Source organism: Leptospira meyeri (genome assembly GCF_004368965.1).
Lineage (GTDB): Bacteria > Spirochaetota > Leptospiria > Leptospirales > Leptospiraceae > Leptospira_A > Leptospira_A meyeri.
Genome location: NZ_SORO01000003.1, coordinates 172,735 through 230,405, shown reverse-complemented (window position 1 = coordinate 230,405; position 57,671 = coordinate 172,735). Strand labels below are relative to the sequence as shown.

The following is a 57,671-nucleotide window of genomic DNA, read 5'->3' as shown; positions in this document are numbered from 1 at the left end:
AATCGTAAGTGAGTTATTCGGTGTTGGAGCAAATGGTAAAAAACAAGCCATTCTAATCGGAGGGGAACTTGTATGTCCGGTTTATGGAACGGGATTGGGAGGTCGTAACCAAGAAACGGCACTGCGTGTGGCCATCCTAACCGAAATCGCTCATCTGGATCGGGATTGGTTATTTCTTTCTTGTGGCACAGATGGAACGGATGGTCCAACGGATGCGGCTGGTGGAATCGTTGGGCCAGGATTTGCCCAAAAGATGAAGGAAAAAGGTTGGGATCCAAAAAAAGAATTATTAAATTCCAACTCCTATCCCATATTGAAAGATGTGGGGGCATTACTTTTTACAGGTGCTACCGGAACAAATGTCAATGACATATTGATTCTTTTGTTAGCGGAACGGAATTCCTAATTTTTTATTTTGTCCCGACCAATACAGTTGAAAGAATGGGTTTTGCCATCGACTAGTTCCGATTTTGGAACGAATGAGTTCTTCGTCTATTTTTTTCAAAACATTCACATGATCTTTTAAAAATCTCCATTGGACTTCTTCCTTCTTTTGGGGAGAAAGAAACTCTTTGGAATTATTTAAAATTGATTCCTGTAAGCCGATAAGTGCAGGAAGTAAAATCGATCGAACTGCTTGGTAATCAAAGTTGGATTTTCTTGCAATTGATTCGTGTAACCACCATAAAGTTTCTGAATAATTTTTGTTTGATGATAAACTTGAAGAATCAATGAAGTTTTTTGTTCCAAAATAAAATGGTTTAAACAAACTTAAACATGGTGTGGATGTTCCTGTATAAAATACCCTGAGTGGATCTTGGTTTGTTTCAGAGGTATCCCATTCAACAACCAAACTTCCATTAGTTTGGTTTGGTGTAGTGGGCCCTGTGGCATGCAAACATAATGATTTCATTGAGGAGGAAGACGGTTCAAATTCATCGTTTTCGATTGAATGGGTTTTTAAAGTATCCATAGCAAGTTTCGTTGTATAACTAGCGTATTCCTGCTCTAAACTTTCTGCAGTCTTTTGATGTAAATTTCGTCTGTCTTTGCAATGGCTCATATAAGTAAAAAACCGATCGCTAAAATGGTCTTTAAAAGAAAATTCTTGGTTCGAATTTTTTCGGAGTTTCTCTATTAAGTTAGGTGATGAATATTCAAAATCGGAACCGATGGTGAGTCCATTCGAAATGGCATAAAAAGAATCTATTTTTTTTGCTACCCAGTAACGATCCGCAGTTTCTAAGACATATCCATCTTTTCTATCGGCAATGATAAAGCTGTTATGATAAAAGAAAGACTGATTTTCATACCCTCCGCACGCATCTTGCCCGTAAGTTTCTAGTAATTCGGTAATCAGAAATAATCCATCTTTTGCAGATTTACATCTTTCTAAAGCCAAACGAATCAAATCCATTCCTGTTAACCCATTATTTTTTTTGGGTATTTTTAGATTGGTGAAGACTGCTTCATTGCCGATACAAAGCCCGAATTCATTCACACCCATCTCTGCACCCCACATGTGAAATGGTTTGCTCAAAAAAACTTCGTAAGTAACGGGAGTTTGTGGAATTTCAATGTACGTTGTACGTAATTTTGAACCTTTTTTATGTTCTAAACGAGGAACGTGGAGTATTGATTGTGCTTCGTTTGGTTCGCGATCCGAGTTTTTCGCAAAGATTCTTTTTTGAGTTTTGGTAAATTTTTCAGTGGCAAGAGAGGTATCGCACATTCTAGAATGTTAAACAGATTTTTTATAAAAAACAAGAGCAAATCAATTAAGAATATGCCTTCGATTCCAAAACAAATTTCAGAATACATCCTTATGGGTTTAACCCAGGAACAGGTTAAAAAAAACCGCACCAAATATGGTGCCAATGAAATCAGCTCTTCAAAGAAGAAAGGGATTTTTCAGATGTTCATTGGGGTCGTTACAGAACCAATGATTCTGCTTCTCATTTCCATCAGCATCGTTTATTTGCTTTTGGGTGATCGGGGTGAGGCACTTTTGTTGTTACTTTCTGTTGTCGGTATCATCACGATCACTTTTTATCAAGAGAAAAAAACAGAAACTGCTATCTCTGCTTTACGTTCTCTTGCAAGTCCAAGAACCAATGTCATTCGAGACAAACAAATCATTCGTATTGAAGGAAAAGATGTCGTTTATGATGATTTATTGATTTTGAACGAAGGGGATAGGGTTCCTGCCGATTGCGAGTTAATCTCCGATCGGATGTTTTCTTGTGATGAGTCTTTGTTAACCGGAGAGTCAGTCCCTGTTTCCAAATCGCAGTCCCAATCTGTTTTTTGTGGTTCGTTAGTTGTTAGTGGAGAGGGCGTTTGTCGAGTGAATGCTGTTGGGAATCACACAGAAATTGGAAAAATTGGACGTAAAATTGCGGATGAAACCGTTGGCCGAACATTACTCGAAATAGAGGTTGCACGTCTTGTGCGTAATTTATTCATTGTAGCGGCTTCTTTATGTGTCATTCTTGCTCTTTATTTCGGAATTGTAAAGAGCCAATGGTTGCATGGTCTTCTTTCTGGTTTGACGTTGGCAATCGGTTTGATGCCCGAGGAATTACCATTGGTTTTAACCATATTTTTTGCCTTAGGTGCTTTCCGTTTGAGTACGAAAAATGTATTGGTTAGGCGATCTTCTATTATCGAAACGTTAGGTGCAGCTACAGTTCTTTGTTCCGATAAAACAGGCACGATTACACAAAATAAAATGAAAGTTGGGATTGTTGTTACGAAATCCGAAACTGTCACTTTGCATCCAGAATCAAATCTTTCTGAAGATGTAAATAAACTATTACAAATTGCTTATTGTGCATCTAAACATCCGAGTTTTGATCCGATGGATATTGCAATTTCCGATTGTTTGGTTTCTTTTCATGAAGTAGAAGATTCGGCACTATTGTCTGTAAAGGATTTTCCTTTAACGCCTGACCATTTAACAATGGTTCGTGTAATAAAAGAAAAAAATGTCTACCATAGTTATGCTAAGGGTTCACCTGAGGCAATTTTTGATTTATGTCAATTTGATTCTATAGAATCAAATTTTTGGATAACAAAAACCAATGAATTGGCAAAAGACGGATATCGAGTTCTTGGTGTTGCCAAATCAAAAACGCCAGCTTTGGATGTTCCGGAAGATAGAAAACATGTTGAATATTTATTTTATGGGCTCCTAGCATTTTTAGATCCCATTCGTGAGATTGTTCCTTTGGCAGTTAAAACAGCATACGATTCCGGAATACGTGTGATTATGATTACTGGGGATTATCCAGAAACAGCCAAAAATATTGCAGACCAAATTGGATTAAAAGATTCGCATTTGGTTTATACAGGAAAGACATTGGCAAGTTTGAATAAAGCGGAACTGCAATCTGTCATCCGAACTTGTAATATATTTTCCAGGGTAAGCCCAGAAGACAAATGGCGAATCGTTCGTATGCTAAAAGCGGATGGGCAGATTGTTGCCATGACAGGGGATGGTGTGAATGATGCTCCTGCTTTGCGTACTGCCAATATTGGTGTTGCAATGGGGGAAAGAGGAACTGATGTGGCACGTGAAGCTGCCGACATTGTTTTGTTAGATGATTCTTTTTCTTCTATTTTGGAGTCAGTAAGGATTGGAAGACAAATTTTTGATAACTTAAAAAAAGCATTAGGATACTTGATTGGAGTTCATATTCCAATTGTCGGTATTACTTTTTTGCCCATTATTTTTGATTGGCCCATTGTTGTTTTATCGGCCATTCATATTGTATTTATGGAAATGGTTATTGATCCCACTTGTACAATTGTATTTGAAAGAGAATCGCAAGAATCTGATCTGATGAAAAGAAAACCGCGCGAAACTTCAGAACCGCTTTTGGATCGAGAATTATTTATCAATTCTTTGATCCAAGGAGCCATTTCTTTGTTATCCGTTGTGTCATCGTATTGGATCACAGAGTTGTTTTTGAAAGGAAACTCAGGCCCTCAGGTTGTGAGCACGGCGACTTTTGTTACATTAGTATTTTCGAATTTGTTCTTGATCCTTGCCAATCGTTCGCTCCATGAGTCGATGTGGAGTCGGATGCGGATACCTAATCCAATCATTCGTTTAGTTTTTGCGGGGACAATTGGGGTGCTTTTTTTGTCTATGTATTTGCCCGGTTTGAATGATATGTTTCATTTTGTGCCACTTAACTTTGTTCAGTTTTCTTCAGCGATACTGGTTGCATTTATTGGAGTATTGTTCTACGATATGACAAAAGTTTTGGTTTCAAAATTACTTCGTGGCTGACATGATCGTGGTCTGTTTCTAAACTTAGCAAAAGCTTATGATAGAACTCTTCTTTCCGAAAAAGTATTCTGCTCTTTGTTTGAAATCCGCCTTTTTTGGTTTTTTTGCCCATACAGGATTTGTGCGTGGTTTACAAGAAATTGGTTTTAAACCTGCGGTTGTCACAGGTTCAAGCTCTGGAGCAATGATCGGTGCGCTGTATGCGACTGGTCGAGAAATGGTCGAATTTGAATCTCTCATTTTAGGACTAAGAAAAAAGGATTTTTGGGAAGGAAATTCTTTGTCAATGCTTGGTCGATTGTTACGCAAAGGTTTAAATGGTTATAGTGGGGTACTTACTGGAAAAGCCACTCGCAAAATCTTATATCCTTATCTTGGAAATAAAAAGTTTTCTGACTTACCTATAAAATTAGGAATCGCAGTCTCAAATCTTTCAAAAAATAAGAGAGAACTGATCACTGAAGGGAACGTTCTAGATGCAGTGATGGGATCAATCGCATTTCCTTTTTTATACGAAGTACAAGAATTTCAGGGACAAGAATTTTTGGATGGTGGTATTGGTGATGGAGAACCAATCAAAGAACTTATTTTGGATCCAAGTATCGATCGTATTGTCATTCACCAAATCAACAATCATAGACCAGTGAGTCGAAATACCATGAAGCGTGCGTTAGATGCTTCAGTGCAAATCATCGAATCAGAAACAGAAGATTTAAAATCTTTGTTGGCAAAAGAAAAAGGAAAAAAACTAATTCGGTTAGAAACAAACACTCCTTATCTTTCACCAAATGACTTTTCAAAAGGTAAGTTTGCTCTAGCGGAAGGACGTGGAACTGCTTATCGGCATAGGGCAGAAATTTTGGGAGATTTGGAACTACCAGTATTTGGTTTTTTTAATCAGTAATTCAAATCATGGACATCCAAAAGAAACTCAACGTACTGATTGTTGAAGATTCCCTTGCTTCCTACAAAGCAATTGTATCTGTTTTACAAAACTTTGGGTTTTCCATATTTTCAGAAAGAGCTGAATGGAAATCAGAATTTGAACAAAGAATTAATGATGAAACTTGGGATATTGTGATCTCTGACTTTTATCTTCCTGATTTCGACGGTCGTTATGTGATCTCCAGAGTCAAAGAGATTAATCCAGAATTACCAGTGATCCTTATTACTGAATTTTTGCCGGAAGAAGCAGCTTCAGAATTTTTAAATTTAGGTGCAGCCGAATTTTTACCAAAATCTTCAATCATCAAACTGCCGTTTGTTGTGAATCGCGAGTTAGAAGCCTACCGCCTAAAACAGTCACAAAAAAAAGCATGGGATATGTTAGTTCATGGAGAAGAACTTTTAACACGTTCACAAAAAATTTCTCATCTTGGTCACTTCGAAGTAATTTTTCCTGAAAAAAATACTCTATGGTCTTTGGAGTTGTATAGAATTCTAGGGTTTGACTTTGCTGAAATTCCCTTGATGGAGAAAGTATGGGCCCTTCTGGATGAGGGAGAACAGGATCATATCAAAGTCGTTTGGGCTGATTTGCTGAAAGACAATCATTCTAAGGAAATGATTGTCACCTTAAACACAAAATCTGGCAGAAAAAAAGTAAACCTTTGGTTAGAAGCAGAAAAGTTTGAAGACTCAAGGTTTAGGATTTTTGGAACCATTCATGATATTTCAGATTTATCTGAATTAGAACATTCAATTCAGTTGAATGAACAGTTGTTTAAGGGTATTTTTAATAATTCTTCACAAGCAATTTTTCTTTTGGATTTACAAGGACATGTGATTCGTATGAATCGTAACGCTGTGATTTCTTTTGAAAGAGAGGAAACAGATGTCCAAGGTTTGGAATTGATTCGGTCTATTTTTTCGAATTCCGATGAAGAGTCTAAAAAAAAATTAATCTATGGGATGAAGTTGGCTTTAAAAAATCAAAGTTTCGAAGTATTTGTCAGTTATAATTTGTTAGATGGAAGAGAGAAATACTTTGATTGCGATTTTTATTCTTTAACAGACCCATCTGGAAAAATTTTATATATTGTTTTAGAAGCCAAAGACATCACGGAAAAAATTGTTTTAGAGCGTGCGTATGCGCAATCGCAAAAATTAGAAGCGTTGGGAACGTTTGCTGGTGGTATCGCCCATGATTTTAATAATTTACTCACTCCAATGTTGGCGTATGTTTCTTTTTTAAATTCAGAATGGTCGAAGGGTGCTACAAATGAAGCAATTCAAAAATCCCTTCCTGCGATAGAAGGAATTTCCAAGTCGTTGGATCGTGCAAAAAACTTAATCCAACAAATTCTTACTTATTCAAAAATAGACAATTCCATTTCCAAACAACTAGATCTTAGAGAAAACTTATTACAAGTTTTAAAAGAGGTGCGAACTGTATCTTCTAACCAAATTACTTTGTTTACCGACTTAGGAAATGAACCTGCTTATGTGAATGCGGATCCAATTCAAATATTTCAAATACTTTCGAACTTATATGAAAATTCAGTTTTTGCATTACAAGATATACCAAATCCAAAAATTACAATAACTCTTTCGAAAGTTTTATATGAAAAATCTGAATTACTTCATGTTGGATTTATGAAGAATACTGAGTATTGGAAGTTAGGTTTTGCTGATAATGGAGATGGAATCCCTCCTGAAATCATTGAAAAAATCTTTGATCCATTTTTCACCACCAAAGGTGGGAAAGGAACTGGTTTGGGGTTACCAATCATTTATGGAATCATGGTGAAGATGGGTGGAACAATCCTTGTCAATTCTTCGATTGGTAAAGGAACGGAATTCGATCTATATTTTCCTGCCTGGAAAGCTATGCTTTAATCAATTGACAAGATCATTCTTTTGTATTACCAAAGGATGATCCCATGAATCATTACTTCCAGAGAAAGCACTTCGAGTCCTTCTATCTAGGTTTTTTATGGGGACTTCTTGTATTACTTTTGCTCTCTTCATTTTTTTTCTTTTATCAAGTGTATGAAAGTCGTATGGATCGTGATTTATACGAAGACCAGAGCAGTTGGAATGCTCTGTTAAATCGCTATTCTTCTTATCTAAAAGATGCGGAAACCGGAGTACGTGGATACCTTCTTACTTCGGATCCTGAATTCTTGGAACCGTATAAAAATTCCCTCGTTCAAATGGAAAAACTTGAGATTTCTTTAAGAGAAGAATGCGAATTCGCATATAACGACGAGTTAGAATCCATCATTCGGGCCAATCATCTAAAACTTGAATACATTCAAAATTTTATAAAAAGTTTTCCCAAAAATCGACCCAAGAAAGCGGACTTTATTGAAAGTAAAAGACGAATGGATATCTTTCGCGAAGAAGTTCAATTGCTTTTAGACAAAAAATTAGAAAAAGAAAATTTAGAAAAAGATAGAAATCGTAAATTTACAATTCGATTGATCTCAATCTCAGGCGGATTGTTTTTTATTTTATCCTTACTTATATTATGGATGATCTTTGTATTAAAAAGAAATACTAGAATTTTGGTTGAGAAGGAACTAATTGAAGATCGTTTGTTTGAGATTGACGATTTGTATCAAAATTCTCCTGTTGGATTCCATAGTTTAGATGCAAATGGATATTTTGTAAAAGTCAATCGAACAGAGCAGGAATGGTTGGGATACACAGAAGAAGAATTGGTTGGAAAAATCAAATGGCCTGATCTTCTCTCTGAAGAGAGTAAACTAATCTTTCAATCGAATTTTCCTGTTTTTAAAGAGAAAGGTCGGATTGATAATTTAAGATTTGAAGTTATAAGAAAAAATGGTAGCTCGTTGTTTTTAAACGTATCTGCGACGGCTATTTATTCCAAAGATAACGAAATGATCAGGTCTCGTTCCGTTTCTTTGGATATCTCTCAAATGATTTTATATGAAAGAGCACTGATTGATTCCAGAATCCGAGCTGAGGATGCAAACCGTGCCAAGTCAGAATTCCTTTCTAACATGAGCCATGAATTGAGAACCCCACTGAATGCAGTGATTGGGCTTTCTATGTGGCTTATGGAAGACAATCCAAAACCAGAACAGATCGAATATTTAAAAAATCTGCGTTTCTCTAGTGAAACACTCCTTACGTTGATCAATGATATTTTAGATTTTAATAAAATTGAAGAACAAATGATAATCATAGAAGAAATTGATTTTAGTCTGAAAGATTTTATTAGCTCTGTTTGTTCTTCTTTTGAGATAAAAGCCAAAGAACAACTCCTATTGTTCCAAGCAGAAATCGATGAAAAACTTCCGGAAAGTATTTGTTTTGATCCCACTCGGATGTTGCAAGTTCTAAATAATTTATTATCGAATGCTGTGAAGTTTACAAAAATTGGAAAAATTACTCTTCGTGTTCATTTGGTTTCTAAAATCGGCAATGATGTAGTGATCCGATTTGAAGTAGAGGATACGGGAATTGGAATCGCTCCTGAGAAACTTAAATATGTATTTGAGAAATTCACTCAAGCAAGTGAAGATACAACCAGGAAATACGGTGGTTCTGGCCTTGGGCTTGCTATATCAAAAGGCCTTGTCGAATTAATGAAAGGTAATCTTGAATTAGAGTCGGAGTTAGGAAAAGGATCAAAATTTTCTTTTACGTTCCCATGTAAAATCGGGAAATCAAACACCAATAAACAGATTCATTCATTACAGGATTATTCTGATCTATCCGGCAAAAGAATTCTTATTGCTGACGATATTGAAATTAATCGTTCTATTGTGATTCGTTTTTTAAAACGCTGGGGTATTGAATCGGAAGAAGCAGATGATGGTGAAGAAGTATTACAAAAGCTTAGCAAAGGAAAGTTTGATTTAGTTTTAATGGATTTACATATGCCGAATATGGATGGTTATATGGCAACAAAACGAATTCGAGAAAACCTTAGTTGGAAAAATTTACCAATCATTGCTTTAACTGCTTCCGCACAACTGGAAACACAAGACAAAATTCGTTCAGTAGGAATGAATGACTTTATTTCCAAACCTTTTTATCCTAACGATTTGTTTCAAAAACTATCACACTGGATTGTTTCTTAAGTTTCTTTATCTAAAGAGATGGCTAATATTGTAATGTCGTCGTCCGAACGTTTTGACTTTTGGAATTTTTCTACTTCTGTGATCACTTGGTCACAGATCGTCTGCGGGTCTTTGTCGGCTAATGTTTGTAAAATGGCGAGAAACCTTTCTTCTCCAAAAAGTTCACCCGTTGTCGAATTTCTTGCTTCAATCACACCATCAGTAAATAAAATCAATGTACCGGATTTAGGGAGAGGTAGTGTTTTTTCGATTACTTGAGCTTCGATGTATTCGTTAATCGCCCGCCCTGGACTTGTGATATGTTCTATATGTCCATTCCGATCTAAAAAAATCATCGGGTGGTGGCCAGCATTGGCAATCTTCATGATGTTTTTTTCTGGATGTAGATAAACAAAAAAGGCACTTAAGAAATGTCCTGAAAGAGAACTAAGAAGAGATAAACGGATTCGTTCCGCTGCATAGGCTGGCCTTTCGAGTGAATCATCCCAGATTTGAAGGGAAACTTTTGTCATGGATGCTATCATTGCAGCAGGAATTCCATGGCCAGAAACATCGCAGAGAAATAGACCTATTTCATTTTCTTTGACAATGAATTGAACAAAGTCACCACCAATATCGGATGCGGGTGAATAACGAAACCCTAAAGCATAACCATTTGCATGTGTTCTTTTTTGTGGTAAAAGTCCACTTTGGAGTTTCTGAGCAATTTTTAACTGGAGGTCTAATTCTTGTTTTTCTTCTGTTGCTTTTCTGTAATCAGAAACCTTTAGAACCAAGGCCATTGACAAAAAGAATACTTCTATGGCGGAGCCTAATGGCAATGAATAGGAAGATAAATGAATGGGTTTGATGAAACCCTGAACAGTCAAGGTATTCAATGCGCCTCCAAGAAGAATGGAACCAAAAGCAAGTAGGAAAAGAATCACTTCTAGTTTTTTCTTACTTTTGATCACTGCCATAAGAGAAATGAAGAGGACTAGTAAAATAGGAATGATTACAAGAGAAACACCTAACTGGATGAAGCTTCTTAACTCTAAGAAAAAGATTGTAAAGATTAATGAGATTAATAATAGGATAAAACCTTTTGCAAGTTTGTTGACCTTGGGAAAGTTTTTTTCAGTTTCTAAAAATTCTATAGTAAAAAGTAGGCCAAAGACAGAAGTCAAATAGATCGTGATCGGAAATAAATAATTTTTCCAAGTATGCGAATTTCCAATTTCAATGTATTGCATAAATCCAGTGGAAAACGAATTAATCAAGAGAACCGTTGCTAAATAGAAGAAGTAAAAGAAAAATTTCCGGTAACGCAAAGTATTCGCTAAGAACAGACTGAATAAAAACATCATAAAACCTGCGCCAAAATATGCAGCGAAGAATATATCTTGTTTTTTCGAAAAGGCGATGAAACTTCGTGAATTATAAATAGAAACAAAATTAAAGATTGGATTTGCTGAATTAATTTTTACGTATATCGTTCGTGTCTCATCGGGTGAGAGAGTCATCGGGAATGCGGGTATGTGGGAGTATATCGGTTTGTTTCTTTGTAGAACTTGTTCTCCGGAAACTTGTGTAATCCAGTTTCCTTTCACTTGTGCATGTAGTTCAAAAACATCTACGACTGGACTTGAAAAGTGCAAAAAAAAGGTATGGGGTAAATTTCCATAGTGGATCAATGTAATTCTCAACCAAAGCGGATCTTTCACTTGTGAAAAAGAGATAGTTGCTTTCGGATTTGGTCGCCAAACAGTATCCTCTCTTAAAACTCTGTCCAAACTAGATTCTTGTTCAGGAACTACGACATACTCAAAATATTTGCCTATGTCCCTGTAGTTTTTTGATTCTTCGATGGAAAGAGGAAAGGCCCAAAGAGGGGAATGAAACCAGAAAATGCTAGCAAAGAGGAGAATCCAATACTTTCGGGTTCTTAGTGAAGGCAGAACCTGGTCCGCTTTTTGATTTTGGCAGTTCCTTCCGGCCTCGTTTGAAGGAAATTTAGATAGATTGAGGAAAAAAGAAAGCCAGTTTCGAAACATTCGCACTATAATAGGACGAGGATAGGCGAAAGAAAGTGATTTTCCATGAAAAAACTTGTAACAAGAACGAGGAATTGGCAGTCGAATGATTAGAGTGCTAAAATAGGGGAGACACGATGAAACAGTATGATTCCAACGTCCAAGGAGCTTTGGACATTGCGCAAACAGAGGCCATGAGGAGACAGAATACAGAAATTACTCCTTACCATTTGGTTTGGGGATTTATGACCCTACCGACTTCCGTTTCGGGCAAAACATTAATTAAGTATAAATCAACAGTAGATGAATTTTTAAAAAAGCAGGCCCGCGCCTCTGGAGAGATTCCCTTTGAGTCCCTAAGGACCTCACCCAAGTTGGCCCAATGGTTTACAATGGCATCCTCTCGCGCTGCCGAAAATGGGCGAGAGGAGCTGAAAGAGGCTGACTTTCTTAAATTTTTGCCGCAGGTCCTTCCTGAGTTAAAGATCAATTATGAAGATTTACAAGTGAAGGAAACAGATGAAGAGGTACCTAACTTTCTCGTGAATTTGAATGATTTGGCAAGGGAAGGAAAATTAGATCCTGTCATTGGAAGGAGTAAAGAAATTCGTTCAGTGATGGAGATTCTTGGCCGAAGGTCAAAAAACAATCCTGTGTTAGTTGGTAGTGCAGGTGTTGGTAAAACTGCAATTGTGGAAGGATTAGCAGAGCAGATAGTCAAAGGTAGAGTGCCAGACGTACTCAAAGGAAAAACCATTTACTCTTTGGATATGGGCCAACTGATGGCTGGAACAAAATATCGTGGTGAGTTTGAAGAAAAGTTAACTGCTTTACTTCGTTATATCAAAGGACAATCGGGAGAAGCCATCCTCTTTATTGATGAGATTCACCAATTGGTGGGTGCTGGTAAAACCGATGGGGCTATGGATGCCGCCAATCTTTTGAAACCGGCTTTGGCGCGTGGCGAATTACATTGTATTGGTGCAACCACTCAGGATGAATTTCAAAAATACATTTTGGGAGACCAAGCATTAGAAAGAAGGTTCCGTGCAGTTCCAGTCAATGAACCTAGCAAAGAAGATGCTATTGAAATTCTTATGGGTATCCGCGATAAACATGAAATTCATCACGGGATAAAAATTTCTGATGAAGCAATTTATGCATCAGTGCTTTTGTCTGACCAATATATTACCGATAAATTTTTACCAGATAAAGCAATTGATTTGGTAGATGAAGCTGCATCTGCTTTAAAACTTTCGGCTGAGGCAATGCCTACGGAACTTGTAGAGTTGGAAAGTGAAATTCGTTCCAAAAAAATCTTTGCTCAAGTAGAAAAGAAAAACGAAGAGATTTTAACGGAAATCGAAAGTTTAGAAAAAAAATTCGAAGCTGGTAAAGCTCTTTGGGAAAAAGAAGTAAACTCTTTAAAACAAATTGCTTCTATCAAAAATAAAATCGATCGAGTGAAGTTTGATTTGGATGCAGCCCAACAAAGAGCAGACTATACAGAAGCTTCCCGTTTGAAATATGCAGTCCTTCCTGAATTGGAAAAAGAACTAAGCAATTTCCAAAATAGTTGGATTTTAGAAAGAAATCACATAGCGGCTGTTATTTCGCGACAAACTGGGATTCCGGTAGAAAAGATCCTAAAAACGAAACAGGATAATTTGCTTCATTTAGAAGAAGATTTGAATACTGTCGTTTATGGTCAGAAAGAATCCATTCGAGAGATTGCAGATACTCTTCTTACTTCTTATGCAGGAATATCTTCAGAATCAAGACCACTTGGATCTTTTTTGCTAAAAGGACCTACTGGTGTAGGAAAAACCGAAACGGCCAAAGCAGTTGCAAAATTTCTGTTCGATCAGGAAACCAATTTAGTACGTCTAGATCTCAGCGAGTATTCGGAAAAACATTCTGTTGCGAAACTCATTGGGGCACCTGCTGGTTACGTTGGTTATGATGAAGGCGGAATTCTTACAGAAGCAATTCGAAGAAAGCCATACTCAGTAGTTCTCTTTGATGAAGTGGAAAAAGCACATCCTGATTTTTCTGACATACTACTTCAAATTTTGGATGAAGGTAGATTAACAGATAACAAAGGTAGAACTATAAATTTTAAAAATACCATTGTCATTTTGACTACAAATTCGAAAAACATTGAGATGGATTTTAAGCCAGAAGTTTTGGGACGATTGGATGCGATTCTAACCTATCATTCGTTAGATTCTTCGATCATGGAAAAACTAATCGAAAAACAAGTTCGTCAGTTGAATGAACGATTGAAGGTAAAAGGGATTGTCATCAAACTTTCGGAAAGCACTGAACATATTTTGCGAGAACAAGGTTTTGACCCAAAATTTGGTGCAAGACCCCTTGGAAGTGTATTCAACCGAATTGTCAATCGTCCTTTAGCGAAAGAAATTTTAGCAGGTTCCATCGGCGAAGGAACTTATCGAGCCGATTGGAATGGGGAACAATTACAATTTGCATCCATTCCCGAGCCTGTCGGATCCAAACGATAGAATTTCAAAAGTTTGGAGTGAGTCCCAGGATAGTACTTCTATCCTGGGATTTTTTCAGTCTAAAATCTACACTATGACAAATCTTAAAATTTCTTCTGCTTTGAAATCCAACCAATCGGTTTCCGTCCCCCAGTTGGGACTTGGAGTTTGGAAAGCTCGTCCGAAAGAATGCCTGGATGCGGTAAAATCAGCTTTATCTTTAGGATACCGCCATATTGATACGGCTGCTATCTATGGAAATGAGTCGGAAGTGGGTGCTGCAATCAGAGAAAGCGGTGTGAAGCGCAGTGATATTTTTCTTGTAACAAAACTTTGGAATGCTGACCAAGGTTATGATTCCGCCTTACGTGCGATAGATGTTTCGTTAAATAAATTGGATACTGAATATATTGATATGTATTTAATTCATTTCCCCGTCTCAGGGAAAAGAAACGAATCTTGGAAGGCTTTAGAAAAGATAAAAGCAGATGGAAAAGCGAAATCCATTGGGGTCAGTAATTTTATGGTTTCACACCTGGAAGAACTATTAAAAGAAACCGGGACAGTACCTGCAATGAATCAAGTGGAATATCATCCTTTTTTACAAGACATCGAGTTAAAAGAGTATTGTTTAAAAAAAGGAATTATACTCGAGGCGTACAGTCCTCTTGCTCACGGGCAAAAGTTAGAAGATCCTCGGATCACGAAATTGGCAAATCGTTATCAAAAATCAAATGCTCAAATATTAATCCGTTGGTCTTTACAAGCAGGTCATGTGGTAATTCCAAAATCAAAAAATCCTATTCGTATTAAAGAAAATGCGAATGTATTTGATTTTGTTTTATCGGACGAAGATATGTTGGAAATTTCCAGTTGGAATGAAAACTTCCGAACTTGTTGGGATCCCACCACTGTGGATTGATGGAACCCGATCCATTATCCATTGGGTGATCTTTCTTATTTTTTAGAAAAAACTAGGACGGCCGACTGACGGTTGTCCTTGGTTCCTAAATAACCATAACCAAAAGGAAAGGGAAGAGTATTGTCATTTGAGTGATCACTTAAACTTTTTAGCTCTGGTTGGGCTTCTGGAGTAACAGCTCCAGATAAATTCCAGGATTTCTCATACCTTCCAAAAACTTGACGATTCCAAAGATTCTCTGGAAAAAATCTAATAGGAAAGCCTGATTCATCTTGGACTATAAACTCTGCATTCTGTAATAGAAGTTCTCTAAATAATTTTCTTTTTTCACCATGAAATAAATATTCAGCTGACTTCGTAAAAATTCCAATATTAGAAAGATTCGAAAAGTATTCATATAAACCATCACCAGAAGTTCCTTCATTCCCAATCAAAAATATTTTAAAGTATGTAAGTGATTCTTGTTTTTTTTGTTTAGTATCATAAAGGGAGATCGTAAATCCCTTGTAAGTAATGCCTTTCCCTTCAATCGTTTCTTCTTTTGAATCAAGAATTTCTTTTCCCATTCGGCGAAGGAATGCAACAAATACGGGGTAAGCACCATTGAGTTCTTTTTTCTTAGTTTCTTCTTTCATTTTTCGGTAAGTAAAGTAATTTCTACCGGCCAGATGATCAGAAAGATTCCTGATTCCTTGTTTTACGATTTGTTTTTCTTTTTCTGAAAGTATACTGTATTGATTTGGATACCCAGGATCTTCTAGTCCAAAAAGAATATAACGATCGGCATTGGGATAAAATGAAAAAAGGTTTAAGACATCAATTCCACTAAATGGGTAAACAACCGTTTTTACTTTTGGTTGGTAGTTTTTTCCTTTCAGGTAGTCGGTGATTGTATCCTTAGTAGTCGTTAGTTTTTTCCAACTTAGATCCATTTCATTTTTATGAAGAAGATCTGAGTCAGTAAAACCAGCCCATTCATCATAAATGTTAGTTTCTGCAAACGCGATTTCTGTTTTCTTTTCTTGGAGTTGGCATTGGAGGGTTAAAAAAAATAAGCTAATGATTAATTTCTTCGTCATATCTTGTCGGTAGGTTTGTATGGAAATCAGCGAGGCTATCGATAAAGTACTAAATGCAAAGAAGGAGTTGGAAGCTGCCTGGGATGGGAACCCATTACCTTCTTTTGTTTTAGACAATCATCTTAAGATCCTCAGATGCAATGCTTCTGCAACGGAACTTTTTCAGACATCTTTTTTTCATCTCTTAGGTAAGGATTTCGTTGCACTATTTTGGAAAGAAGAAATCCAAGAGGAGATCCGTTACTCTTTGGTTCGTCGGTCAGAAAAGTCCTCTTTCCCGGTTATCTTGTCTCGTTTGGAGGGTTCCTTCCAATTACTTTCTCAATCCATTTCGGAAGACCGGAGCGTTGTATACATTGTAAATCTAGATACAATTCGTGTTCCTGAAAATCGAGAGGAAGAGGTTCGACTTAAATTAGCATTAGAAAGTGGGCAAAGTGGCGTTTGGGATTTTTCTCTTCGTCTTGGTAAGGCTTATTTTAGCCCAGAATATTCGAGGATGTTAGGGTTTGAACCGGAACGTTTCCCGCAAAATTTTTCACATTGGGAGACATTGGTCCACTGGGAAGACCGTGAACAAATTCGATCCTTATTTGAAAACTATCTGAACGGTTCCCTTGATTCTCATGATTTAGAAATTCGAATGTTTACTAGATCTGGAAAAACCATCTGGGTTTGGAGTCGTGGTAAGGTAGTGGAAAGAGACGAAAATGATCTACCAGTTCGTGTGATTGGAACTCATATTGATATAACAGAACGTAAAAAAACAGAAATCAGAACTGAAGCTGTGATTGAGATCGGTCAAAAAAGTTCTCTTATGGAAAGAGAGGAAAGCATTTTACTTTTGGCGTTACGTTATTCCTTACAACTAACGGAAAGTAATTGGGGTGTTGTTCGTATTTGTCGCGACGGAGTTGTCGTTAGAGAATCTGGGCTTTATACGATGAGAGACCAATCTAATTCAGTCTTTATGCCCATAGATTCCACAACTGTATTACCTGGCACGATTCGGGAATTACCCCTTAAATTCAATATAAAAGACAATGAATCGGTAGAATTAACTCTTTATAATAAAAGAACAGAGTATGAGAGTATCGATTTTAAAGAAGTGGAATTGCTTGGTACAGAACTAGTTCATATACTCATTCGCAAAAGAACTGAAGATTTGCTTTTAGCAAGTGAGTGGAATTTGCAATCAATCGTTGAATGTTCTCCGAATGGAATATTAATTTTGGTTGAAGGTAATATCCAATTTTATAATCGAAGTTCTGAAATCCTTCTTTCGCAGAACAAAAATCAGATGAGAAATAAAAAAGTGTCTGAGATTTTTGGTTTTTTGAATGGGGAAGATCCTTTTGAATTTATTCAATCTCTTTCGAATAACGGATTTGCTCCTGATCAAAACGTTGTAGAAAAAAATATAATTCTTTCGAATGGCCAAAAAAAATGGATTAGTTTTTGGGCGATAGAGATCATATATAATGGAGAAGTTTCTATTTTAGTTTATCTAAATGATCTTTCAAAGTCAAAAGATACAGAGATACAATTGTTACAAAGTGAAAAGTTGGCAACCATCGGTCAATTGGCTGCGGGAGTAGCGCATGAGATAAACAATCCAATGGCGTTTATTTCAAGTAATTTGGAAACGATGAAGCGGTATCACAAACAGCTTGCGGTAGTAATGGAAAATGTCCATTCGGTGCTTAAAAAAAATAATACGGATCCTACGATATCAAAAATTCTAACTGATTGGGATCGTTTTGATCTATCGAATGTTCTTTCTGATACATCTGATATTTTGGAGGAGTCAATTGACGGTGCTAGTCGTGTGGTTGAAATCGTTCGTAATATTAAAAGTTTTGCTCATGTAAATAAAGAAGAAAGTTTTATACAGTGTAATTTGAACGAGATAATCAATTCCGCCATTAATATTAGTCATCATAATATAAAATACGATAGTGTGGTTGAGTTTTCTTTTGATAAACATCTACCTGAAATACCGTGTCATCCACAAGAGATTGGTCAGGTGATTATTAATTTACTTGTGAATGCTGGCCACGCAATCGAAGAAAAGAAAAACCATGGTTTATTTCCTGACACGCAGGGGGAAAAACCAGGAAAAATTGAAATCAAAACTAGATGTATTTGTTCTGAGAATAACCAACAATTTGCTGAAATTAAAATTAAAGATAACGGGATAGGAATTCCAGAAGACATTCAGTCAAGAATCTTTGATCCATTTTTTTCAACCAAGGAAACTGGGGAAGGAACGGGTCTTGGTTTGTCCATCAGTATGGATATCATTCGAAAACATAAAGGAAAAATAGATGTAGAAAGTATACGTTGTGAAGGCACAACTTTTTCGATATTGTTACCAACAAATCTGGAGGATTAGTATGGTTCCGAATAGTATAGACCAATTGATACAAGAGGTAGAGTCCCAGGCAACGGAACTTTCAAAAGACGAGAAAGTTTATAAAATAGTAATGGTAGATGATATAAAATCAATTTCATCTTCCATGAAACGAGAGTTAACCTTTGTTTCTCGTAAATTAGATAATGTCAAATTGTCTATTGTCGATATTCAAGATCCGGAAATTGCCTATGAATATTTACAAAAGTGTAAACCTGATCTTCTGATTTCTGACGTTAAGATGCCATACCTAACGGGCGATAAATTAGTGGAAGCGGTAAAGAAGCTATATCCAGATTTACCAGTGATTGTTGTAACAGGCTTTGCCACTAAGGAAAACATTCTATCCGTTTATAAATCGGATAAAAATAGTATCATTTTATCAAAGCCATGGGAACCGGAAAGGCTCGTTGGTGCCGTAAATCAAATGTTAGGAACTAATTTTCAGTGGAATGATTGATCGTTTTTAGTTTTAGCAAAAAAAAACCGGCCCGGGAAACCCCGAACCGGTCAATGGTTCCTAAAAAGAAAGCCGAATGGTTTTATTCTCCAACAGCAATATCTACTTCTGCTTCGGTAGAGAAACTAACAGGTTGTTTAGATTTTGTTTCTTTAGTTTCCTTAGGGTCCCTTTCAATGGATTTCACTTCTCTGGTTTGGATTTTGGATTGGTCCATGAGTGGGAGGCTATTGAGATCTCGAACTTGGTTTTCAATTTTAAATGCGATATCTGGATTTTCGAGAAAAAAGTTTTTCACTTGTTCCTTTCCTTGTCCGATTTTCTCTCCACCGTAAGAATACCAAGAACCTGCTTTTGCAACTAGGTCGTGGCGAACCGCTAGATCAATGAGAGAACTTTCTCTGTTGATTCCGTTCGCATACATGATGTCAAACTCTGCTTGTCGGAAAGGAGGAGCGCATTTGTTTTTTACAACTTTCACTCGCACACGGTTACCAACAGGTTCTTCTTTTTCTTTTAGAGTTTCGATGCGACGAATGTCCAATCGAATGGAAGCATAGAATTTTAACGCGTTTCCACCAGTAGTGGTTTCAGGACTTCCAAACATAACCCCAATCTTCATACGGATTTGGTTGATGAAGATGACAGTGGTATTGGATTTTGAAATGGTTCCCGTGAGTTTACGGAGGGCTTGGGACATCAGACGCGCTTGGAGTCCCATGTGAGAATCTCCCATATCTCCTTCGATCTCGGCCTTAGGAACAAGTGCGGCTACAGAGTCGATGACGATGAGATCGATGGCGTTGGAACGAACGAGTGATTCACAAATTTCCAGAGCCTCTTCCCCATTATCTGGTTGGGCAACCAGTAGGTCGTCTACATTGACCCCTAATTTTTTAGCATAAGATGGATCTAAAGCATGTTCCGCATCAATGAAGGCAGCAATGCCTCCTTTTTTTTGCGTTTCTGCAATCGCAGAAAGAGTGAGTGTTGTTTTACCAGAAGATTCTGGTCCGTAGATTTCTACGATACGACCGGAAGGAAACCCGCCTATCCCCAAGGCAATGTCTAAATCCAAAGATCCAGTGGATACAACGTTCATTTCTGCCATACGTGTATCGGCACCAAGGCGCATGATGGAACCCTTACCGAATTGTTTTTCGATTTGGCCGAGCGCTGCATCAATTGCCTGCTTTCTTTGGTCGGTTTCTTTTTCTTGAGCCTTGTCAGCTTTCTCTTTTTTCATGAATCAAACGTTCTCCTAAAATCGGTGTTCCGAAAGACTAGGTAGGGGACTGGGTCAGTTGGTTCCAAAAAAACTCTTATGAACCGACTCTCTCAAGGATGAACCCATCCCTTCCGAATTCCACTCTTTTTCTCTTCCGGACTGGCTTCATTATGCATGAGACCTGGGACAAATTAGAAAGGTGAGGGAATTTTTTCTGGATTATGTCTTTTTTTGTCGTTTTCAACACTAAACAAAATGTAAGTACTTGTATAGTATTTTTTTGCCGTAGGAGAAAGAAAACTTTGCCGATAGTTTCTTTGTATGACCCTGCCAGCTCTTGAAGTCCAAATCCCCGACCATTTTCCCCAAGCCATGGCTGACCTTTTTCGAAGTTACCGAACCTATCTCAAAATTGAAAAAAATTATTCGGAACATACTCTATTTGCCTATTTGCGTGATTTAAAATTTTTCTTTGAGTTTTGTTTGAAAGAGGAAATTGACATTTTGAGTGTAGATGTCCTGGACGTGCGGGCTTATTTTGCAGACTTAAAATCTACGAAAAAACAAGACAAACGAACCCAAAGCCGTAAACTTTCTTCCTTACGAACTTTTTATAAATTTTTATTCCGAGAAGAAAAGATTGGTGCCAACCCCATCTTACAAGTTAGTTTTCCCAAAACAAAAAAGAAGTTACCTAAAAACTTCACTCCGATCGAAACAGAAGACATCCTTGATTATGAAGACGGTGAAAAAGCAGAAGTGCTTGGAAAGAGAGACAAAGCCATCGTTGAAGTATTGTACAGCACTGGCCTTCGTGTATTTGAATTGGTTAATGCCAAATTAAGTGATCTTAACCATGAATTAACTTCGCTCAAAGTGATGGGAAAGAGACGTAAAGAACGTTTTGTATTTATAGGTGAAGAAGCACAAACTGCACTCCGAGATTATTTAGAGGAACGCGGGACATCCGACCCGGAGGAAATTTTTTTAAACCAACGTGGTGGAAAATTAACCACTCGCGGAATTCGTTATATTTTATCAGAACGCAGAACTGTGATGGGAATGGAAAAAGCGATCACTCCCCATAAGTTCCGACATACCTTTGCTACTGATCTTTTGAACGCGGGTGCTGATATTCGCGCCGTACAAGAGTTACTTGGTCACGCTTCTCTATCTTCGACACAAGTATATTTAAGTGTTTCGAGAGACCGGTTGAAGGAAGTGTATCGAAATGCCCATCCTCATGCGAAGAAATAGGGAATTGGATTTAAGTTCCGCCCGCAGATAAAATTTCCCCGCCCTGATTAGGGTGGGGAACTAGACCCGCCACCCAATACGCTCCCTTTACCATTATCCCACTTTTTTCGAAACCAATTCTTCTTCTTTCTTAAAAAAAAATCGAAATAGTTCGTATTTGGAGTGAATTTTGAAATTAATTATTGTTGACTATAAAAATATATATGGCCATAATAATATATGCCTCAGAATTTGGACAACCTCCGGCAATTTCCATTAAAAGAAAGAAAATTTGCCAAAACAAGGACGAACCTCACCTTCGCCTTTCTCTCCGAACTCGAAACAAAAACTTTTGAAGAAATAAAAATCAAAGATCTCTGTCAAATGGCAGAAGTATCGGAGCCAACGTTCTACAATTATTTTCCTGAAAAAGGAGATCTAATCCTTCACTACATCCAAATTTGGAGTTTACAAGTGTCAGTTTTTGTTCAGGAAAAAAATTTATCTGAATCTGGGTTTGGAATCTTATCTGCTTTATTTCGTTATACGGCTAAAGAGTCCAAAAAAAATCCAAGGATTCTCTTAGAAATTATTTCGTTTCAGGCCAAAACCAAAAAGTCAGTTCAAATTCATCGATTAACTTCCGCTGAACGAGTGTTACTATTCCCTGATATTTCAGGAATTGAAAGTTTAGTTGCTGATGGAGTTGAAGGAATCATCCAGAAAGCAATCACACTCGCTGCAAAAAATGGGGAACTTCCTGAATCTACCAATTGGAAATCTTTTTCTTTGTCCATTGCTTCTTGTTTTTTTGGAATTCCTATATTAGCTTTCCAGTTGAATCAAAACTTGGAAAAACTTTGGTTAGATTCACTTCAATACTTATGGTTGGGTGCAGGTGGGATCATTAAAAGTTAAAAATAATTATGTATATTATAAAGTTGGAAAAATCTCATGAAATATTTTGATCAGAAATGGTTTTTATTATTAGTTGGTGGTCTATTCGTTGGGTTCACAGGGATGAATTGGAATATGCCCATTTTTGTTTGGGTTGCAATGGTTCCATTTTTACGGTTCATTCGACTTGGCTACTCCGTTTGGACTTTGTTCTTTGCCATGACATTGTTTCAAACTTTATCAACTATGAGGATCGTTTCAGAACCATTTCATATTATGATTGCCGTTCTATCTGGAATTCAAAGTGGGATCGTCTTTACGCTGTTACTTTGGGTTTGGAACCAACTTCGAATCAAATTCTCAAAACAATTGTCACCTATTTTAAGTTTTTCCATTCTTTTTATGGTCACAGAATGGATCGGTGGTTCCTTCTCTGAGTTAGGTGTTTGGGGAATGTTCGCAAATAGCCAGATTAACAATTTGATTTTGATACAATCCGCTTCGTTGTTTGGTGCTACCGGAATTAGTTTTTTAATTTATTTTGTGAACGGAAGTATAGAACAAACTTTATTTGATTTCCTTTCTAATTCAAAAATTTCCAAAACATCTTTTCGATATCTTTGTCTCTCTTGTTTTCTTCTCGTTGGATTGTATTTTTATGGTACGATCCGTTTGACCATACCGCTTGAAGGAAAAAGTATAAAAGTCGGAACAGTGACATCCAAAATAGAAATTCAGACCATGTGGATGGATCCTTTGCAAAATCAAAAGAATACTGAAATCGTTTTAAGTCGGACTAAACAAGCTGCAGAGGAAGGTGCCAAGGTTGTTGTTTGGAACGAAGGAGCCGTTCTCATTCATAGAAAAGAGGAGAATTCCTTTTTAAAAAGAGTAAGCTCTCTTGCCTTAGAAAAGGAAATCGAAATCATTGCTGCCTACATTATTCCTTTAAAGGAAAATGAATTTTTTATGGAAAACCAATTGCGTTGGGTTGGAAAAGATGGAACCTTTCGCCAAATTTATTTCAAACAATTCATCCCACCAGGTGAACCAATCTCCCATATTCCCTCCGAGATCCAAGCACTTGATTTGGGTTGGGGAAAAGTATCCGTTGCAATTTGTTATGATTTCGATAATCTCAAACTAACTAAAAAACATGGAGAATTGGGTGCGGGAATTAGTTTGATCCCTGCCTCCGATTGGAAAGGAATCAATCCATTTCATACGGAAATGGCGGTTCTCCGCGGGATAGAAAATGGATCATCCATAGTTCGCTCTACTCGTGGTGGTTTGTCCGGAATTTACGATGCATACGGGCGTGCGAAAGGAACACTCGATTATTTTGAGGAAAATGATGGGGTTCTCGTAGCCTCTGTTCCAATAACCCAAACCTCTACAATTTACAATCGATTTGGAAATTGGATGGTGGGACTTGGTTCTTTGTATTTTCTTTTATGCGGTCTTTTCATCGTAGTGCATGTACTAAAGGATAAAAACTAACAGAGATTTGGGTAAAGCGATAATGCATAAACTTTTTTGTTTAGAAAAATTCTAATTATTTGATTGAATTAAATTTCGTTTTTGTCATCATATGTAGTTTGTGAATTCCTAATACTCTCATTCGGAATTCACAAAGGATGTTTCATGACTCTAGTTGCTGATAAATCCATTTTGCTTGTGGAAGACGAAGCCCTCCTGGCAATGTTTGAGAAAAACCAATTAGAACAAGGTGGGTATCTTGTAACTCATGTTACAAACGGAGAAAATGCCATCCAACTGATCATTCGAGAGGAAAAACCCTTTGATTTGATTTTAATGGACATTGATCTCGGAAGAGGGTTGGATGGAACTCAAACCGCTACAGAAATATTAAATCATAAAGAAATCCCTGTCGTATTCCTTTCTTCTCATACGGAGAGAGACATTGTTAAAAAAACTGAAGCCATCACATCCTATGGCTACGTTGTCAAAAACTCTGGTTTTACTGTCCTTGATGCTTCTATCAAAATGGCATTCAAACTTTTCGAAGCCAATGAATTAACTAAAAGTAAAAAAGAACATCTTGAGACCGTATTGCAATCAATAGGTGACGGTGTCATTGCTACGGATAGTGATGGAAAAATTATTCGGATGAATCCTATTGCTGAAAAACTGACTGGTTGGACACATGATGAAGCAGAGGGACTTGAAATAAATCGAGTATTCAATATTGTGAATGTTAAGACCAGGGCTTTGGTCGAAAATCCAGTTGATAAAGTTTTGCGAACTAACTCAATCGTTGGCCTTGCGAACCATACGGTTCTGATTTCTAAAGATGGATCAGAATACCAAATTTCTGATTCAGGATCTCCCATCAAAGATTTAAATGGTGATACAAGGGGAGTTGTACTTGTATTTCGTGATATCACGGCAGAATACAATGTCCAAAGCCATATTGCGAAACAAGCGAATATGTTGAATAATGTATTGGATGCGGTAATCGGCACTGATTTCAATCATCGGATCAACTATTGGAATAAAGCTGCTGAGAAAATTTATCTGTGGAAAGCTGAAGAAGTGATAGGAAAATCCGTTTTAGAAGTTCTCCAAACAGATTATCTTGGCCTAACGGCTGATCATGTTATAGCAAAAGTAAATTCGGAGGGTAGTTTTATTGGAGAAGTGGTTCAATTTGCAAAGGATGGTAGCATTCGAAATATTGAAATTAACCAAGTGCTACTAAACGATGAAAGTGATTTGCCGATTGGATATATTGCAGTAGGCAGAGATATTTCTGATCGTTTGAATGCTATGAATCGGATAAGAGAATCAGAGGCAAAACTCACACAAATCATTGAATCTGCGATGGATGCAATCATCAGCATTGATCAGTCTAAAAAGATTATTCTTTTTAATGGAGCAGCGGAAAAAATGTTTGGATACCAGGCCAATGAAATCATTGGCAAACCGTTAGACCGTTTGATCCCACTTAGTTTTCGAAGTCAACATGACAGTCATATCGATTCATTTTCTAAAACAGGAGTGAGTCGTCGAGCCATGGGAGCTCTTGGCGAAATTCGTGGTCTTCGATCCAACGGTGAAGAGTTTCCCATTGAAGCATCCATTTCTCAAATTTCCGTAAAAGGTGAAAAATTATTCACTGTGATTCTAAGAGACGTTAGCGTTCGAAACCTATCAGAATCAAAAATTCAAAAACTATTACTTGAAAAGGAAAACATTCTTAAAGAAATTCACCATCGTGTGAAGAATAACATGAGTTCTATCTTTACTCTCTTAACTCTGCAAGCACGAGCGCAGTCTGAAAGTAATGTGCAAACCATCCTTTACGAAGCTGCTGGTCGCATCAAAAGTATGATTGTTTTGTATGATAAATTGTATCATTCTGAAACAGACAACACTGTATCCTTACAAGACTATTTTCCGGCAATCTTTGCGGAAATTGTAAGTATCTTCCCAAAAGTTGTGGAAGTAAAGATGGATATTTTGGAAGAACCAATTGAACTAAATGTAAAACTTCTTTCTTCACTTGGAATCATCCTGAACGAACTAATTACCAATTCAATGAAACATGCTTTTGGTGAAATAACTAATGCAGAAATCGGACTAAGAATCTTTCGTGAAGGTAAGAAGATATATTTAGAATACTCGGATAACGGAGTGGGGATACCAGAATCGATTTCATTCGATCACTCACCAGGTTTTGGATTACAATTGATCGGGATGCTTGTTGATCAAATCGAAGGTAAAATTAGCATTGTTAGAAATCCAATCTCAAAATTTCTTTTAGAACTTTCTGTTTGAACCGTTATCGATTTTCATCCAAAAATATTCTAATTTTAAGAAAATAGATACGAATTTATTGTTTACCAACTCTTGGGTTCGGCTCCCATTCTCACATGGGCCAACTCCAATTCTTTGTAGTATTATGTTATTCAATTCCATTTCTAGTGATTCTTTTTCCTATTGGTTTGTCTTTCTCTTACATCTTTAAGATCACAGGCCTTGATCGCTGGTCGAATCGGATCAATAACTATTTGGGATATTTTTGGTACCGTTCTTTTTTCCTGCTCACTGGTAGAACTTTAGATTTTCAACAAGGAAACTGGGACCCTGAAGGGAACAATCGTTTTTTAATATGTAATCATACAAATGCAATGGAAGTCCCCCTCATAGTTGCGCTTCCTTATTTGTCTAATTCAAAGAATGTAAAATTATCTTATTTAGGTGGCGATATCATTCAAAGGTATAAAATCATTCCGCTTATGATGCATAAGACCATTGTAGAAGCAGTGATTTATTCTGAAAAAAAACCTAATTTTAGAAACTTCAAAACGGATGTTCTCCGAGTTTTAAAAACAAGGTCTATCTTTTTGTATCCCGAAGGCGAGAGGACTTTTACTGAAGAAATCAAACCATTCCAAACGGGTGTGATGAAGATTGCATATAAATTTAATGTTGATTTGGATGTATTTGTTGTGAGTGGAATGATGGGCTATTCCAACCTTCCCGAATACTCTTATTTGAAAAAAACAAAAACGATATATTTTCATTTTTGTGGTTCCATTAAAGCAAAAGATTTTTCTACCTTTGAATCTTATTTATCAGAAGCAGAGACACTTATGAAGAATAAAAAGAAGGAAATTGAAGCATTAGAAAAGTCGGCCGTTATCGTATAACGGCTAACAATAATTTTTCTTTATCGTGGTAAAGTTTTTGTAAAAGCGACTAGTTGGTCTAGCGCGGTACCCCATCCATCCATAAAACCCATGTCTTCATGTTGTTTTTTTGTTTCAGGGTCTTTATGTTTGGCAACTGCTTTGTATTTTGTCGCAGTTCCAATTGATTCCATTGTAACGAACGCAGTCATAAAGCTGTTTCCTGAAGGTCGAAAACCTGAAAGTAGACTGTCGGTGAAAACCAGTTTTTCCATTGGAACCACTTCCAGAAAACAGCCGTTATTTGGGAATAAATTTCCTTCTGGTGATTGCATTAAAGTATAAAACTCTCCACCGGGTCTTAAATCGATCCTACAATCAATCGTTTTCCAGGGTACTGGCGTAAACCAATGTTTTAATTGCTCTGGTTTTGTCCAAGCATTCCAAACCATTTCCACTGGTACTTCGACGATTCTTTCCAACACCAAATCCAATTCGGGATTGATTGTTTCATTTGATTCTTGCTTCATATTTTCCCCCGCGTTTTTAATAAAAATGAGTCCAGTTGATTTAACCTAGTTTCCCATTGTGATTTTTGCACCTGTAACCAATTTTCCATAACGGAAAATGGATTCTGGTTTAAGTAACAAATACGAACCCTTCCAACTTTTTCAGTATAGATCAGTTGGGAAGATTCCAAAATATCCAAATGTTGCATGAAAGAAGGCATAGCCATCGAAAATGGCAATGCCAAATCACTTACACTTCTTGGTCCATTTCCTAAACGTTCGATGACTTGTCGCCTTGTCGGATCGGATAAGGCATGCAAAACAACATCAATGCTGTAGTTCCTTTTGACCATTTTGACATGATAATTGATTTCAATACTTAGGTCAATACCTAAGTATTGAAATTTTGAATTTTGAAAAGTTAGTTTTCGGCAAGATCTATTTCCATTTGATGGAAAAGGTAAGTTGATGGAAAATTCTAACTCGAATCCTAAGAATACCAATTCCAAATTCCAAACACTTTCCCTTGGAATTCAATGGATCATTGTCATAGGATGGATTGCGGTCCTTGTTGGTTCCGCATCGGCTTTATTTCTCGTCGCACTAGAAAAAGTAAGTCAGTTACGAGAGTTATATTCCTGGCTGGTTTATTTTCTTCCTCTAGCAGGATTCACCATCGGTTGGTTTTATTTTCGATATGGAAAAAATGTAAGTAAGGGGAATAATCTACTCATAGAAGAAATTCATTCTCCCTCTTCGATCATTCCGATCCGCATGGCTCCATTGGTATTTTTGGGAACGATCATCACCCATTTATTTGGTGGTTCGGCAGGGAGAGAAGGGACTGCTGTACAAATGGGGGGAGCCATCGCTCATCAGCTGGTCCGTTTGTTTCCTTTCAAAATTAAAGACCAACAAATTTTGATAATACTTGGAATTAGTGCTGGTTTTAGTTCTGTATTTGGAACTCCATTGGCTGCTACTATTTTTTCTATAGAAGTAATTCGCCTCGGAAATTATCGCTGGAATTTACTTTTTCCTTCTTTAGTAGCAGCTTATCTTGCAAATTGGGTTTGTTTGTTTTGGGGAACAGGACATTCTCATTATCCAAAAATTCCCATCGATTTAAATGGAACTATCATTGTCTTTTTAGTCACTATCGCAATTGTTTCTGGTTTAGTTGCTCGATCATTCAGTTCGCTTGTTCACAATGTATCTCAATGGTTTTCCGATTTGATTGGGTATTCGCCTCTTCGGCCATTGGTAGGTGGAATCATCATTATCCTTTTGATTGGATTTGGGATCAGCCCAGTTTATTTGGGGTTGGGACTTCCTACAATCCAATCAGCATTCCATATTCAACTGCCCATAGAAACATTTCTTTTAAAGGCACTCCTAACGGTTGTTACAATTGGTTCTGGTTTTAAGGGAGGGGAGGTGACTCCTTTATTTTTTATAGGTGCTAGTTTAGGAAATATTTTTGGTTATTTTGATCCCACACATTTATCATTGTTTGCTGCTCTTGGCTTTATTTCTGTTTTTGCAGGGGCAAGTAATACTCCTCTTGCTTCTGCAATTATGGGAATGGAATTATTTGGATGGGAGGCAGGAATTCTTTTTTTTATGGCGACCTGGATTGCATATATTGTGTCTGGTCATACAAGTATTTACCAATCGCAACTCATTGGAAAACCAAAACTTTTGAGTCGGTCTTCCGATTTTGGTAAAAAAATATCGGATTTACGAAAATAAATTTAGGATTATTTTTTCTCCTATGGTATGGATCCATTTTGAGACCAAGGAAAATTTGTGAGTTTTCTCTGTCCATCTAGGTCGAGTTTTTGGCGGTAAACTCTTGTTTATTGGTCCAATTTCGGAAACCATTGACAGTGTTTCTGATCCTGTCTCCAATTGTTTTTGTGCCGGGAACCACCGAATCCCTGAAAACTTTCGAAAAGACATCTACAATCTGTTTTTTATCAGGTTCGCGTCTACTGTCGCAATTATATAGTGTTTAGTTGTAATTTTGGCAAAAACCAATTTAATTTTCTAAAAAAAAAATTTGTTTTTACAAATTTGAAAATGGGATTACTTTGAATTGTTTCTCCTAATACAGGGCTTAGTTGGAAAAAAATATGAAAACAAAAATGATCCTTATCCCAATCCTTTTCTTTTCCTTACAATGCAGTCGCTTCCAGTTTGGGTCGAATGCTGCAGACGACAAAACTGCTGGTGCAGTGGTCACTTTTTTGCAGGGAAATATTACGATTCTATCGCAAGGTAAAGAAGCCAAAGCAAAAATTGGAGATGTCGTTCGACCAGGGGATCGGGTTCTTTCCAAACTTGGACGGGTCGATTTACAAACATACCGAGGGGAAGTGATCCGTATCAAAGATAATTCCGATGTATTGTTTCGAGATATTGCTGGAGAGAATCGTCCTAATACGGAACTTCATTTATGGGCAGGAAACCTACTTGTAAAATCAGTAAAATTAAAATCCTCGCAGAATCTTTCTGTAACTTCTCCTACGATGGTGGCTGGTGTACGTGGAACAGTTTTTTCATTTGAATTGGAAAAAGGTTCTGTTCCAAAAGTGAAAGTTTATGAAGGTGCAGTGTCCGTTGCTTTCAAAACTTCTCCTAAACTTATAGAAATTAATGAAGGACTTTCTGTGGAGAATTACAACCGTTTAGTGAAAACTCTGGAAGAAAACGAAGTTGTTTTGGAACCTGGTGAACGTTTGGAAGTAAATCCAAACTTAAATGAACTTGTGTATTTAATCAATGCAAAAGTAGCAGCAAATGCGTTAACAAATGAAGAATTAACAGGCTTTTCTGATTTTGATAGTGGTTTATCCAAAAAAGAAAGTATCGTCACGCCTCAAGAAAAGGCCGAAGCAGAAACTCTTGTTTCGATTAGTTCAGAAACAGTAAAAAAACAAATTGATGCTCCAAAAGACAACCTATCCAATCCATCTGAAATAACGGTTTCTGCAATCGAGAAAGAACATGCAGGGAAAAGGACCGAAGCATTAAATAAAATTGCCGCTGATGCAACAAAAACCGGTTTGGATGATGAGGAAGAAATTCATAATCATTACAGCGTTTTAGAAACAATTCATAAATCAAATGGAGATGTTCTTTCTGGAGCCGTAGTTGCTCAGTTAGGTGATATTTTCATTGTTCATTCAACGAAAGGTGTGTTCCAACTTTCAATTGATGATATTGAATATGTAGAGTACAAAAATTTCTCCGTAAAAACCAAGGTAAAAAAATAAGGTTTTTTGATTCTCAAAAAAGCACTTTTCCTTTTCCTAAATCGCCGAACATCTAATGGATCACAAAACTCTACGGTGTTCGGTTTTTTTATGAAAAAGTAACACTGATCAGATGGGTGTCGCCGATGAGTCTCGCAAAAAAACGGTAAAACTCTCTACCAAATGGGAGATCTAAATCTCATGTGACAAATTATTTTGATTGTTTTCTAGGTAAAACCAGCGGGCAGAGAACTCAATCTTAGTAAAACTACCAAAAATAAGAATGTGGAATTTGGAAATTAATTTCTTACCAAATCTAATATCCGGATTTCAAACTTAAGAATAGGTAATCTATTTACAAAAAATAGAAAACACCTAAGATCGATCTTTATGAGTATACGCCAAAGGGTCTCTCTTTCCATCGCAGGAATTTTGTTTATTGGATTTGTTGTGTTAACCACCTTTCAAATCTATCGCACAGCCACTGACCTAAATGCTGAAATTAAGGAAAATTCAAAAGTCACTTCCGAAAAATGGTCGTTTGAAATCCAAGAACACCTCAATGCTATGATGGGTGTGATTCGGGGATTCCGATTTGCTTTGTTTTATACCTCACCTCCGAGAGATTCTATCATCAGTAGTATGAAAGAGATTCTCGAACGTAACGATGATATTTTCGCCATTTGGCTTTGTTATGAGCCGAATGCCTATGAAGGACGTGATTCAGCTTTTGTTGGAAAACCTGGCCATGATAAAACAGGTAGATTTATTCCATATTTGCATCACACGCCGGATGGAAAAATAAATTTGGAACCATTAGTGGATTATGATAATCCGAATGGAGCAGGGGACTATTACCTTCAAGTTAAAAAATCAAATAAAGCAAAAGTATTTGGACCTTACGAATATTTGGCGGGTGGAAAAAAGATCCAAATGATATCTCTTGTCGTACCAATATATCCCAAGGGTAAATTTTTAGGTGCAGCCGGGATCGACTTAGATATCGCAACGCTCCAAGAAAAAATTGGAGAGGCTAGGCCTTTTCGTGGACAAGGGAGAATTGCATTTTTGTCATCTAATGGAACTTATGTGATGTATGGACAAGACCAAACAAAACTAGGAAAAAAAATAGAAAATCCTGATCATCTTAAATTTTATTTAGAGAATCTTAAGTTGGGGAAAAGTTTTACGATCCAACATGACGGATATACCGATTACTTCTCTCCTTTTCATATTGGAAAAGATCCGCAGTTTTGGGCTCTGCAGGTTAGTATCCCGGATTCGATTTTTAGTGATCAAATTCGCAAAGTCATTTTAAGTACGACGTTTATTTCAATTGCCATTTTAGTAGTGGTTCTATTTTTTCTTAACTTTGTATTTAAAAAACAAATTAGTAATCGTTTAGAAAAGGCTATGGAATTTTCTTCAGAAATTGCCAATGGAAACCTGGCCATCAATGCGGAGGAAATCAACCAGGATGAAATTGGTAGTTTGTTACATTCAATGAATCGAATGAAAAACAGTTTAGTTTCTATCATTGCCGACATAAAATCCACTGTTGAAAAACTAGGTAGTCAATCAAACAAGATGGCTTCCACCTCACAAAATCTTTCTGACACATCACAAACACAAGCATCAGCCGCTGAAGAATCTTCTGCTGCTATTGAAGAATTATCTGCTTCCGCTGACAATGTTGGTAAGTCAATGGAGGATGCTGTTGTCAAAATGAAAGAAATCGATAAATCAGTATTAACTCTTAGAGAAGAAGTTCAAAATATTAATAAGGAAATGGAATATCTTGCCAAGTTTGCCTCTGAATCGAGGGAACATGCAGTTGTAGGTGAAACTGCAATGAATGAATCTACAAAAGCTATGGAAGACATTGGTGAAAAAGCAGAACGAATTAGTGAAGTTTTGGATATCATAACCGAAATTTCTGAAAAAACAAATTTATTGGCCTTAAATGCTGCGATTGAAGCCGCAAGAGCTGGTGACGCAGGGAGAGGGTTTGCAGTAGTTGCTGAAGAGATTGGGAAACTTGCATTACAAACTGGTGCTTCTGTAAAAGAAATTGGCGATCTTGTTATATCTACAAACTCAGCTGTAGAAAACGGAAACAAAAAGGTAACCGAAGCGGCGCAGGTCTTAAATTTACTGAATAGCCGAGTGAAAGAATTTGAAACATCCGCAACAAGGGTTTTGGAATCAGTGCTCTTACAAGAAAATAATGCGAAAGACATCGCTCAAAATTCTAATTTACTCACCAACTTGAATTTACAAATCGAAGATGCAGTATTTGAGCAAAAAAGAGCAACAGAAGAGATATCCAAAACAATCATTAGTATCTCGAATGGTACCCAAGATGTTGCAACCGGTTCTGACCAGCTAACAATTGTCGCGGCAGAGATTGCTTCTCAAGCTTCCTACCTTTCCACTCAAGTAGAAAGGTTTAAGCTAAAGTAATTTTTAGTTTCTAGTTTTCTGCAACATAACATGTGATCACAGTATTTGCGGTTCACTTTTTAAATCGCAAATACTGTTTGGAATGTAGCCATTGTAGCAGTTGGACTCAAATCATATCGATGTAGAGGGTCTGTTTCCAATGGATTATTCTTTTGGTTGCGAATAGTATCACCAGCTTTAATTACGGTTGCACCAAACCAAAACGATACATTTTCAAATGGAGTGATGATATAGATAAAGTTTAATTCTGTAGCTACTAAATTTCCTAATTTTGGCTTTGTAGGATTATATGCTTCCGCATTAAAATAATCTTCTGTTGATGCTGTTTCTCCTGTTGCCTTACTTCCAGAAACATAATTATTGTTATCATAATATCCATCTTGTAGTTTCACTTTATAATACCAATGTGGGTTGATGATAAAAGTTCCATAATTTGAGGATTCATATTTTAGGTGTAAGGAATAGTCTTTGATATTTTGCCAAAAGACAAGGCCTGAGTTCCCATTTCCTGCAAATGGTAAGGAACCTCCTGCCATCCGTCTTGTTGCAAATAGTGGATTGTATGTTGCGACACTAGAATCATTTCGATTTGGATCACCTGATGCTTGTACATATTGTATTCCAATTCGAAATTCTTTTACGGGCGTATAACCAAGTTGGACTGCAACGATATTTGCTTTATATCGAACTGCTTCTGAAAACGGAGGTGGTTCCCCAGTTTTTTGATTTGTTGAGTAAATTCCATTTTGATTCAACCAATCCGGAGTTACTCTTTCTCCATTAAAACCAGTTTGCCAAGCTGCTTCCACCATCCAATCAATTCCGGTTGTATCAGGAAGTGCATTATTTTTTGTTCTATTGGTTAGTCGAAATCCTGAAGTATTCAGTTGATCGTCACCACGGTAGTTTCTTGTCTCTGAAAGGGTTGGTGGAGCAGATGCTTTTCTTTGTTGTTTGAATAAACTGTAATTATATAAATCGATTCCAAACCAATCTGCTACTTTCCAGTTATAATGAGCACCCCCGTAATAAGAATCTCCTACACCACCTAACTTTGTAGAATTGTTTGATACAAGGCTATTTGAGTTATTTTCTGCTCCAATGACAGATCCAAAAACGTCCAATGTATGATTGCTGATTTTACCAGTAAATCTGAGTGCATCAAATGAGTTTCCATTTAAGCTATCATTTCTAGAACCAAGAATCCGACCATCTCCAAATTCTAAAATTTGCCTACCTGTCCTTAATCTGAATGCCTGGTTCGTTGTTTTTAAATCCAAAAATGCTTCTCGGAGTCCCATAAAATTATTTATGGCAACTTCTCTTTGTTTAGTAGTGTCAACTGTTGTTCCTGCATTTGCAATAGCTGCATATTTTTGCTCGGCATTTGCGCTGGAGACAACCTCTCCTCCCCAAAGGCGTACATCTTGTAAAGTTATCTTAAATAGAACATTTTCGTTGATATCTCCTAAGATATAAAATTGTGTTTGAGTCAACGCATTGTTTCTGTTATCAGGTGTCGATTTATCAAAATCCGTATTATTTAAGGAATCCACTTTGGGACGGATGCCAAAGCCAACCCGAAACTTATCAGCAAACCAAAGACTTTTGTTCTCTTGGAGTGCCTTCCTTTGTTTGCTCGTGACCTGCAGACTTCTCAAATATTCGCCAGAGAGATTACCGATTTGCGAGCTTTGATAACCTTCTTTTTTTTCTTCTTTTGGCTGCTGGGGTAGAGGTTCGGAAATTACTTCCACTTTGGGATTCGGTTCAGCTTGGGAATAAATACCACTTATTGGCAATACTGTCGTAATGATGGAAACCGAAAGGAAAAGAAAGGGAGTCGATTTTGATATTCGCTTGCTCATAGGTGAGGACAGTAACTAATTCGCAGTTCATTATTGCAAACAAAAAATCAATATATTGGATTATATTTCCGTATAAACGGAATTTTGGAGAATCGAACCCTCTTTTTCCCTTTTCTGGGCTAAATTGCTCATAAAAGGCGGTATAGAAGGAGATCCTTTGCGAGAATATTTTCTAGCTTTCCTATCCTGTTCTGGTTGGGATTGATTTTGCGTTTTGGATGCAGAGGCGGCGTTGAGGAGTGTGGGTTTGGATTTTGAATTAGAAAGCTGGTAAAAAAAAGTAAGTCGCTAAATAAGGAAAGTGACTTACCTTTTCCTGCGACTTACCAAAGTGAGCCAGTTCCCAAAGTAACTCGCTCACTAATTTCAATGGTTAAAAAATTCTTAGTTTGAAAAGAATCTCTTTTCTACTTCATCTGGAAGTTTCTGTCCTGTGAGTTTTGCTCTTTGGACAAGTTCCCAGAAATATCGGTATGTTGCGCGGTCATGTAAGTCACCGTCATGTTGGATCGGACCCCATTCTGCGTCTTGGGCTTTGATTAGAATGTCGCAAGCAGTTTGCGTTTCTGCAAAGTTAGGAGCCATTGCATCCAAAATGGATTGGATTTGTGCAGGATAAATGGACCACATTCGCAAAAACCCGAATTCATCATGCGCACGTTTTGCATCAGCATACGTTTGGTAGATGTTTTTTAGATCCAAAGTTACGTTATGAGCAGGAATTACTCCATTCATTAGTGCTGCTGCTACTAAATTTGATTTTCCGCGGCGTAGAAGTTCATGGTCAAATTGGCCTGGTGATTTCATACAAGATGCTGGAATTGCACCGTGGTGTCCGGAAATAAAATCCATTAAGCCAAAATCTAAAACTTGTAACCAAGGAAGAGCAGCAATTTCGAATACATCGTTTAGTGCCCCGTGGGTTTCAATCAAAACGTGAATTGGAATTTCTCTTTTGATCCCTGCTTTTTTGCATGCTTCTTGAATGTAAGTGATTTGCTCTTTCACCTGACTTGCTTTTGTCGGCTTTGGGATCGTGATATAGGCAATTACATTTCCTGCTCCAGGAACAAGGATATCGACATCTCCTCTCCAATGTTCGTTTGTATAATCATGGATACGAACTCCACTCATCTTATGTTTGTTCAGTTCAGAATTTTGAATGCGAACAATCATCTCAGCGTGTTCTTTTTCTTTTCCAGTTTGGGCACCGTCTTCGCAGTCCATCGTGATGTCGAAAAGTCCACCGAGTTTATTTTGCAACTCAAGGGCTTTAGTGATGAGTTTTTCAGATCCAGCGAAGTGTTCACAAGCAGGGATGATAGGGAAAGGTTTTTCTCCTGCAAAGAGTGCTGATTGCGGGTGAGTCAGTGCCATTTAGTATACCTTTTTCGGATTTTTTTACCAAGTTTTGTGAATTTTGCCTGTCGTCCAGGAATTAATGCCAAAATCTGAATGGGAACAATCTTAGAAAGAAACTCACTTACCTTTCCTATTACGTTTCCAACTCTTGGCGTTTTCTTTTTTGGGGCGAACCCCTCGTCCCTCGGGGCCGGGCCAGTCCGGGCTTCGCCTTCGGCTTCGGTCGAAAATTCGACTTCCCCTTCCTGTCCCTTTCGCAATACTGACTATCAATTTGGATCCAGATCATATCTACACTCCGCCCGGAGGTCCTCCCCCTCCAAACCCCAATGTGAAATTTCTTTTTGAAAAATGGGGCGAAACGGCAATTCGCCAACTTGTCTCCGTTTTTTATGATCTGGTTGCTCATTCTGAAATTAAATGGATGTTTCAGGGTGACTGGGATTTGGCCAAAGAGAAACAAGCAGATTTTATGATCCAAGTGTTAGGTGGGCCAAGTTACTATATTGAAAAATGGGGACCGGCTAGGATGCGGATGCGCCATTTTGTTTTTCCTATTTCTGAAAAGGAGAGGGAAGTTTGGTTTCGTTGTTATGATGAAGCCTTACAAAAGTTTGATTTTGAACATGACGATAAAATTGATTTTTTATATTTTTTAGATGGTTTTAGCGCCTGGATGGTAAATCGTAAAGACTCTAATCAGTAAATGAGTCCTTTAGCGATTGTTACAAGCCTTCTGTAGCTTAATTGATTTGTCCTAGAAATTCGGAAACTAAATTAGTTCTTGTGTAAATTAAAGTTATCACAATTGTATGATGCATACTTCCAAATTGTGAGTTCGTATGTTTCCAAAATTTATCACTTCGGTTTTGTTCCTCAGCTTGTTTTCTTGCGCCAGTAGAGGTATACCATTAGAAACTCGTTTACATACAAAATCGAATGTTACTCTTCAATGTCAGTCTATAGAAACTGAAATTAGAACCTATAGAGTTCTATTTTTGCTCCCTGTTTATCATTCTCAAAGTTTTGAACCAACAAGTAATGGTTATGTGATCGAAACAAAATCTTATGCCAAACCATTGGACATTGTCATCACAACGTTAGGATTTCTTTTTTCGGTAAATTCTTCAACGGATTACATTCGTTTCTGCCCTTGGGACCAAGTGGAAAAAACTTTAAACGGTAATGGCGACAGTGGGAGTAACTTCGAAAAATCAAAACTTTCTTTTTGGAAACCAGTAGGTAGTTCAGAACCAATCGAATCCATTTTCTTTGAGCCGGACGACCATAGATTAAACGAAGAATCTATCAATAAACTCGTTGTTTTAGGTCAAAAGATACTAAAACCGGAAGAAAAAGTTCAGGTGATTTTATATGGTAAAGTCAACACCGTGGGAGATATAGGGTTTCAAATTCGACTTCTTAAACGTCGTTATGATGAAATTAAATCAATTCTCTCTAAAGAATCAATGATCGATACCAATTCAATCATTCCGATAATTGGAGAAAGAGATAACGTTGCCGATTCTAAATCCAATTCTACGATACAAATTTATTTACTAAAGAATTAATCAAAACCCCAAGCAAAATTAAAATTCGTTTGGGGTTTCTTATCTAATTGTGATTTTCTAAAAGTTTTAGGATAACAGCCTTTTGTGCATCCAAACGGTTTTCTGCCTGAGTAAAAATGATGGAACGATCGCTTTCAACCATTTCTCTAGTGATTTCATAACCGGCATGGATTGGCATATCATGCATCACTTTTGCCTTTGTGTTTTTTAAGAGTTCTGAATTTACCTGATATGGCATCATCAACTGAATTCTTTCTTCTTTTTCTTTTTGAAACTTAGGGTCATTGAAATACTCCATATCCACCCAAGTGTCTGTATAAACATAATCTGCACTAGCCACAGCTTTTTTGACGTCTGTTTCCCAGGAAATAGTACCTTTCTTCTTTGCTCGTTCTATGGAATCTTTTACAATGGAATCCTCGGACGCTATTGGTGTTACGAGTGTTAAGTGTATTTCTAGAGCCGCAGTGATTTCAATCAGAGAGTTGGCTACATTATTATGTACACCAATGTAACAGAGATTTTTCTTCTGCCAGTCGTTTGGTGAATCCATCACTATTGTGAGTATATCTGCAAGAGATTGGCATGGATGAAACAAATTGCAACATCCATTGATAACTGGGACAGTTGAACCTGACTTTAGTACAAGGAGATCTTCGTGTTTTTTGAGTCGAGCCATGATGATGGCAACATTACTTGAAAGATACTTTCCTTCAAAATCTATATCAGAAAGTAGGAAGTTGGATGCCATCCAATCTAGAAAAATAGCATGTCCACCAAGTTCTGTCATTCCTGCTTCGAAAGACACTCTGGTTCTCGTCGATGTTTTTTGGAATAACATCGCAAGAGATCTGCCGGCCATATGTCCGGAAAAATAAACCCGATTTTTCTTTACATAGACTGCAAACTCGAGGAGTTCCCGGATTTCTCCATCGCTCCAATCTTGCCAAGATATCAAATGTTTGACTTGGGACATAGCTTTCCCCACTAATATCGGAACAGATCGGATTCAAATCGAGAGATTCTCTTTAGAAACTAGTCCAGAATCCTGATTTTTTTAACCTTTAGGCTGCCGATTCTGCCATTGACCTGGCAATGATAAAATTGGGCAGGATTAGTTCTTCTGAAAATTTGATCCCAAATAGAAGTCCTTGGTTGGTTTCTTTCATCCAGGCGATTTTTCCTTTGAATGAAATGCGAGACCTGGTTAAGTCACTTTCAATGATTCCGGTAACAAGGTCTCTGTCCTTTATTTGGATATCCTGATCGACAAAACCACTCACTCCAAGTTCAGAAATATTTCCAATTTTTGCGAGTAGGAATTCCGGTCTTTCATTAATAGAAAAAAGTTTTAAGACCAAATCATCCCAGTCCAAAGATTCTATTCGATCGGTTCGTCTTGTATTCAGCATAAGTAACTCCTGAAGATCTAAACTTACTTCAAGCATAAATCGTGCCAATAGAGTCAGGAAGTTACTTTTTACCTTTTGTCACTTGGTTGCAATTTGGACGCCATTTATTTGACTAAAATTGTCCGTTTTCGACGAAATTCATGAAGCAGCCAGTATTGTAAACCTTCCAAACTGCTTAATCTCGATACATATTAAAATTATTCCAAATTTAGACTCAATGTATAATAATTCCAACTTGCCGATTCTAAACAAATCTCAGCATTATCCGTTAGAGGATCGATATGCTCAAAAAAATATTTACACCTTTTCTTGTTTCCCTTTTATTTTTGGCACTCGCCAATTGTGGACCGTCACCAGAAACCAAAGATTTGCAAGTGAAAGCAAAACAAATCATTGGTGCACTACCTACAAAAATGCCTGGTTCTGAAAACGATAGTCAGGAACTAATTACCCTCGGTAAAAAACTCTATTTCGAGAAAAAGCTGTCCCTGAATGAAACGCAATCTTGTAATTCTTGTCACAACGTAGAAGGAAAAGCTGCTGGAGTAGACAACCTTCCTACATCCCCTGGTGCATTTGGAAAAAATGGTGACAGGAACTCACCGACTGTTCTTAATGCAGGATTCCATTTTGTACAATTTTGGGATGGCCGGGCTGCTGATTTGAAAGCCCAAGCAAAAGGCCCGATTTTAAACCCAGTGGAAATGGCAATGCCTTCTGAAAAGGAAGTGTTAAAACGAATTAATGAAGATTCGGAATACCCAGCATTATTTGCAAAAGCTTATCCAAATGAAAAAAATGCAGTCACTTACGACAATTTAGCAGGTGCAATTGCTGCATTTGAAAGAACGTTGGTGACTTCTTCACGTTTTGATGATTTTATCAATGGAGATTACAAAGCGATTTCTAAAGAAGAACAAGAGGGATTTAAAAGTTTTCTCTCTGCTGGATGCACTTCATGCCATTCCGGCAATTTACTTGGCGGTAATTCTTATAGAAAAATTGGTTTAGTGAATGAATATAAAACTGCTGACCTTGGACTTTATAATGTAACTAAAAAAGCAGAGGATAAATTTTTCTTTAAGGTTCCGAGTTTAAGAAACATTGCCTTGACTGGACCGTACTTTCATGATGGCCAAATCAAAACTTTGGATGAGGCAGTTCAAAAAATGGCATTCCATCAGTTAGGTATCAATCTCTCGGATGAAGAAACGAAGAAAATTGTTCTCTTCCTTGGAACTCTTTCTGACAAAACACGTACCAACTAATTCATTTCGTTGCATTTGAATATCCTTGGATCCCTGACAGCATTTGAAGTGATCCAAGGAGCCATTTTTCCAAAGCTCGATGCCTAAGTGCAATTGGTATCGGTTGTAAATATTCTTTAAAGGCTTTTGAGCCTAATATGCGTATTACGGATATCATTTGTCCTGAAATTACCCTTAAAATTGGGTTGAACTCGCCCTGATTACTTTCTAACTGCAAAGCATCAGATAATCTGACTTCATAATGTTCCCAAAGCAATAAGTACCTCTGTTCCAAATCAGGACTGTCCATCCACGGATGAAAACCTGGCAATGATTCGATTAAAACTTCTGGATCAATAGATTGAATCAAGTTCCAAAGAAACTGTTTGAATGCCTCAAACAAAGAATCTGTTTCTTTTCTACTGAGAAGACTTTTGATCAGTTCGTCACAAAATAAAATTTCATCTTGAAAGGCGAGGTCTTCTTTCGATCGAAAATAGGTGAAGAGGGTTTTGACAGAGACATCTGCAGAATCTGCAATTTCAGATACGGTAACCGCAGAATACCCCTTTTCTTGGAACAATTGCTTTGCGACTTGCAAAATGGAAGTTTGAATGCTCTGTTTTTTTCGCTCTCTAAGAGGTAGTCTAAGGATCATCTTGCTCATAAGAGGTTGGTTTTTACTATCCTGGTCCTCTGAACCGGCCCGAATCGTCAAAAAGTGCTAGGTTCGAACCAGACCGGTTTATCAATATTGGAGTAGTCTGAAAAAAGTAAGTAAGTTTATTTAGAAAGTCAATGAATTTTTACAGTAACTTACTTTAGTAAGTCACTATTAAAATAAAGTCACTTACTTTTTATAGTCGAATAAAATAATATCCCAAAGAGAAAAATATTCTTTTCCCATCAGAATTGGAAAAATAATTGGAATATGTCCCAAACTTATCGCAATCAGCTCTTTCTTTGGATGAAATCCCATGTATATCGTTATTCAGAAGCACCGTTTCGGCTAGCGAGTGGATTAGAATCTCATCATTATTTTAATTGTAAGGAAATCACTCTCCATCCGGAAAGACTTGCCACACTAGCAGAATGTTTTGTCGAGGAAATCATTCCAAAACTTGGTTTAGACTTCCAGGCTGTGGGTGGTTTGACATTGGGAGCTGATCCATTAGCTTATTCGATTGCGTTAGCATATCACAGGAAAGGGAAACTTATTTACCCACTTGTTGTTAGAAAGGAAGCAAAGGGACATGGGACAGGCCAACAAATAGAAGGTTTTTGGAAAGAAACTAAATCTTGTCTAGTAGTGGATGATGTCATTACTACTGGAGGGTCAACTCTCAAGGCGGTCCAAGCATTGCGAGAAGCAGGAATTTCCGTCACCAAAGGAATTTGTATTTTAAATAGAGAAGAAGGCGGCTCAGAAAATTTAGAAAAATCTGGGATTCAGATGGAATCAATCTTTCGTAAAAGTGAGTTTTTTTAATGAGTACAAAAAAGATATTTCTATATGATATACAATTGTTCAGGAATAAGTTATTAAAAAGAACTTGGTCAGTCATCTCTCTTTTTGTTGTTTTTGTAGCGTATAACAGCCTTCAGGTTCCTAAAGAAGGGAGGCTTCAATTTTTTACAATTTTTTTACCACTGTTAGCTTTGTTTTTTTGGTTTTTGAGAAAAAACTATTTGAAACAAATTGAAATTTTATCATCTGGAAAGATCGAAATCGAAGGTGGTTCGCTAAAACAATTTGATTCTAGTGGAAATTGTGCAAACATACGTATAAAAGATTTGGAACAAATTACCACCGATAAGTTTCGTGGTTATGGCCGGATCGTATTGGAAACTAAAGAAAAAATTCATCCTATCGTGAATATTGAATCGCAAGAAGAGTTGGTATCTATCTTGGAAAAAGAATCAGGCGTCAAAAGAACCATTGATTTAACTGAGGATAGGTTGTGGAATTTAAAAACTCCATTGTATTTTGGCCCAAGTTTGTTGGTTTTAATCGCAACTTACATTCCTGCTATTAAAAGTAAAATTCCCATTCTTTCGCCAGAATTTTTGGGTCTGTTTTTTAATGTAAATTTAATTATATACTTACTGTATTTACCTGAAAAACAAAACCACACCATCAGTCAATTCTCTCTAAAAAGACGAATGATATTTATAAGTTTGGTTGTATTTTTCTTTCAGGTGTACATCCAGTTAGATAAGTCGGGTTGGCTTAAAAATTAAGTTTAGCTTTCTTGTTTTGATCCAACGCTTTGTCTGAGCAAATTCAACTTTGCTTGGGCATACCGCCTAAGTTCTATCATTTCTGTTGCGTATCTTTTTAAAAGATTATCTTGCTCCATTCGATTCTCCATTAATTGCAGAGTGTCCCGAACATACTTTATATCTTTTTCTTCTTTTAGTTTACCTGTTTGAATTAGTTTTTTGACTACATCAAATTCATATTTTCTAAAATGAACACGTAATAAGAACTCAGTTGAAAAGTTCTCTTTTGCTTTGACCCAATTTTGATCAATCTTCTCTTTTGGTCCTTGTTCTTTTAGTTGGTCGACAGCTCGTTTTGTCGGATCCATGTCTCGAGCAGAAGTTACATTTGCTAATTCTTCAGCTGCATTAATTTCATCTTTGAAAATTTCTTGGAGTTTGTTTCTTCTCCATTGGTCAGTGTATTCATAACTTTGTGCCGTGAGCATTCGTTGAAACTCTTCAAGCATTACTGAAACATTGATGGAACGTCCAAGAGGAGTGTTGTTAAATTCTTTGATTTTTGGAAACAACTCTCTTGTTATTTGAAACGCAGATTTTCTTTTGTAATTACTTGCTTCGTATAGTTTTTCTAACGAATCTTCAGAATGCTTTTTTAGTTCATTTAGTATGAATGGCTCGGCAAAAACATAAGCATCTTCTCCGTAAACAAACAAATTTGGATCTGGTGCAACAACTGAAACTATAAAAATATAATGACTGTCTCTAAGTGCTGTCAGTAGTTTTCGTAGATCTTCTTCCGTTCTAGAAAGTTGGGAAGACCAAACTCGTAAGTGTGTATCGGAAGTAGGGATTTTTTCCCTTGATTCGAGATTTTCTTTTCGAATCATATCTGCCAGTTCCAAACAAACTTTGATACTTCCTGCCATAAATAAAAGTTACAGATAGCACCTTTTCGGTAAAGAATTATTCATATTTCAATTCTTTTGAAATATTCATTTGTTTTAGAAAATGGAAGGGTATCAAGCAAATTATAAATGTAATTGCGGGTATTATTATCGGGAGTTTTACTACAAATGAGAATGGGTATTGAAAATCAAGAACCCAACCAAAGGCATTTCGATTGATTCCAAAAATGACAATTGGCGATAAAACAATACTATTAAGAATTCCAGACAAGATTCCAAAGGAAACAAGAAATAGGGCCTGGTAGTAGATCATTTGAAACATTTGAAATGAATTCATCCCAATTGATTTTAATCCAGCTAACATTTGTGATTTTTCTCTGATAAAATAAACGAGCGAAGTTGTTAGCGCCAAAATTGATATGATAAGTGCAGATATCTTTAATGTATCGAGAATGGAGAAGACTTTGCTCATTCCTTCAAGGTAAAGTTTTTTTAATTCTATTTGGTTAATATACTTTAAATCGTATTTTTCTGTAATTTTTGTTAGTAGTTTGATCGTATCTTCTTTCGAAGTATTTTTGTTTACTGTAATTCTTATGGAGTTTAAGAACTTAACATCAAATTTTTTCTGAAAAAAAGAGTAGTCCATCATGATGGTACCTCTTTCAGAAAAAAAGTGTTCCCTTGTATCCTGGATTTTAATCGGTAATCGTGATTCTTTCTCTGTATTAATGTTGATCAAATCACCTTTGCAAATGTGATCTAAAAAGCATAAGTTTTTTGAAACAATAATTTCGTTTTTATTGTATTGGCTAGGAAAGTGGAATACATGTAAGGTATAATATTTTCCGTTCACAATGAATTTGGAATCAATGAAGAATGGTTCAATTGCCGAAAAGTTTGGGTCTTTGGTCAATTTTTCTAAAAGAAAAACTGGAACACCAGGCTCTCCAGAGTTCATTTTTTTTTCACTAATAAGTGAAAAGTCTGATTTGTTTTCTTCATTCACCCAACGAACAACGGATTGCTCGTAACTTTCAGTCAGACTCGTGAGAGTAAGGACAAGTGAACTCGACAACATAATCGTTGAGGCAGTGAGTCCATGTTTCCAAGGTTCAGATTGAATTTCTTTTAATCCAATTTTAGCACTTGGTTGAAATCGGAACTTTGACAAAAAAATGTCGATCTGCTGTATAATAAAGGGTAAACATAAAAAATTTAACAGTACAAATGCGAAGATAACAAATCCTATGCCGATTATTCCTGGAAGGATTTGTTTGGCGATATGAACAAGGCCTAAGGAAATTCCAAAAAACAAAGATAAGAGAGAGAAAAAAAGGTTCGATTTTTGGGAAAATCCAAAGAGGTGTGTAGAATTTCCAGTATCTTTTTCCCTGATCAAATCAATGGGTAAAATTTGAAACGATTTATAAGAATTATAAATCGATGCGATAATGGATCCAAGGATGGAAATAGTAAGTCCAAATAAAATGACAGAGATTGGTATAGTTCGGTAGGAACTGATTTGGTTGGTATCAGTGATTGTATTTACTGTTGTAAAGAAGTTAGTGTTGGCAATCAAAATACCTAATAAAACTCCGGCAATCCCTCCTAAAATGCCAATCACTATGGCTTGGGTTAGAAATAATAAAAAGTTGTTTCTTTTACTTGATCCAATCGATAAAAAAATTCCGAATTCCCTTTTCCTGGATAAATACAGGCCGGTAAACATATTTGAGACCATAAAAAATGATATCAGAACGGATACTAGTGAAACGATCGTTAGGTTTATTTTGAGGGAACTTAAAACAACTCCGGCCCGTTCTATAATCTGGTCTTTTGTTTCGTAAGTCCATTCTTCCGATTTTATAATTTGTATCTTTGACAAAGGTGTTTTGTTTTCTTCATCGATTAGCCAAATGGAAGTAAGTTGTTTTTGTTTGTCGCAAATGGATTGTAATCTACTGATATCCATAACCAGAAAAATTCCTTCCATTGGTAAAATGTTAAAGTTGTCTTTTTGAAGTTGGATATCTTTTTCACATATAGATAAAGTTATATGGCCAGTATTTATTTTTAATTGGTTGGCAAGGGCACGGCTTAATAAATATTTTGGGATTTTTTCCAGGGGATCTTTTTCGGGGCTTATGATCTTTGTCTGAAGGATATCTCTTCCAATGACAGGGATACTATGTATTTGATTGTTTGTTATTGAATACGTCGCTTTTGTCAGTAACTCGGGTTCGATCCGAATGTTTTCAGGAATATTTGATTCCAGTATTTTTAAAAATCGATCATTTGCTCCTTGGTTTTGGTTATTTGCAACATACCTTCCAACAAAATTTTCTGAAGAATACCCAATCATTTGGTCTAGAACACTTTGTTCAGCTCTCCATGAATTAATTTGGGTGCTTACAAATAAGGCAATCCCTAGACTAATGCCTCCGATAGAAAGCAACATTTTTGGGAAGTGGTCCTTGAAATACCCAAGTATAAATGAATAATATATCATTTTCATTTTGATTTGATCTTTCCATCTAACATCCGCAGATTAATGTCTCCAGATTGACCAATTTGTTCATTGTGTGTAACAAGAAATACGGTTATACCTAAGTCTTTTACACATCGAGTGAATAGTTCCATTATCATTTCCGAAGATTGGGAGTCCAAGTTGCCGGTTGGTTCATCGGCAAGGATTAGTTTGGGTTGGTGAACAATGGCTCTTGCAATTGATACTCTTTGTTTTTCTCCCCCAGACATTTCTTTTGGGGTAAACTCTTTTCTGCGGTCTAGTCCTACTAGGGAAAGGACCTCTTTTGCCTTGGATTCAGCGATCTTTTTCGGTGTACCGGAAAGATACAGAGGCAAAGAAACATTTTCAACAGCTGAGAGATAAGGGAATAAATGAAAAAATTGAAAGACGATTCCAATTGTTTTTCGTCTGTAAATGGTAAGGTCTTTTTCAGTTGCGCCGATGAGTTGGTTTCCAAATACATTGATTTGTCCAGAATCTGCAGATTCAATTGCAGATAGGAGATTTAGAAGTGTTGATTTGCCGCTCCCTGACGGACCCATTAACGTAACGAGTTTTTTCTCTGCAATTTCGAATGAAATGTCATTCAAAACGGGGAAGATTGTCTCTCCTTGTTGGAAACTTTTGTTTACATTTTTAATTTGGATGGCTGTTTTTATGACAGACTCTTTTTTTTCTTTGCTCACTAAAAATAACTTCCCATATATAAGACAGTCAAGAATATCAAGATTAAGGTAAAACTGATTGTTAGCACGTATATTTTTCATACTAATTGTATCAGTTTTAGTATTCGGTAAGTCACAAGCCTGGACTTCTATTGCGGAGTTTACCGAGTCAGGTGAAGTTTTCATCTCTGAAAACAATTCCGAAGAACCACCTAGCGAAGAAGAGGGTTTTCTTTATATTCCCACACTCCCTGTTTCCGTTTCCGTCTTTCAGTTTTATTCTTTTTCATTTGCTGCTTTACTTACGTATAATATAGTTTCTATTAAGTTCCCTGATCGTCGGGGATCTCCCAAATTTACATAACAAACTTATTTCTTTAAAATTTAATTTTTGAGGTAGTTATGTTAGAAGATGAAAGAATTTCAATCTTCAGATCGATTTTGGTAGGTATATCTGCGCTTTTGCCGCTTGCTATATTCTTATTTTCCAATTATGATGTATTGTCTGTTGACTTTCCAATTTTGGTTGGCCTTGTCATTCAAGCTTATATCGGTTTTTCTTCTTTTATGTTGGTTCAGTCTTATGAACCGAAAGAAAAAAACAAGGTCACCATCGGATATGTTATTTTCTGGTCAGCCCTTGGTGTTTGTTATTTATCTGGTAAGTCGCTTATTCTTCCCATTGCCTTGGAAGTGACCTCTTTTTCCACTATTCTGATTTATTCAGGAACAGAGTTTGGAAAAAAACAGATCGAAAGTCTGGGATCATTGCTACTTGCTTCTGGTATCGCTGCCTTGTTTCTTTCCGCCTGGGTTATGTTACCCGATGGAGATAATGTCGGAATCATCTTACTTTTGATTGGTCTTTTGATTAAGTCTGGATTTTCTGGATTCCACTTGTGGATTCCTAAGGTAAATGAAGGAGGCCCTTCGCATGCACTTGGTTCCTTCGCTGGGGTTCTCGAAGTATTTCCTTTGTTATTGTTTTACAGATACGTTCTTCCAAACCAATTGGATCCGATCATTTATCAAATTTTGTTCCCACTTGCTGCCCTCGGAATTTTTTTTGGTGGGATTACTAGTTTCTTTCACAAGGATCCAAAAATATCATTAGCATATAGTTCAGTGGAATCGATTAACTTCCTATGGTTATGTTTGATCATTGCTGGGATGTTTCAATTTTCGGTTGACTCGGATTTGATGAATTTGAGCAATTCGTTTCGAATATTGTTTTTTCTTGGATTATTTCATCATTCCTTTTCCAAAACATTTCAATTGTTTTCAATCGGAATGGTAGCAAGACTAAAAAATTCAAGTTCAAGCGACGAGTTAAAGGGCATTGGTCGGTTACTAGGAATCTCTCCATTGTTAGTTGGAGCAGGAACTTTTAGTTATGCGGTCCTTCCTGGGACTTTGGGCTTTGTTTCTGAAGCTACTTACTTTTATTTAAATGCACGTATCTTGGATATGCCGATTGGACGTTCAATTTTTCTTTTGCCTTCGATGATATTTATTTTCTTTGGTATTGTCCTCGGTGGATTTACACATATAAAGTTGTTCTTGAGTTTATTTTTGTCAATCCCTGGTAAGGATATCAATATCCAACCATTTGGACCACAAAAAAGGAGATGGGTGAAGATTTCGTTATTTAGTTTATCTTTGGTTATTTTTGTATTTCCTTTAGCGATGCCATACTTTGTTAAACTTCCGATGCTTAGTCCATTTGTTGATCCGCAGTTAGCAGAGTGGTTTTGGACATTATCAATTGTTTCATATGTAACCATTGGTGTTGTGTTTGTTTTTCGTTTGTATGATCGTTATCAATTGAAAAAATATGGGGAACAAAAAACAAAAAACTGGGATTGTGGAGGTGGTTATAGTGGTCATGAACTTTCAATTCCAACATCCGTTTTCTCTGAACCATTAAGAAATTCTCTTGGAAGATATTTTTTAAATAAAGCAGGAGAATCAAAAGTTGATTCGTTCCTTATCAAAGGAATTTCTTCTGTGTTTCATTTTGGAACACGGTTTGTATCCGCTACGAATCATCCAAAAGAGGAAGATGTGAGTAAATACCTCGCAATCTCTTCTATGTTTTTGATCTTCATTTTTTCGCTTTTGATTTTGGGTGATTTTGGAGGTCTGTAGATGAATTCAATCTTATACTATATTTATCTTTTTGTTTTGTTTCTTGTCCTTCCATTTCTACTAACAGGTATTATTAGGAAAGTGAGAGCTTATGCGCAAGGTAGGCGTGGACCTAGTCTGTTACAGTTTTTTTGGGAAGTTGATAAGTCACTAAGAAAGAATCCTATTTCACACACCAATATATCAGATTTTACTCATTTGGCGCCAAGGGTTGCTTTGTTTTCTTCTGTGATGATTTGGAGTGTTGTATTATTTGAATGGGCGCCGTTCATTCTAATTCCTTTTTTTCTAGCATTGTATCGATTCTCTTACGTGAGTTTTGCGATGGAGGGGGCATCGTCATTTGGTGGAATGGCCTCAGGAAGAGAAATCCTTCTTTCTGTTATGGCAGAACCTACTTTTATTTTAATGATTCTTGCTGCCCAGTCTCATATTGAAATTTCAGTAAGTCCGCAAGGTGCGTTGATTGGTTTGCTCTTTTTGTCTTTGTCTTTCATTGCAATTCTTGCAGAGCTCGCAAAGCCACCGTTTGATGATCCAAGAACACATTTAGAATTAACAATGGTCCATGAAGCTATGATTTTGGAAGCATCTGGAAAACAGCTGGGAATCTTTGAATTGGCAAGTTCAATCAAACTTTCTACATTGCTGGTTTTTCTTGTGAAATTGGCACTGGAACATTCAAAGTTATTTAAAAACGAAGTATTGGATAGTTTTGCCCGTGAACTTATGATTGCTCCAATGGTCATTTTACTTGCAATCATACTTGGTTTTTGGGAATCGAATAGCGTTCGTAGGAAATGGACTTGGATCCCTGAATTTATGGGACTAACATTCATTGCTATTTTAATATTAGGCACGTTAGTTAAATTGTCTTAGGAATTACCATGATATACGATTTTATCTATTTATTATTATTACTCACGGGAGTTGTTGTTCTAGTTGAAAACCGACTCAGTCGAATTATTTTTTTCTTAAGTATTCAAGGGTTTCTTTTGATATTTCCAGTTTTGCAAACCCACGAAGGTGATTGGGTACATGCAATTTCATTGATTGTTATGGTTGTGTTGTTCAAAGGAATCCTTACTCCATGGGTTTTGAATTGGACAGCCAATAAATCAAAAATGAATGAGAGTACTGCCCCTCGATTTGGATATTTGGCAACTCTGTTGTTTATGGTATTAGGTTTGGTTCTTGCAGTGAAAATTACAGAAGGAGTTTCTGTTCTTACCATTCCCGTCCATAAAATTGGACTCATTTACGTAATCTTACTCGTCTATGTTGGAATCCTTTGTTTCGTTGTTAGGCGAAACTGGCTTGCTCTCATCGCTGGATTTTGTGTTTTTGAAAATGGAATTTTTGTATTAACTATGGTCTTGGATAAAGGTTTACCCGTCGGACTGGAGTTTGGTTCCTTTTTGGATGCAATTCTTGTTATCGTTTCTGGAGGAATTCTGCAACTCTCTCCTCATATGCATACAAAGGAGAGAAAAATATGATGAAAGAATTGTTTTATTTTTCTGGAGTTCTGGCCTTCGTAATTATTTTTCTTGTTTCTGTATTTGCTCCAACAAAAGGGCAAACTCGGATTTGGTTATGGAGTCTTTTGAAAATTTGTTTTTTTGCTTCCTTGTTTTACTCTTGGTTTACGGATAACATTGTACTTAAGTGGATTTTAATTGAAGCATCAACATTGTTTGGGGCTTTGTTAATTTCTTCTAGTGGAACGGAGCGGTCTTTTCATGTAGGCTGGAAGTTTTTATTGATCAATTCATATGCACTTGGTTTGGCTTTTTTGGGGATTGTTATCCTGCTTTTTGCCTCCACTCCTTTGGAGAACTTAGACTTTTTGACTCTAAAGCAAGGGTTAGTTGGTCAGAGTGGATTGTTAATTGAAACGGGAATCCTTTTGACTGTTTACGGTTACAGCGGAAAACTTGGGCTTGTACCAAACCATTTTTGGGTTGGCGATACTTATGCAGAGAGTCCTAGTCAAATTTCTTCATTGATTGCGTCATTTGTTCCGGTGAGTGTAGTTCTTGCAATTCGACCTCTCATTCAGTTGGAACGTGAAATTAATCCACATATAATTAATGCCGCCAATGGCTTCCTTTTCATCGGAATTTTGACTATTCTTTACTCTACATTAATTTTATTTTCCCGTGAAGACATTCGTCGAATTTCAGCGAAAGTTGCTTTGTTTCATACTGGTATGTTAACTTTGTTCTTATGGTTAGATGTATCTGATGATGTATTTTATTTTCTGTTAGCAACCACGGTCTTAGTGAAACTTTTAGTTTTTCTTTCCATGGGGATTTTGCGTATGGACGCTGGAAAAAGAAATATTTCACAGATTTTGGAAAAATCTTCCTTGAGTCATAAAGCTTTATACATGTATTTACTAGCTTTGTTAGTTGCATTTGTTTTTCCGCTATCGCCAGTATTTGTTTTGGATTTAAAAGTCATCGAAATAGCAATCAAACAAAAGATGTTCTTTTTGTTTTTGTTTCCGATCGTTGGGGCTGTCTTTTTCTTTATTGCACTCAACAAAGTACTTCCTTTGGTTCGATTGCCTAATCGAAATTTTGAATCAGGCGTATATGGTATACTACAAACTAGACTAGTTTTCTTTTGGTTCAGTTTTTTATTCACCGTAATGGTTGGAACATACGGTTTAACTTATTTGATGGCAGAACATATATGGAAAAGATAACAGGCATTACTAATTTTAATGGTGTTTATCACCAATTTATCATTCGCGACCAAAAGGTGGTTCGGGAAGAAATAGGATCTAAAAAAAGTAATATCGATTTTTTATTAGATCCTCAGTATCCAGTTTGGCTTGTTCGGCATGCATTTGGCCAAGATATGGGAGTGGAAGATTATTCTGAGTTAAAAGAGGAGGATTATTTATCTGATAATAGAGGTAAAAATCTTTCTTTACACCAAAAAACAGGGATCGTTAGAGATTTGTCTTACCACGGACTCTTTGTTCCTTTTCATCAAGGAACATATTCCCACGCAGTGGGACCCATTCATGCTGGAATCATCGAACCTGGTCATTTTAGATTTGTAGTTGAAGGTGAAGTCATTCGCCACCTAACAATTAGATTGGGTTTTCAACATCGAGGTATTCGTGAGAAAATTCATGGAAAACCTATGGCAGAGGTATTACCCTTTTCTGAAACTATATCTGGAGATTCTAGCGTTGGTTATGCGACTGCATTTACTCAAATTTATGAAGAATTTTATGGAATAACCGTTCCGAAAAGTGTATCTTTATTTAGATCTTTTCTTATTGAATTGGAACGTATTGCAGTTCATATCGGAGACTTAGGAGGTATCTCTGAAGATATTGGATATTATCCTTTGTATGGTGTATGTGTAACAGATCGAGGGGCTGCTCTTGGCCTTATGGAAACCTGGACCGGAAATCGATTTGGAAAAGCGGCAGTCAGACCGGGTACGGTTCGAGTCAATCGACGTATTACTGCAAAACAAGCAAAAGATGCATTTTTTAATTTAAAGAAAGTATATTTCAAAAAAGTTCGTCCACAAATTTTGAGAGCACTGTCAGTTTCAACTTTGAAGGAGCGGATGCAAGGTTGTGGTTTTATTTCTGAATTGGATGTACAAAAACATGGATTTTTAGGAATGGTGGCAAGGATGGCGGGAGTAGGTGATGATTTAAGAATCAACCATCCTGATTATCCTGATTGGAAAGCCTTGCCTTTACAAGAAGAACACCATCATTATAACGGAGATGTTTGGGCTCGTATGTACATTCGTTATTCGGAGATTGAGCAATCGTTAGGTTGGATAGAATCGCATTTGGATGACATTGATTGGGAATCTTTATGGTCTGAAAATGATTCTGCGACCTTAAACTACAATGAAAAGAATGGAAAACCCAACGCTGGAATTTATACCGCAGCTGTCGAAGCATGGCGTGGCCCTTTGTTAGTATCTTTGGATTTGAATTCTGAAGGTTTGATAAAAAACTCTTATATTCGGGATCCTTCAGTTCTTAACTGGCATGCATTGGAGTTGGCAGTTCGGGGTGAACAAGTTGGTGATTTTCCTTTAAACAACAAATCGTTTAATCTTAGTTATGTTGGATTTGATTTATGAATTTTCTATATGAACTAAAAAGTTTTTTATTCCCAAAGAACGTATTAAATTTTAATACCGCTTCCCCAGTCCATCCAGCTAGCAGAGGAATCCCTGTTCCAACTAAAAAGATGCAAGAGGGATCTAGCAATTTATCTGAATCGGCAAAAGTTTGTCCGACAAAAGCTATCCGTATCGTATCAGATTTGGAAGTCCAATTTGATTATGGTAAATGTTTGCAATGTGGACTTTGTACGGAACGTTCGGATGGAAAACTACGCGATTCGGGTTTTATCTATACGTTTGCCTTAAATCGCGAGGAATTGAAAGTCACTTACCTTTCCGGTCGAATGAAAAAAGTAAGTGAGTTACCTTTTCCACTAACTGCAAATCAAAAGCAATTTCAGAATTTGACCAAAAAACGAGGTTTTCTCTACCGTGAAGTAGCGGCAGCAGGAAACAATACGGTGGAGTCAGAGTTAAATGCTTCTTTTAATTCTGTTTTTGATTCGGAAAGAGAAGGGGTTCGATGTGTGGCAAGTCCCAAACATGCAGATGCCCTTGTGTTTTCGGGTCCAGTTGGTCAAAATATGGCTGCGCCTTTGGAAACAGCTTGGGATGTGATGGCAGAGCCAAAAGCACTCATTGCTTGTGGAACAGAAGCTGTGAGTGGAGGTTTATATCCAATGGGAAAGCTACCGAAAGAACCTGATCTCTATATTTCAGGAGATCCCCCAAGGCCGGATGTCATTTTGCAAGGTTTTCGTCTTTTAATGGGAAGATTTTCCTTCCAGTTTCAAGAGGCGCTTCACAAAATTTTAGAGAATGAAAAATAAGGTGCGTGGATTTAGAAAAAGAAGAAATCGTTCGTGTCCTGGTCCTAGAACCTCAAAAGAAATCGTATGATACAATCTCCCAACTGCTCAGTGAGTGGTTTGGAGATTACATCGAGTTAACTTGGCGATCCGTTTTCGAAAATGGTGCTGAGGAAATCAAAAAAGCCCAGTATGATCTTTTGATCACTGAAATCCAATTCCCTGAACTGGAAGATTCACCCGAATCAATATTAGAAATGATCATGGATCTAGCCGGACCATCCGAACTTCCCGTCGTTGTGTTTACCAAAGCAGAGGGAAAACAACTTCCTATACAAGCCTTTCAATTAGGAATTAATGAATACTTCGGCAAACGAAGGTTAAAGAAGAATATATTAGAACATAGATTTCGCAATTTGTTTCGAGAAATTTATCGCAAAAAAGTTGTCTCTATTCAAATGGATGATAGCTTAAAAAGATTCCAAGACCTTTATGGAATGAACCAAACTGAGATTCAAGATTTGAATTCGATGGTCAAAAAATTTAAGAAAGAACTGGAAAAAGAATACGAAGAAAAATTAAATTTAGAGACCGAAAAAAAGAAAATGCAAAATGTTTTTGGTATGTATGTAGATCCAGTGATTGTTGAAAGTTTGATGAACAATACACTGTCCCTTGACCAAAAAGGAAAAGAACAGGAGGTTTCTGTATTATTCTCGGATATTCGTGGTTATACGACACTCTCTGAAAAAATGAAGCCGGAACAGGTTATTTCTTTTTTAAACGAATACTTTACTGCAATGACAGAGGTGATTCTCGGCTATGGCGGAATGATCGATAAATACATTGGAGATTCTATTATGTGTTTGTTTGGAGCCCCTGTGTTTCAGGAAGACCATCGTCAAAATGCTCTGGATTGTGCAGTGGAAATGGTGCAAGTATTTGAATTGTGGCAGCCAAAATGGGAACAAATTTACGGTTTTGTACCACAAATTGGAATCGGCCTAGCATCAGGTAAGGCAATCGTTGGAAACGTTGGATCGTTTCAAAAACTCTCCTATACTGCAGTTGGAGATACAGTCAATATGGCAAGTCGATTGGAATCTATTGCGAAACCTATGGAAGTCTATGTTTCAGAGGGTTTGTATAATTTTTTACCAGAGGATTATGCTAATAAATACAAGTACGAAGAATTAGAACCTGTAAAAATTAAAGGAAAGGAAGGTTTACACCGAATCCTCAGTGTAAAACCAATTTAACGTATAACGAAGAATAGAAAATTGTATCAGGTACTAAAGAGTACTACAGAACTGATACAATTCGTTTGATTTTAATTTTTGGTCTTTTGAAGTTAAAAATGATTTTTTATCTTCAATCTCTAAACCAAGAGTCAACTTGTATTCCTCGAATTTTTCTTCCATACCAGGTTCTTGTTTACCGTGTCCTGTGGCTTTTGCGATCACACCTGCAAATCCAATGATCTGACCAAGGATAGTTTGTTCAACAACTGGTTTAGATAAATCTTCAATGGATGAAATAATAATATTTGGCATTTTCCAAAGTTTTGCAGCCGCACTTCCTATTTCATAAGAATCTACGCCAAAAGATTTTTTTTCGAGTGAAATCAATGTAGCATCAGATGTTTGGAATTCGGTAAGAACTTCCACATATTTTTTTCGATCAATGGTATTGAGTACGATTCGTCCAAGGTCTTGCATCAGACCACATGTGATGGCAAGTTCCGCTTCTTTTTTTAATTTTTTCTCTTCACAAAGAATTTGTGCGAAGATCCCTTTTGCAACGGAATGATCCCAAACTTCATCTCTAAATTTTTTATAATTTCCTTGGCTAAAAAGCGAGTCGGTCATTGACATCGCCACCATACTGCGCACAGTTTTGAATCCTAATCGAGTGATGACTTGTTTCATATTGGCAACAGGGTTGCCTCTGGAAAAAAAAGGTGAATTGGCCAGTTTCAAAAGTCTTGCCACAAGCACTTGGTCGGACTGGACTTTTTTCTCTAACTCCCCAAAGGAAAGCTCATTGTCATCATCTAGGGAAAGTACGGATAGTAAGACTGGCGGTACAATCGTCAGGTCTTTGATTTGGGAAAGGTATTCTTCAACAGTTGCCATTCGGATAGGGACCTAAAGTCAGATTCTAAAATCCTTGGACTAAGGAAACTAAAAACTCCCAACTATCTGGCAACTATTCTTGCGAATTCGATTCCTTTGAAATAATGTTGTAGGATCTCCCTGTGGTTGAATTGACTTTTTGCCATGGCAAAACTTCCCCATTGGGACATTCCTACGCCATGACCAGAGCCAAGCCCTTTTACAAAATAATCCCCAGAGTCTTCTTTGCGGATTCCAAATCGTGTGGACTTCAATTTGGTTGCACCTAGTTTTTTTCGAAACTCTGTTGCTTTTATTTTTTTGGTTCCGGATGTTCCTATAATTTCCATTTCATTGACACGAGAAGAGGGGAAGCGGCTTGTCACAAGGATGTCTTGGATTTCTCCAACACCTAAATCTCGTAAGTTGGTATTAACAAAATCAGTTTTCCATTTTTCTTCCCAAGAATATTGTTCTCCGTCTTTGTCATATTCTGAAGGAACAGGTTTTAAATATTCAACAGGACTTCCCCAAACGTTGATAGGATCTTCTGTATATCCACCTGCATTTGAATGGAAAAAACTTTGGATGGGCTGTCCTTTGTGAATCAAAATCAATCCTTCCGTTTCAAAAACAGCCTCTGTTGTATTTCTATGTTCTTTATTTTTTCCTTTATAAACTTGTGTATTGGTGGAAGTATCTACATCAAACTCTTGTTTTTTTCTGTTCAACATTTCCCTTACTACATAAGTTCTCGCACAAACTGCTTGCGCTTTGAGGGCTTCTTTGGGCCAAGAGGCACTCACTTCAGATGGTACAACTGACAAAAGATACAATTCGATCGGCACTAGATTGATGATTAAAACTTTTCCTTCGATTGGTTTGAGTAAAATGGAACCTCGGTAGCTGACTCCTTTGTATTCAACCCATTCAGAATTGCTATGTATTGAGATTGGTGCCTTGAGTGCGGTAGGATTTAATGATAAAAAATCATAAGCCTTTTTGATTGTTAGGTCATTGGCATCTCGAACAATGATTTCACCGGAGGATTTAAATACTTCCTCGTCTGTCGCATAACCAAGAAAAACTCGAACAGGTTTAGATTTAAAATTAGGTTCTTCCGGAGACCAATTGGTAACCATTACACTCGCACAACCGACTTGCCCCAAAATGGCCAAACAAAGAATGATCATCGATTTTTGAATCTTCATAGTACCCTCGCTTCTATTTTCGGAAAAATTCCAAAATTGATGAAGGGAAATTATTCAGGTTTTCTTTGAAAGAAAAGCACTGATTCTGTATGTGGGGTATGTGGATAGGGGTCTATGATGATTCCTTCCACAAAATTATATTTGGGAAGAAAAATGGATACGTCATCTTTTTGTGAGTAAGGATTACAAGAGACATAGAAGACATACTCAGGTCCAAAATCTCGAATCCACTGGTTTACTAATTTCCCAGCTCCTGCTCTAGGCGGATCTAAAATCAAAGTTGCATCTTGCCTTTCTTTTAATTGTTCAATCGACATAAATAAATTCGCAATTTGAAAGGAATGAGATTTATTCGGATAATTCTCTTGAAAGGTTTTGGAAGCTATTTCAATAGAAGACTCAGTGAGTTCATACCCGTCTATATGTTCAAATAAATCACCATATAACAGAGAAAAGAAGCCATTTCCACAAAATAAATCGATCAGATTTTTGCCA

The 57,671-nt window shown here is 36.9% G+C and carries 47 protein-coding genes (2 of these 47 only partly in view); 30 read left to right on the top strand and 17 right to left on the bottom strand.

The genetic code is table 11. From position 1 onward, the window contains the following. Positions 1 to 406, top strand: the final stretch of a protein-coding gene (locus CLV96_RS17120; RefSeq protein WP_004786453.1) for a DUF4147 domain-containing protein. 818 nt of this gene lie to the left of the window's left edge; only the last 406 of its 1,224 coding nucleotides appear in the window; its start codon lies off the left edge, out of view; it ends in the stop codon at positions 404 to 406. On the opposite strand, the gene CLV96_RS17115 is transcribed toward CLV96_RS17120, so the two are convergent. Further along, positions 386 to 1,732 (bottom strand): C69 family dipeptidase, encoded by a 1,347-nt coding sequence (locus CLV96_RS17115; RefSeq protein ID WP_004785858.1) that lies wholly within the window; start codon positions 1,730 to 1,732, stop codon positions 386 to 388. The two genes, CLV96_RS17120 and CLV96_RS17115, sit on opposite strands and share 21 nt — an antisense overlap. Before the next feature lie 54 nt (positions 1,733 to 1,786). On the opposite strand from CLV96_RS17115, the gene CLV96_RS17110 reads away from it, so the two are divergent. Genes CLV96_RS17110 through CLV96_RS17095 form a run of 4 tightly spaced genes read left to right on the top strand, consistent with a single transcriptional unit; the run spans position 1,787 to position 9,354 of the window. Continuing rightward, on the top strand, positions 1,787 to 4,297 hold the full coding sequence (locus CLV96_RS17110) for a cation-translocating P-type ATPase (RefSeq protein ID WP_004787418.1): 2,511 nt from the start codon (positions 1,787 to 1,789) through the stop codon (positions 4,295 to 4,297). 37 nt (positions 4,298 to 4,334) lie between these two features. After that, positions 4,335 to 5,201 (top strand): patatin-like phospholipase family protein, encoded by an 867-nt coding sequence (locus CLV96_RS17105; protein ID WP_004787104.1) that lies wholly within the window; start codon positions 4,335 to 4,337, stop codon positions 5,199 to 5,201. A gap of 8 nt (positions 5,202 to 5,209) precedes the next feature. After that, the gene (locus tag CLV96_RS17100) at positions 5,210 to 7,135 is read left to right on the top strand and encodes a hybrid sensor histidine kinase/response regulator (RefSeq protein WP_004787748.1); all 1,926 of its coding nucleotides are present in this window, start codon (positions 5,210 to 5,212) and stop codon (positions 7,133 to 7,135) included. 44 nt (positions 7,136 to 7,179) lie between these two features. Continuing rightward, the gene (locus CLV96_RS17095; RefSeq protein ID WP_004784241.1) at positions 7,180 to 9,354 is read left to right on the top strand and encodes an ATP-binding protein; all 2,175 of its coding nucleotides are present in this window, start codon (positions 7,180 to 7,182) and stop codon (positions 9,352 to 9,354) included. Here the strand turns inward: CLV96_RS17095 and CLV96_RS17090 are convergent. Then, positions 9,351 to 11,387 (bottom strand): SpoIIE family protein phosphatase, encoded by a 2,037-nt coding sequence (locus tag CLV96_RS17090; protein ID WP_004785553.1) that lies wholly within the window; start codon positions 11,385 to 11,387, stop codon positions 9,351 to 9,353. The genes CLV96_RS17095 and CLV96_RS17090 overlap by 4 nt on opposite strands. Before the next feature lie 116 nt (positions 11,388 to 11,503). Here CLV96_RS17090 and CLV96_RS17085 point away from each other — a divergent pair, with 116 nt between their 5' ends. Both CLV96_RS17085 and CLV96_RS17080 read left to right on the top strand, forming a co-directional pair. Next, complete coding sequence (locus CLV96_RS17085; protein ID WP_004786478.1) at positions 11,504 to 13,891, top strand: ATP-dependent Clp protease ATP-binding subunit; 2,388 nt, start codon at positions 11,504 to 11,506, stop codon at positions 13,889 to 13,891. 73 nt (positions 13,892 to 13,964) lie between these two features. After that, on the top strand, positions 13,965 to 14,792 hold the full coding sequence (locus CLV96_RS17080) for an aldo/keto reductase (protein ID WP_004787404.1): 828 nt from the start codon (positions 13,965 to 13,967) through the stop codon (positions 14,790 to 14,792). A gap of 35 nt (positions 14,793 to 14,827) precedes the next feature. Here the strand turns inward: CLV96_RS17080 and CLV96_RS17075 are convergent, their stop codons facing one another. Beyond that, the gene (locus CLV96_RS17075) at positions 14,828 to 15,871 is read right to left on the bottom strand and encodes a hypothetical protein (RefSeq protein WP_004784791.1); all 1,044 of its coding nucleotides are present in this window, start codon (positions 15,869 to 15,871) and stop codon (positions 14,828 to 14,830) included. A 19-nt stretch (positions 15,872 to 15,890) separates the two neighbouring features. Between CLV96_RS17075 and CLV96_RS17070 the strand changes: the two genes are divergently transcribed. Next, positions 15,891 to 18,266 (top strand): ATP-binding protein, encoded by a 2,376-nt coding sequence (locus tag CLV96_RS17070; RefSeq protein WP_004785664.1) that lies wholly within the window; start codon positions 15,891 to 15,893, stop codon positions 18,264 to 18,266. 1 nt (position 18,267) lies between these two features. After that, the gene (locus tag CLV96_RS17065; protein ID WP_004786825.1) at positions 18,268 to 18,744 is read left to right on the top strand and encodes a response regulator; all 477 of its coding nucleotides are present in this window, start codon (positions 18,268 to 18,270) and stop codon (positions 18,742 to 18,744) included. 82 nt (positions 18,745 to 18,826) lie between these two features. Here CLV96_RS17065 and recA read toward each other — a convergent pair whose 3' ends face one another. Next, positions 18,827 to 19,990, bottom strand: a complete 1,164-nt coding sequence (recA, locus tag CLV96_RS17060; protein WP_004784349.1) for a recombinase RecA — start codon at positions 19,988 to 19,990, stop codon at positions 18,827 to 18,829. Positions 19,991 to 20,293: 303 nt separating this feature from the next. On the opposite strand from recA, the gene xerA reads away from it, so the two are divergent. From xerA to CLV96_RS17035, 5 genes are all read left to right on the top strand, one after another. Beyond that, a complete protein-coding gene (gene xerA / locus CLV96_RS17055; RefSeq protein ID WP_040917057.1) occupies positions 20,294 to 21,229 on the top strand; it encodes a site-specific tyrosine recombinase/integron integrase in 936 nt (311 codons plus the stop codon). A gap of 219 nt (positions 21,230 to 21,448) precedes the next feature. Next, positions 21,449 to 22,126, top strand: coding sequence for a TetR/AcrR family transcriptional regulator (locus tag CLV96_RS17050; protein WP_004785580.1), 678 nt, complete (start codon positions 21,449 to 21,451; stop codon positions 22,124 to 22,126). Between the two features lie 36 nt (positions 22,127 to 22,162). After that, positions 22,163 to 23,605 (top strand): nitrilase-related carbon-nitrogen hydrolase, encoded by a 1,443-nt coding sequence (locus CLV96_RS17045; RefSeq protein WP_004786353.1) that lies wholly within the window; start codon positions 22,163 to 22,165, stop codon positions 23,603 to 23,605. Positions 23,606 to 23,749: 144 nt separating this feature from the next. Next, the gene (locus CLV96_RS17040; protein ID WP_004787653.1) at positions 23,750 to 25,906 is read left to right on the top strand and encodes a PAS domain S-box protein; all 2,157 of its coding nucleotides are present in this window, start codon (positions 23,750 to 23,752) and stop codon (positions 25,904 to 25,906) included. Between the two features lie 95 nt (positions 25,907 to 26,001). Then, on the top strand, positions 26,002 to 26,781 hold the full coding sequence (locus tag CLV96_RS17035) for a lysophospholipid acyltransferase family protein (protein ID WP_004786896.1): 780 nt from the start codon (positions 26,002 to 26,004) through the stop codon (positions 26,779 to 26,781). Between the two features lie 20 nt (positions 26,782 to 26,801). Here the strand turns inward: CLV96_RS17035 and CLV96_RS17030 are convergent, their stop codons facing one another. Together CLV96_RS17030 and CLV96_RS17025 are read right to left on the bottom strand one after the other, a co-directional pair. Beyond that, entirely contained in the window at positions 26,802 to 27,290 is a 489-nt protein-coding gene (locus tag CLV96_RS17030) for an SRPBCC family protein (RefSeq protein ID WP_004787545.1), read from the bottom strand. Continuing rightward, positions 27,287 to 27,622 carry an ArsR/SmtB family transcription factor gene (locus CLV96_RS17025; RefSeq protein WP_243836531.1) on the bottom strand — a complete coding sequence of 112 codons (336 nt, stop codon included), beginning with the start codon at positions 27,620 to 27,622 and terminating at the stop codon, positions 27,287 to 27,289. Before CLV96_RS17025 ends, CLV96_RS17030 begins: the two co-directional genes overlap by 4 nt. A 115-nt stretch (positions 27,623 to 27,737) precedes the next feature. Between CLV96_RS17025 and CLV96_RS17020 the strand changes: the two genes are divergently transcribed. The 3 genes from CLV96_RS17020 (at position 27,738) to CLV96_RS17010 (ending at position 32,989) form a co-directional block, all read left to right on the top strand. Beyond that, complete coding sequence (locus CLV96_RS17020) at positions 27,738 to 29,021, top strand: chloride channel protein (protein WP_004784568.1); 1,284 nt, start codon at positions 27,738 to 27,740, stop codon at positions 29,019 to 29,021. Between the two features lie 383 nt (positions 29,022 to 29,404). After that, the gene (locus tag CLV96_RS17015) at positions 29,405 to 30,547 is read left to right on the top strand and encodes a FecR family protein (RefSeq protein WP_004786374.1); all 1,143 of its coding nucleotides are present in this window, start codon (positions 29,405 to 29,407) and stop codon (positions 30,545 to 30,547) included. Positions 30,548 to 30,916: 369 nt separating this feature from the next. Continuing rightward, complete coding sequence (locus CLV96_RS17010; RefSeq protein ID WP_004785988.1) at positions 30,917 to 32,989, top strand: methyl-accepting chemotaxis protein; 2,073 nt, start codon at positions 30,917 to 30,919, stop codon at positions 32,987 to 32,989. 59 nt (positions 32,990 to 33,048) lie between these two features. Here the strand turns inward: CLV96_RS17010 and CLV96_RS17005 are convergent, their stop codons facing one another. Both CLV96_RS17005 and CLV96_RS17000 read right to left on the bottom strand, forming a co-directional pair. Further along, positions 33,049 to 34,857, bottom strand: a complete 1,809-nt coding sequence (locus CLV96_RS17005) for an alginate export family protein (RefSeq protein WP_004785230.1) — start codon at positions 34,855 to 34,857, stop codon at positions 33,049 to 33,051. Between the two features lie 384 nt (positions 34,858 to 35,241). Next, positions 35,242 to 36,234 carry an HpcH/HpaI aldolase/citrate lyase family protein gene (locus CLV96_RS17000; protein WP_004787504.1) on the bottom strand — a complete coding sequence of 331 codons (993 nt, stop codon included), beginning with the start codon at positions 36,232 to 36,234 and terminating at the stop codon, positions 35,242 to 35,244. 259 nt (positions 36,235 to 36,493) lie between these two features. Here CLV96_RS17000 and CLV96_RS16995 point away from each other — a divergent pair, with 259 nt between their 5' ends. Together CLV96_RS16995 and CLV96_RS16990 are read left to right on the top strand one after the other, a co-directional pair. After that, a complete protein-coding gene (locus CLV96_RS16995) occupies positions 36,494 to 36,925 on the top strand; it encodes a globin domain-containing protein (protein ID WP_004787554.1) in 432 nt (143 codons plus the stop codon). Positions 36,926 to 37,061: 136 nt separating this feature from the next. Then, positions 37,062 to 37,790 carry a hypothetical protein gene (locus CLV96_RS16990; protein ID WP_243836530.1) on the top strand — a complete coding sequence of 243 codons (729 nt, stop codon included), beginning with the start codon at positions 37,062 to 37,064 and terminating at the stop codon, positions 37,788 to 37,790. A 43-nt stretch (positions 37,791 to 37,833) separates the two neighbouring features. On the opposite strand, the gene CLV96_RS16985 is transcribed toward CLV96_RS16990, so the two are convergent. Further along, complete coding sequence (locus CLV96_RS16985) at positions 37,834 to 38,766, bottom strand: ornithine carbamoyltransferase (RefSeq protein WP_004785297.1); 933 nt, start codon at positions 38,764 to 38,766, stop codon at positions 37,834 to 37,836. Positions 38,767 to 38,854: 88 nt separating this feature from the next. Beyond that, positions 38,855 to 39,202 (bottom strand): LEPBI_I2431 family sigma-54 regulated protein, encoded by a 348-nt coding sequence (locus tag CLV96_RS16980; protein WP_004787426.1) that lies wholly within the window; start codon positions 39,200 to 39,202, stop codon positions 38,855 to 38,857. 281 nt (positions 39,203 to 39,483) lie between these two features. On the opposite strand from CLV96_RS16980, the gene CLV96_RS16975 reads away from it, so the two are divergent. After that, a complete protein-coding gene (locus CLV96_RS16975) occupies positions 39,484 to 40,470 on the top strand; it encodes a cytochrome-c peroxidase (RefSeq protein ID WP_004784410.1) in 987 nt (328 codons plus the stop codon). Between the two features lies 1 nt (position 40,471). Here the strand turns inward: CLV96_RS16975 and CLV96_RS16970 are convergent, their stop codons facing one another. Further along, positions 40,472 to 41,107, bottom strand: coding sequence for a TetR/AcrR family transcriptional regulator (locus tag CLV96_RS16970; protein WP_231292422.1), 636 nt, complete (start codon positions 41,105 to 41,107; stop codon positions 40,472 to 40,474). 273 nt (positions 41,108 to 41,380) lie between these two features. Here CLV96_RS16970 and pyrE point away from each other — a divergent pair, with 273 nt between their 5' ends. Beyond that, entirely contained in the window at positions 41,381 to 41,938 is a 558-nt protein-coding gene (gene pyrE / locus CLV96_RS16965; protein WP_134152052.1) for an orotate phosphoribosyltransferase, read from the top strand. Further along, positions 41,938 to 42,690 (top strand): hypothetical protein, encoded by a 753-nt coding sequence (locus CLV96_RS16960; protein WP_004785049.1) that lies wholly within the window; start codon positions 41,938 to 41,940, stop codon positions 42,688 to 42,690. Before pyrE ends, CLV96_RS16960 begins: the two co-directional genes overlap by 1 nt. Positions 42,691 to 42,692: 2 nt before the next feature. Here CLV96_RS16960 and CLV96_RS16955 read toward each other — a convergent pair whose 3' ends face one another. The 3 genes from CLV96_RS16955 to CLV96_RS16945 are packed head-to-tail and all read right to left on the bottom strand — an operon-like array spanning position 42,693 to position 46,799. After that, positions 42,693 to 43,601 (bottom strand): hypothetical protein, encoded by a 909-nt coding sequence (locus CLV96_RS16955; protein WP_004784867.1) that lies wholly within the window; start codon positions 43,599 to 43,601, stop codon positions 42,693 to 42,695. A 37-nt stretch (positions 43,602 to 43,638) separates the two neighbouring features. Next, positions 43,639 to 46,098, bottom strand: a complete 2,460-nt coding sequence (locus tag CLV96_RS16950) for an ABC transporter permease (protein WP_040917054.1) — start codon at positions 46,096 to 46,098, stop codon at positions 43,639 to 43,641. Next, positions 46,095 to 46,799 (bottom strand): ABC transporter ATP-binding protein, encoded by a 705-nt coding sequence (locus tag CLV96_RS16945; RefSeq protein ID WP_004786938.1) that lies wholly within the window; start codon positions 46,797 to 46,799, stop codon positions 46,095 to 46,097. Before CLV96_RS16945 ends, CLV96_RS16950 begins: the two co-directional genes overlap by 4 nt. A 58-nt stretch (positions 46,800 to 46,857) precedes the next feature. Between CLV96_RS16945 and CLV96_RS16940 the strand changes: the two genes are divergently transcribed. The 8 genes from CLV96_RS16940 to CLV96_RS16905 are packed head-to-tail and all read left to right on the top strand — an operon-like array spanning position 46,858 to position 55,110. Beyond that, the gene (locus CLV96_RS16940; protein ID WP_004786433.1) at positions 46,858 to 47,142 is read left to right on the top strand and encodes a hypothetical protein; all 285 of its coding nucleotides are present in this window, start codon (positions 46,858 to 46,860) and stop codon (positions 47,140 to 47,142) included. A 38-nt stretch (positions 47,143 to 47,180) separates the two neighbouring features. Next, positions 47,181 to 48,926, top strand: a complete 1,746-nt coding sequence (locus CLV96_RS16935) for a proton-conducting transporter transmembrane domain-containing protein (RefSeq protein WP_020775704.1) — start codon at positions 47,181 to 47,183, stop codon at positions 48,924 to 48,926. Continuing rightward, entirely contained in the window at positions 48,927 to 49,805 is an 879-nt protein-coding gene (locus tag CLV96_RS16930; protein ID WP_004786445.1) for an NADH-quinone oxidoreductase subunit H, read from the top strand. Between the two features lie 8 nt (positions 49,806 to 49,813). Further along, entirely contained in the window at positions 49,814 to 50,425 is a 612-nt protein-coding gene (locus CLV96_RS16925) for a formate hydrogenase (RefSeq protein ID WP_004787546.1), read from the top strand. Then, positions 50,422 to 51,639, top strand: coding sequence for a proton-conducting transporter transmembrane domain-containing protein (locus CLV96_RS16920; RefSeq protein ID WP_040917053.1), 1,218 nt, complete (start codon positions 50,422 to 50,424; stop codon positions 51,637 to 51,639). Before CLV96_RS16925 ends, CLV96_RS16920 begins: the two co-directional genes overlap by 4 nt. Then, a complete protein-coding gene (locus tag CLV96_RS16915) occupies positions 51,627 to 53,057 on the top strand; it encodes a hydrogenase large subunit (RefSeq protein ID WP_004786109.1) in 1,431 nt (476 codons plus the stop codon). Before CLV96_RS16920 ends, CLV96_RS16915 begins: the two co-directional genes overlap by 13 nt. Beyond that, complete coding sequence (locus CLV96_RS16910; protein WP_004787377.1) at positions 53,054 to 53,872, top strand: NADH-quinone oxidoreductase subunit B family protein; 819 nt, start codon at positions 53,054 to 53,056, stop codon at positions 53,870 to 53,872. Before CLV96_RS16915 ends, CLV96_RS16910 begins: the two co-directional genes overlap by 4 nt. A gap of 5 nt (positions 53,873 to 53,877) precedes the next feature. After that, positions 53,878 to 55,110: an adenylate/guanylate cyclase domain-containing protein gene (locus CLV96_RS16905; RefSeq protein ID WP_004786561.1), complete on the top strand. Its 1,233-nt coding sequence runs from the start codon at positions 53,878 to 53,880 to the stop codon at positions 55,108 to 55,110. A 33-nt stretch (positions 55,111 to 55,143) separates the two neighbouring features. On the opposite strand, the gene CLV96_RS16900 is transcribed toward CLV96_RS16905, so the two are convergent. From CLV96_RS16900 to CLV96_RS16890, 3 genes are all read right to left on the bottom strand, one after another. After that, positions 55,144 to 55,986 (bottom strand): HDOD domain-containing protein, encoded by an 843-nt coding sequence (locus CLV96_RS16900; RefSeq protein ID WP_004786950.1) that lies wholly within the window; start codon positions 55,984 to 55,986, stop codon positions 55,144 to 55,146. A 62-nt stretch (positions 55,987 to 56,048) separates the two neighbouring features. Next, positions 56,049 to 57,170: a SpoIID/LytB domain-containing protein gene (locus CLV96_RS16895; protein WP_208325425.1), complete on the bottom strand. Its 1,122-nt coding sequence runs from the start codon at positions 57,168 to 57,170 to the stop codon at positions 56,049 to 56,051. Positions 57,171 to 57,226: 56 nt separating this feature from the next. After that, positions 57,227 to 57,671, bottom strand: the 3' end of a protein-coding gene (locus CLV96_RS16890; protein ID WP_004787141.1) for a class I SAM-dependent RNA methyltransferase. The gene runs 875 nt beyond the window's last position; 445 of the gene's 1,320 nt are visible here — the last part of the coding sequence; the start codon falls outside the window, past its right edge — the gene reads right to left on this strand; it ends in the stop codon at positions 57,227 to 57,229.

Bases quoted from the DNA above. Each gene is read 5' to 3' on its own strand.
- CLV96_RS17115 (WP_004785858.1), bottom strand. From the start codon at position 1,732: ATGTGCGATACCTCTCTTGCCACTGAAAAATTTACCAAAACTCAAAAA.
- CLV96_RS17110 (WP_004787418.1), top strand. From the start codon at position 1,787: ATGCCTTCGATTCCAAAACAAATTTCAGAATACATCCTTATGGGTTTA.
- CLV96_RS17105 (WP_004787104.1), top strand. From the start codon at position 4,335: ATGATAGAACTCTTCTTTCCGAAAAAGTATTCTGCTCTTTGTTTGAAA.
- CLV96_RS17100 (WP_004787748.1), top strand. From the start codon at position 5,210: ATGGACATCCAAAAGAAACTCAACGTACTGATTGTTGAAGATTCCCTT.
- CLV96_RS17095 (WP_004784241.1), top strand. From the start codon at position 7,180: ATGAATCATTACTTCCAGAGAAAGCACTTCGAGTCCTTCTATCTAGGT.
- CLV96_RS17090 (WP_004785553.1), bottom strand. From the start codon at position 11,387: ATGTTTCGAAACTGGCTTTCTTTTTTCCTCAATCTATCTAAATTTCCT.
- CLV96_RS17085 (WP_004786478.1), top strand. From the start codon at position 11,504: ATGAAACAGTATGATTCCAACGTCCAAGGAGCTTTGGACATTGCGCAA.
- CLV96_RS17080 (WP_004787404.1), top strand. From the start codon at position 13,965: ATGACAAATCTTAAAATTTCTTCTGCTTTGAAATCCAACCAATCGGTT.
- CLV96_RS17075 (WP_004784791.1), bottom strand. From the start codon at position 15,871: ATGACGAAGAAATTAATCATTAGCTTATTTTTTTTAACCCTCCAATGC.
- CLV96_RS17070 (WP_004785664.1), top strand. From the start codon at position 15,891: ATGGAAATCAGCGAGGCTATCGATAAAGTACTAAATGCAAAGAAGGAG.
- CLV96_RS17065 (WP_004786825.1), top strand. From the start codon at position 18,268: ATGGTTCCGAATAGTATAGACCAATTGATACAAGAGGTAGAGTCCCAG.
- recA (WP_004784349.1), bottom strand. From the start codon at position 19,990: ATGAAAAAAGAGAAAGCTGACAAGGCTCAAGAAAAAGAAACCGACCAA.
- xerA (WP_040917057.1), top strand. From the start codon at position 20,294: ATGACCCTGCCAGCTCTTGAAGTCCAAATCCCCGACCATTTTCCCCAA.
- CLV96_RS17050 (WP_004785580.1), top strand. From the start codon at position 21,449: ATGCCTCAGAATTTGGACAACCTCCGGCAATTTCCATTAAAAGAAAGA.
- CLV96_RS17045 (WP_004786353.1), top strand. From the start codon at position 22,163: ATGAAATATTTTGATCAGAAATGGTTTTTATTATTAGTTGGTGGTCTA.
- CLV96_RS17040 (WP_004787653.1), top strand. From the start codon at position 23,750: ATGACTCTAGTTGCTGATAAATCCATTTTGCTTGTGGAAGACGAAGCC.
- CLV96_RS17035 (WP_004786896.1), top strand. From the start codon at position 26,002: ATGGGCCAACTCCAATTCTTTGTAGTATTATGTTATTCAATTCCATTT.
- CLV96_RS17030 (WP_004787545.1), bottom strand. From the start codon at position 27,290: ATGAAGCAAGAATCAAATGAAACAATCAATCCCGAATTGGATTTGGTG.
- CLV96_RS17025 (WP_243836531.1), bottom strand. From the start codon at position 27,622: ATGGTCAAAAGGAACTACAGCATTGATGTTGTTTTGCATGCCTTATCC.
- CLV96_RS17020 (WP_004784568.1), top strand. From the start codon at position 27,738: ATGGAAAATTCTAACTCGAATCCTAAGAATACCAATTCCAAATTCCAA.
- CLV96_RS17015 (WP_004786374.1), top strand. From the start codon at position 29,405: ATGAAAACAAAAATGATCCTTATCCCAATCCTTTTCTTTTCCTTACAA.
- CLV96_RS17010 (WP_004785988.1), top strand. From the start codon at position 30,917: ATGAGTATACGCCAAAGGGTCTCTCTTTCCATCGCAGGAATTTTGTTT.
- CLV96_RS17005 (WP_004785230.1), bottom strand. From the start codon at position 34,857: ATGAGCAAGCGAATATCAAAATCGACTCCCTTTCTTTTCCTTTCGGTT.
- CLV96_RS17000 (WP_004787504.1), bottom strand. From the start codon at position 36,234: ATGGCACTGACTCACCCGCAATCAGCACTCTTTGCAGGAGAAAAACCT.
- CLV96_RS16990 (WP_243836530.1), top strand. From the start codon at position 37,062: ATGTTTCCAAAATTTATCACTTCGGTTTTGTTCCTCAGCTTGTTTTCT.
- CLV96_RS16985 (WP_004785297.1), bottom strand. From the start codon at position 38,766: ATGTCCCAAGTCAAACATTTGATATCTTGGCAAGATTGGAGCGATGGA.
- CLV96_RS16980 (WP_004787426.1), bottom strand. From the start codon at position 39,202: ATGCTGAATACAAGACGAACCGATCGAATAGAATCTTTGGACTGGGAT.
- CLV96_RS16975 (WP_004784410.1), top strand. From the start codon at position 39,484: ATGCTCAAAAAAATATTTACACCTTTTCTTGTTTCCCTTTTATTTTTG.
- CLV96_RS16970 (WP_231292422.1), bottom strand. From the start codon at position 41,107: ATGATCCTTAGACTACCTCTTAGAGAGCGAAAAAAACAGAGCATTCAA.
- pyrE (WP_134152052.1), top strand. From the start codon at position 41,381: ATGTCCCAAACTTATCGCAATCAGCTCTTTCTTTGGATGAAATCCCAT.
- CLV96_RS16960 (WP_004785049.1), top strand. From the start codon at position 41,938: ATGAGTACAAAAAAGATATTTCTATATGATATACAATTGTTCAGGAAT.
- CLV96_RS16955 (WP_004784867.1), bottom strand. From the start codon at position 43,601: ATGGCAGGAAGTATCAAAGTTTGTTTGGAACTGGCAGATATGATTCGA.
- CLV96_RS16950 (WP_040917054.1), bottom strand. From the start codon at position 46,098: ATGAAAATGATATATTATTCATTTATACTTGGGTATTTCAAGGACCAC.
- CLV96_RS16935 (WP_020775704.1), top strand. From the start codon at position 47,181: ATGTTAGAAGATGAAAGAATTTCAATCTTCAGATCGATTTTGGTAGGT.
- CLV96_RS16930 (WP_004786445.1), top strand. From the start codon at position 48,927: ATGAATTCAATCTTATACTATATTTATCTTTTTGTTTTGTTTCTTGTC.
- CLV96_RS16925 (WP_004787546.1), top strand. From the start codon at position 49,814: ATGATATACGATTTTATCTATTTATTATTATTACTCACGGGAGTTGTT.
- CLV96_RS16920 (WP_040917053.1), top strand. From the start codon at position 50,422: ATGATGAAAGAATTGTTTTATTTTTCTGGAGTTCTGGCCTTCGTAATT.
- CLV96_RS16915 (WP_004786109.1), top strand. From the start codon at position 51,627: ATGGAAAAGATAACAGGCATTACTAATTTTAATGGTGTTTATCACCAA.
- CLV96_RS16910 (WP_004787377.1), top strand. From the start codon at position 53,054: ATGAATTTTCTATATGAACTAAAAAGTTTTTTATTCCCAAAGAACGTA.
- CLV96_RS16900 (WP_004786950.1), bottom strand. From the start codon at position 55,986: ATGGCAACTGTTGAAGAATACCTTTCCCAAATCAAAGACCTGACGATT.